This window comes from Deltaproteobacteria bacterium (genome assembly GCA_016178705.1).
Classification (GTDB): domain Bacteria; phylum Desulfobacterota; class Binatia; order HRBIN30; family JACQVA1; genus JACOST01.
The window spans coordinates 228,591-286,261 of the sequence record JACOST010000033.1 but is presented as its reverse complement, the minus strand read 5'-3'; the positions used below and the strand labels follow the sequence as shown (position 1 = coordinate 286,261).

Here is a 57,671-nt window from a genome sequence, read left to right as displayed (position 1 = left end):
GAAGCACCTCACCGTTAGCGTTCACGAGTGCGAGCGGCGCATCCAAACCGAGCGCGGTGCCGGCGTTGCGCAGCATCGGCTGATGGATCGAGCCGTTCCACTGCGCCCAGTCGAGCAACCAGATGTCCCACAGGTGCGGGATGCTGACCGGCGCGTCGGCGCGGCCGTAGTTGGCGGGCACTTGCAGCCGGTCAGCGAACAGCGCGTTGCTGATGCGGCCGAGCGCGTCGGTGCGGCCGAAGCCGTCCTGCGTCAGCGACTGCCCGTGATACCACTGGGTGAAGCCTTCGGAAAGAAACGTGTGGAGGACGGATCCGAAGGCGTGGCGTAGCTCGCACTTGCCGTCGGGATAGCGCACGCCCAAGACCTTCTGGGCGAAGTGATCGAACTTCCAGGGCAGGATGTAGGTGGTGAGCTGCGCCACGACCAACGCCTGGAGAAACTGGTTCATGTCATGCATACCGGCGCCGCCGTCGATGCGGATACCTTGCCCGCCATAGTTGATCTGACCCGAGTGACAGGTCGCACAACTGAGATCGAGCATATCGTCACCGGTGTTCGGATCGCGATGCTTGGTGAAGCCCACCGGCAACTGATCGGGGTTACCAACCGGATCGTCGTCGATGAGGAAACCGAATTGTGCCAGATGGTCGGGCGCGGCAAAGCGCTGCGACCCGACTGGCCGCTCCAGCGCCAGCAGCCATTGATAGCGCATGCCGAGCAACTCCATGCCCTGCGGCGTGCGGTAGTACGATTGCCGCTCGTGTGCGGTCCAACCTTGATCCAAGTAGACGATCGGCACGCGCTGGCGCTGCGGCAGCACCGTGCACTGAGCGCTGAGCAGCGCGAGTAGCGTCGTCGCAATCACGTAGTGGCCGCGCATCGCACCCCCCGATTCTCGTGACTCTTGGCTGGTGACTCCTACTTCTTGGTTCGCCTCGTCGGCCCGTCACATGCGAAAGACGCCGACCTTGGGATCGGGTATGGGGGCATTGAGCGCCATCGCGATCCCGAGCGCCAACACGGAGCGCGTATCGGGAGGATCGAGCACACCGTCATCCCAGATGCGCGCAGTGGAGTAGTAGGCGCTGGCTTCCTCGTCATACTTGGCCAGCACCGGGGCCATGAGTTGCTGCTGCTCATCGTCAGACAACGATGCGCCGCGCGCTTTGAGCTGTTCGATCTTGACCGTCAGCAGCGTTTGCGCCGCCTGTTCGCCGCCCATCACCGAGATGCGCGAGTGCGGCCACATGAACAACAGCCGCGGCCCATAGGCGCGGCCGCACATGCCGTAGTTGCCGGCGCCGTGTGACGCGCCGATGATCACGGTGAACTTCGGCACCTGGGCGGTGGCGACCGCATGCACCAGCTTCGCCCCGTCCTTCGTAATGCCGCCATGCTCGTACTGCTTGCCGACCATGAAGCCGGTGATGTGTTGCAAGAACAGCAGCGGGATCTTGCGCTGGCAACACAGCTCGATGAAGTGCGTCGCCTTCAGACTCGATTCGGAGAACAGCACGCCGTTGTTGCCGAGGATGCCGATTGGGTAACCGTGGAGGCGCGCAAAGCCGGTCACCAAGGTCATGCCGTAGCGCGGCTTGAATTCGTGAAAGCGGCTGCCATCAACGAGGCGCGCGATCACTTCGCGAACGTCGAACGGCTGGCGCGTGTCGCGCGGCAGCACGCCGTAGAGTTCTTGCGGATCATAGGCGGGTTCTTCGGGTGGATCGACCGCGAGTGCGAACTTCGCCGGACGCGGCAAGTTGAGAAACACTTCACGCGCGAGCGCGAGTGCGTGGGCGTCATCGCCGGCGAGATGATCCGAGACCCCGGAGATGCGCGTGTGCACGTCACCACCGCCGAGTTCTTCGACGGTGACCACTTCCCCGGTGGCCGCTTTCACCAGGGGTGGGCCGCCGAGAAAGATCGCGCCCTGCCCGCGCACGATGATGTTCTCGTCGCACATCGCCGGCACGTACGCCCCACCGGCGGTGCTGAACCCCATCACGACGGCGACCTGCGGAATGCCCATCGCCGACATGATCGCTTCGTTGTAGAAGATGCGGCCGCCGTGGCTCTCGTCGGCGAACAGGTCGGCCTGCAAGGGGAGAAACGCGCCGCCGGAATCGACGAGATAGACGCACGGCAAGCGGTTCTCCATCGCGATCTTCTGCGCCCGTAGCTGCTTCTTGACGGAGATGGGATAGAGCGTGCCGCCTTTTACTGTCGCGTCGTTCGCGATGATCAATGCCTCTCGGCCTTGGATGACGCCAACGCCCGTGACCATGCCCGAGCACGGGGCGTCGTTGTCGTACATGTCGAACGCCGCCAACGGCGACAATTCGAGAAACGGCGTCCCGGGATCGAGCAGGTGTTCGATGCGGTCGCGCACCAGCAGTTTGCCGCGCTGGATGTGCTTTTGGCGAACCGGCTCCGGCCCACCCTGCCGCACGGTGGCGAGCCGCGCCCGCAACTCAGCGGCGAGCCCGCGATGGTGCGCGGCGTTCGCCTGAAACGACGAATCGGACGGACGAATTTTCGTTTCGATACGCTGCATCGGATGGCAGCGGCCTAACGCTTCACCCAGGCCGGCTTGCGCTTTTCGAGAAACGCCGCCATGCCTTCTTGCGCCTCAGCCCCGGTACGGATGCGGGCGATGATGTCTGCGGTGAACGGCTTCGCGTCGGCGAGCGAACGATCCGCGACGCCGCGCAGCAGCGCCTTCGCCACACCCAACGCTTCGGGCGCGCACTGATTCAATGTCGCGAGCAGTTGCGCGATGGCACTGTCCACATCTTCCATCGACGGGCAGACGTCATCGAGCAGACCCCACGCCTGCGCCTGTTGGGCGGAGAACACTTCGCCGGTGAGAAAGAGCCGGCGGCAGCGCGCCTCGCCGAGCTTCTTGATGCAGTAGGGCGATATCACCGCGGGCACCACGCCGAGCCGCACTTCGGTGAAGGCGAAGCTGGCCGCCGTCGCACCGATGGCGAAGTCGCACGCCGCAATCAACCCGACGCCACCGCCACGGGCGGGTCCGTTGACGCGCGCAATGACTGGGCGCGGAAACTCGTACAGCGCCGCGAACAGCTCGGCGGTGCGAGTCGCATCGCGCACGTTGTCGTCGAACGAGGCACCCTTCATGCGGCGCATCCAGTTCAAGTCCGCGCCGGCGGAAAAGACCTTGCCTTCCGCCGCCAACACGACCGCGCGCAGATCGCCGTCGCGGCGACATTCCGCGAGCGCGCTGATCACCCGTTCGGCGACTTCGTCGTTGAGTGCGTTGCCGACTTCCGGACGGGCTAGGGTGAGGCGAGCGATGCCGTTCGAACTTTCGACGTGCAGCATGCGGCGCCCTTAGCAGCGTTTAGCGCCGCACTCAAATTGCGTGGCCACAGCCATCGTGCAGTCATCGGGCCACCATCGCACTTCGGTCTCCTCAAGCATCCGGCAGTCGACTCAGGCGCTCGATCAAAAGCCGCTTGCTGAACTTCCCCGGCCCGGTGCGCGGAATCTCGTCGACGAAGACAATCTCCGATGGCACTTTGTGCGGGGCCAACCCGGCGCGCGCAAATTGGCGCAGCTCATCGGCCGACACCGCTGAGTCCGCTACGCGCGTCACCGCGGCAACCACCCGTTCACCCTGATCGGCATCCGGAATGCCAACGACGGCCACCTCACACACGCCCGGATGGGATTGCAGATGACTTTCGATCTCAACGGCGCTCACCTTGAAGCCGCGCGTCTTGACGATATCGACCGAACGGCGCCCGGTAATGCGGATCATGCCGTCCGCTTCGCGCACGGCCAGGTCGCCCGAGCGAAAGAACTCGCCAACGAACGCCCGCGCCGTTTCTTCAGGCCGTTTCCAATAGCCACTGAAAAGGTTCGGCCCGCGGATAAGCAACTCGCCTTGCTCACCCTCGGCAACCTCGCACAGTTCGCCGCGATCGGCTGCATCCACGTCGCCGATCCGAACCTCAATCCCCGGCAGCGGCCGTCCCACTACACCGGCGCGGCGCGGGCCTTCGTACGGCGCGGCGATCATGAATCCACCCTCACTCATTCCAAAGCGCTCAAGAATCTGGTGACCGAAGCGTTGCTCGAAGCGGCTGAAGGTCGCTGCCGTCAAGGGCGCCGAGCCCGACACCCACACACGCATCGACGACAGATCGTGCGCACGCAGCGTTTCCTCTGGCAATCCGACGAGCCGGTTGTACATCGTCGGCACGCCGAAAAAGAGCGTGATGCGATGTCGTTCGATATCCTGGGGCACCCCTTCAGCCACAAAGCGTTCGCGCAACACGATTTGCGATCCCACCAGCAACGATCCCAGAATGCCCAGCGCGAGGCCGTGCAGATGAAAGCAGGGCAACGTCAGCAGTAGACGATCCGCAGCCGTCCACCGCCATGCTCTCGAAACAGTCTCCAGATTCGAGACCAATGCCCGGTGCGACAACGTCGCCCCTTTTGGTTTGGCTGTGGTACCCGATGTATAAACGAGAAGCGCTGGGTCATCTGGCGCCACCGACTGCGCAGATTCCGGGAGGTCGCAGCCGATCGGCAGCCTCGTTTGCACGCGTCGCTCCTCGATACCGTCGGCAGCGCGCAACAGCGCTGCTTGTTCTGGATGCGTGTATACCAACGCCGCTCCTGAATCGCGCACGACGTAGGCTGCTTCGTCGGCCGTGTACGCCGGATTCAGCGGCACCAGGACCGCGCCGGCGTACAAGACCCCGAGCACGGCCTCGATGAGTTCCGGCGAATTCCGCAGTCCAACCGCAACCCGCTCGCCCTTTTGGATTCCATACCCGGTGAGCCCACCTGCCACCGTGCGTGCCGCCTGAAGCAGCTCGCCGCGTTGGTACTCGCGGTCACCCCAGCTCAGCAGAGTCGCATCGGTCGTAGCCTGAGGATGCTCAAAGATGCGGGCTGAGAGTGTCTCCGTAGGCACCCGTTCCTCCCTGATCGTGTCGACCGCTCGCCCGAAAAAAAAGGGGCGAGGCCTTGCGACCTCGCCCCTTTTGATCACGTTGCCGTGAAGACTGTTACGGCAAGGTAATGCGGTCCGCGGCGCTCCGCTGGCCCTGATAGTGCACGTTCACGTCAGCCGAGTGATTGCCGTTGTTCAGCACCGGCGAATTCGTCGCGTGAAACTCGAGGGCGACGGCCAGCAGGCCGCTGCCGATTGGTGTCACACGCGTCTGCCCGACGAGGGTTCCGGCCACCCCGACGTTGAAGATCGAGTTCTCCGGTTGGGTGGTGTCGATGCTCGACAATCCGGTTGCACGGAAGCACTGAACCGTATTGCTGGTGGAAAAGCGCTGCTCGAACTCGTTGAAGACCAAGTACTGAGCAATCGCCGCACCCGGGATCTGCTGCAATAGGTTTTCCGTGCAGGGTACAAACACCGGCCACGTGAAGATTTGGAGGTCCGTATCGGCCGGGTTGATCGCCGCGTCGAAGAAGTGATTCAGGATGAGGACGTTGGGACAGCCCTCGTAGTCGCCTTGGCCGGCAGGGCTGTTCTGCAGCGTCAGGACGTTCTCATTGGCATCGCTGTTGCCCTCCGCGAGCGCCTTGATGCCGATCGCGTTGTACTTCGCTACGTCGAGGCTACCTTCTTCAGCAGTCTCCAGCGTCGCTTGTCCAATCAAAACGTTGGCTGCGCTACCGCGCACCGGTACCCCCGTGGTCTGATCGACAACGATGCACTTCAACTCGCCCTGGAACGGAGTCTCGGGCACCGGAAGAATGCGTGTTCCGGCATTGCTCTGAAAACGAGTGACCCCTGAAGGAGCCGTCGGATCCTTCGGCCCCCGACGCGAGACGCCATCTAATGGAATGCAAGGCTCACCTGCGTCCGCGCTTGGCGTGGTGCAGAAGTCCTTCAAACCATCGGAAGCCTCCCAAGCGATCGGCTGACGCCCGGTCAGGACGATATTGAAATCAGTTTCATTCCACGCCGGCAAGCAGAAACCACAGCCATCCCCGCCACAGCACTGCGCGCCGACTTGGCAAACATCGCCGCTGTTGCTGCAGTGGCTATTGGCGTTGAGGTAAAAGCAGTGGACTACCACCGGATTGGTGCTGGTGTTGCTGAGTTGAATGAGCGTGTCATCGGCGAATGGTGCTAAGGAGTCGGTATCCTTGGTCACACTCACAATTGGCCACACCACGATCGCCGCCGCCTGATCGGAGGTCACGTCCGCACGTGTTGCATGCGGCGCTCCCACGACGAGCACAGTCGCCACCGCAGCCGCCCACCTTGCCCATCTCACATGTCGCATGTTCGTCTCCTTTCCCTATCCCAAGCCGCGACCGCCGTTACGGCTCGGGCACCACCAGGTCAGGCTGGAAGGTGATGGTGTCACTCCGCGCGCTGTCCGGGTTATCCTCGATGTGCGGATTGAAGGCGGCACTCGCGGTGTGGATATCATCGCTCGTATTGATCTGCACCTGGTGGAATTCCTCGGCAACCATGAGGACACCGCCGGTGCCGACTGCACGGATGCGGGTCTGCGCAAAATCAGTCGTCAACGCCACACGCCCGAAGGCCTGTTCGTTGATGTCGGCGAGATCAGCGTTCTCCCAACACGTCACCGTCGTCGACGCCGAGAAGCTGGTCTCGAACTCATTGGTGACCGAGAATTGGATAACAACCGAAGCCGCCTTCTTGTTTTCGAGGTCTTCGGTGCAGGGAACTATCGTCAACTCGGTGCCCACGTTGTTGACCTCAGGGCTTTCGTCGTCGGCTATCGGATCTGCGGCGCCATCCGCAAAGTGATTCAAGATCCAAATGTCCGGACAGGCGTTGTACTCGGCGCCTGACGGGCAGATATCGGGGCCACTATCGCCCAGACACAGCACGTTGTCGGTGTCGATCTCTACTCCTGAGTTGTGGAGGATGCCGATACCGTTGTACTTGGCCACGTCGCCGGTATCTGTATTGACCAGCGTCGCTTCGCCTTTGAGATGGTCGCCACCGACTGGCTGGCCGGTTGCGTCGACTTCGATGCAGCGCAGCTCACCGGTGAAATCCTCGGCGGTTGGCGGCACGAAGCCCGGGTCGAGGCCGACGCCGTAGCACGAGCCGTTGGAGTCAGCGCACGACGTCGAGTTGTCGGTGGGATCGGCCTCGCGGCCGGTCGACGCGACCCACACGGTCGGCTGCTGCTTGGTCAACCAGATGTCGAAGTCCAACTCGTTCCAGACCGGGTCGTTGATCCCGGGAATCTGGGGCGAGTTTGGATCCGCCAGCGCGCCATTGATGTAGTAGCAGTGCGCATGGACCATCGAGTTGTTGGTGTTGGTCAACTGAATGATGGTGTCGCGCGTGCTGGTGGTGATCACCTTCGGAAACACCACGATCGACGCGCTGCGCTCGGTCGTGACGTCGGCACCGGCTACACCAGCCAGCAGCCCCAGCGCACCCGCCACCATCAGCGCTTGCCTCATGAACCCGACTCGCTCTCGCTGCCTACGCATTACCCTCCTCCTTTCAATCACTCAGCGCCGAAATGGGCGTGGCGCAAAACCCCCCAAATAGGTGTCGGCCTTATATCGACGAGGTCCAAACTTGTCAAGTCAAAAGCAACCATTCCAACCATCCGCCAAAGGAAATCAATTCTCCGGCGGCAAGAAAATCAAATCGGCCTGCGGACGGCGACCCTGGGAATGCAGGTTCATCGCCGCCGTACCGAGGATGTGAGTGCCGCAATCCGTGGCCCCCGTGCCGAAACAACGAAACTCGCGTGCGATGCCCATCAGCGCGTCACCGTGATTCGGATCATCGGTGGCGACACCGCGTATCCGCGTCTGACCCGTCAGCGTACCGTTGACGGCGGCGCTGAAGATCGAATTGGCGTTGAACTCGGTGTCGATGTTCGAGAGTTGGATGTCCTTGAAACAGGTCACCGACTTGCTGGTCGAAAAGCGCTGCTCCAATTCGTTGATGACGAGGAACTGTACGGTGACCGGCTTCGGGGCTTGGCGCAGGTAGTCTTGGCTGCACGGAACGAGGGTCAGATCGGTGACGATATCGCCCTGATCTATCGGATCTCGCGCGCCATCAAAGAAATGATCTAGGAGCAAAATGTTGGCGCAGCCATCGTACTCGGCGCCGTTGGGGCAATTGTCGTTGGGCTGACACTGCACGCTGCAGGAATCACCATCCGCACAATCGCCGTCCGAAAAACAACTGCGGTTGTGTTGGCCGCGGCATTGGCCAGGGGTGCAGCCGCCGAGGCACAAGGTGAGGTCGCGAGTCGTTTGCGTTCCCACAATCGATTTCAAGCCGACCGCATTGTAGCCATCGACATCCGGGCCCTCCGGACCTCCTCCAAGTCCCTGGGTCTGGTCCTTCACAATGAGTGCTTCACCGGCGATGTCATTGCGCTCGACCGGGCCGAATTCATCAACCGCGATGCATTGGAGATAGCCGACGAACTCATCGTGCGGCACCGGCAGGATATTGCTGCCTTGGTTGCTCTGCCCATTCGGCCCACGTCGCGTAACACCATCGAGCTGGAAACAGGGCTGATCCGGATCCGCCGTGACTCGGCAATCACGCATACCTTGCGAAATACGCCAGCCGATCGGCTGCCGGCCTGTCAAGATGATGCGAAAGTCGGTCTCGCTCCAATGATCCTCAACGCAGTCACCCTCGCAACGTCCGTCCTGACCCACCCGCGCCGCGCAATTGCCCGGACCGTTCACGCACCGCGGCGTCGCATCGACGAAGAAGCAGTGCAACATCAGCGGACTGGTGGACGTGTTGGTCAGGCGGATCAGGGTATCGATGTGATTTATGGAATCGACGACCAGCTTCGGAAACACGACAATCGCGGCTGGCTGGTCGGACGAAACTTCCGCAGGCACTCGGCTGCCGACGAGCAGCAGTACGCTTGCAACCAATGCGGGCCAGCATCGCCCTACTCGCATGCGTCGGCTCCTCGTCGTCATTCGCCCGGCCGCTCTCATCACGGACCCTCCGGGATCGTGATGACGTCCGCCGTGGCGCGCTCACCGATGGTGTACAGATTGAACGCGGCGCGGCCGGTGATCGGCGCAAGACGGTGAAATTCTTCCGCCACCGCCAAAATACCGCCAGAAGAATCCTTTATCGGGATCATGCGCGTCTGCAGGAACCGGGACCCGACCGTGTCGACATCGAACACGACGGAGTTCACTTCACTCAGTTCGAAGTTCCCCCAGCACGTCACCGTCGTGCTGGCCGAAAACGTCTCCTCGAATTCGTTGGTGACTTGGAATTGCACGACCACGCTGGAGGGCTTTTGGGCCTCGAAATTTTCCGTGCACGGCACGATGGTCACCTCGGTCAGCACTTCGGATTTGTCCCCGAGCTGTGGGTTGTCCGCGTGCGTCGCAAAATTGGTGAGCAAGGTTGTCTGGGGGCACGCGTTGTATTCAGCGCCGCGCACGCACTGAGACGTGACCCCGCCGCCGAGGCAGAGGACGTTGTTAGCGTCATTAGTGTCGAGTCCGACGACCGCCAGCGCGCTATACTTGCTCACATCGCCAAAGTCGTTTGTCCCGCCAGCCTGGAGGACGACCAGCGTCGCCTCGCCCTTGAGATGGTTGCCACTGATCGGCGCACCCGAGGAATCGACCTCGATGCACTTTAACTCGCCAACGAAATCGGGCGGCACCGGCGGCACCCGCCCGGGGTCCAAGCCAGCGTCGTTGCACTCATCCACGGTCGTCGTACACTCCGGATCAAGCGGAAAGATTCGTCGCCCCAGCGACGCGACCCAGTGGGTCGGCTGCTGCTTGGTCAGCCAAATGTCGAAATCAACTTCTTGCCACTTCGGCACCAAACCCTGTTGCGGCGGTGGCGCCGGCTCCAGCGCCGCATTGACGTAGAAACAATGGGCGTGAACCATCGAGTTGGAGACGTTGGAAATCTGAATGATCGTGTCCCGCGTTCCGCTCGCAATGATCTTCGGCCAGATGATGATCGAGCCCGGTCGCTCCGTGGTAACCTCGGCGAACGCCGGTCCGGCCACGATGGCGACCGCCATCAGTGCTCTGAACCACGCACTTCGCAGTCCCCACTTGCGCGCCATCCACGCTCTCCTTCCGCCACGATCAGATTGGGACTCGTTTACCACGTAGACCTGACCCCGCCCTCGCACACAGCCCCTCACAGGACTCGGGCTTATAGTTCCCGAACCCAACGGTGTCAAGCAAAATATGGGGAAAGCCATCTAGCCACGCGGCTTTACGCAGCCCAGTCGATTGGGGTCAGCCATTGCGTGTAGCGTGCCTCTGCCCCAGTGGTGACTTGCGCAAACGCACGTTGCAACCGTTGAGTGATCTCACCCGGTCGGCCGGAACCGACCTGCCGATCATCGACCTCGCGCACTGGGGTCACTTCAGCGGCGGTGCCGGTCATGAACACCTCGCCGGCGATGTACAACTCGTCGCGGGTGAAACGTTCCTCGCGCACCACGATCCCCTCCGCGGCCAGCAACGTCATCACGGTGTCGCGCGTGATGCCGGGCAACACCGCGCCCAAGGCCGTCGTCTTCACCACGCCGCGCCGCACCAGGAAGATGTTCTCACCGCTGCACTCGGCGACGTAGCCGTCGGTGTCGAGCATCAACGCTTCGTCGTAACCGAGCCGGCGGGCCTCGACGGCGGCCAAGATCGAATTGACGTAGTGGCCGACCGCCTTCGCGTTGCTCATCAACGTGTTCACGTGGAAGCGTTGGAACGATGATGTCTTCAGCCGAATGCCCTGGCGGACGCCTTCTTCACCGAGATATGCGCCCCACTTCCATGCGATCACCGCCACGCGCACGGGATTGTGCACCGCCGCAAGCCCCATCTCACCTTCGCCGAGAAAGACGATCGGCCGGATGTAGCATGCCCGCAATCCGTTCACTTTGACTGCCGTAACGCATGCCTGAGCAATTTGCTCGCGGCTGAACGGTATCTGCAGCCCGAGAATGTGTGCGCCGTCGAACAATCGATCGATATGCTCCGACAATCGGAAGATCGCGGAACGTTGAGCACCAGTTTGGTAGCAGCGAATGCCTTCAAACACGCCGAGACCGTAGTGCAACGTGTGCGTCAGCACGTGGACGTTCGCGGCGTCCCACGGCACCAACTGTCCGTCGAGCCAAATTTGATCGCACTTCTCCATATTTCTACTCACCCGCCACGCCGGCTGGGCCTACTGAAGGCAATCGCGCAAGTCAACGCGCCGTGGCCTGACGAAAGAGCGTCTCGTAACAGGCGCGTATTGCCTCGCGGCGCGCGACGTACTCGTGCCACAGCGCCTCGGCGGCAACGCTGGCGTCGGCGGCCGCGTCGGCGACATCGAGCTGCCGCGCCAACGGCGCGAGCTGACGCCCCCCGCGATGGAGCACCGCGACCGGCTGATCGTGCGCCAGGCGTAAACGATTCTCCAGCCGGCGCAGAAATTGGTACCCACTCACCAACCGCTCGGTGTCGCGCGCCGACAAGACCCCGGCGGCGTGCAACGCCTGCAACGCGGGCACCGTGGCGCGCACGCGCAGGGCAGGATTCGCCGTGCCGTGGCGGAGCTGCAGCATCTGGGTCACGAACTCGATGTCGATGAGCCCACCGCGTCCGGTCTTGATGTTCACCTGGTCGCGGCTCTCGCGTGCCAACTCCCGCTCCATACGGCCGCGCAGATGTTCCATCGCACTGACACCCGCGGCGGTCAGCGGCTCGCGGTAGACGAACTGCTCGATGATCGCCGCCACCGACCCCGCCAGCGTGGCATCGCCGACGACCGGCCGAGCCTTGATCAACGCTTGCCGCTCCCACAATTGCGCGCTGCGTTCGTGATAGTCGCGAAATCCGTCGAGCGACGACACCAGCGGACCCGCTCGTCCCGACGGGCGCAGCCGCGCGTCGATGCGGTACACCAGCCCCTCGGTCGTCGGCACTTGCAACACGGTGATCAGCCGCTGCGCCAGTTTGGAGAAGAACTCGTGCGCGGTCGCCGCATCGCCGGGGGCCTCGTAGATGAAGATCAAATCGAGGTCGGAGTTGTAGTTGAGCTCGCCACTGCCGAGCTTACCCATCGCGACGATGGCAAACGCGCCTAGCGGGTGCGGGCGGTGCAGCATGCCGTGCAATTTGGCGCCCACATCGGCGACGGCGATGTCGAGCGCGGCGGCCAGGCACGCTTCGGCCAGTAAGGTCAGCTCCGCATTGACTTCCTCGCTCGTCAGCACGTGATCGAGATCGTTGATCCCAATGCGCAAGAAGTGCTCGTTGCGAAAGCGGCGCAGGTGATCGAGCGCCGCCTCGAAGTCGTCGCCTCGCGCGAGTTGGCTGCGCAACTCCGCTTCGAGCGCAGCGCGGGGGACGCGCACTCGCACCAAATCGGCGCGCACCAGGGAATCGAGCATCTCCGGACGCCGGATGAACGCGTGCGCGAGAAACTCACTGCCGGCGAACAGTCGCACCAACATCTGCAACGTCGCCGGATTCTCGCGCAGCAACGCCAAGAAGCTGGTCCGCGCGCCGATGGTCGTGATCAACGTCGCAAGGTGGCGTAGCGCTTGATCGCGGTCGGCCGACTGCACGACGGCCTGCAACAACGCCGGCGCCAGCTCTGCGAGCGCCTGCTTGCGCGCCGCACGTGCAGGCGCGCCCGGCGCACCGTCGCGCAGCAGCACTAGGTCGCGGTAACTGGCGCCGGGATCGGCGAAGCCCAAACCGGCGAGCGCCGCCAGTGCCTCCGTTTCGTCAACCTGCGGGTCGAGCAGCGCAATCATTTCGGGCGAGCGCTGGCGATGCACTTCCGCCTCGGGCGCGTAGAACAGTTGCTCAAACGCAGCTCGCACGCGCGCGCGCTGCGCGTCGAGTGTGGTCCACAAGGCGGCGCTGTCGGTGTAGCCGAGGCGGCGTGCCAGCGTCTCCTGCTCGAGCGCATCGACGGGGAGGGTATGCGTTTGCCGCTCGTCGACGATTTGGATCTTGTGCTCGACATTGCGCAGAAAGCGGTACGCGGCGGCCAGCGTCTCGCACTGTTCGACGGGTAAGGCGGCGTAGCGCACCAGCCGTTGCAGCGTCGGCAGCGTCCCACCGCCGCGCACGCGCTCGTCGCGCCCGCCGTGAATCAGCTGGTGCACTTGGACAATGAACTCGATCTCGCGAATCCCGCCACGCCCGAGCTTCACGTTGCTCTGCGTCTTGCTGCCGAGTTCGCTCTCGATGCGCGCCTTCATGGCTTTCATGTCGGCCACGGTGGCGAAGTCGAGATAGCGGCGATACACGAACGGGCGCACGTCGCGCAGAAAGCGCTCGCCCAGCGCGCGATCCCCGGCGACCGGACGGGCTTGCAGCAGCGCCGTGCGCTCCCACGTCTGCCCCCACGACTCGTAGTAGAGCAACGAGTTGTCAATCGAGTTGGCGAGCGGACCGTTGATCCCTTCGGGACGCAAGCGCAAGTCGACACGGAATACCGCGCCGGCGTCGGTGCGCTCCTGCAACGCGCGGGTCAACAACTCGGCCACGCGGACGAAGAGTGCCGGCGCCGTCAACCGCCCGCGCGGGCCACCGGCGCTTTCGCCACGCGCGGACTCGTAGAGAAAGGCGAGATCGATGTCGGAGCTGTAATTCAATTCGCCGCCACCGAACTTGCCCATCGCCAAGACGACAAAGCCGCTCGGCTGACCAGACGGCGCCGACACATCGCCGAAGTCCGCCGTCACCGTGCGGCGCGCCCAGTGGTAGGCGGCGTCACACACGCCTTCTGCAAGCGCTGAGAGATCGGCGAGCGTCACGTCAAGCCGAACGCGGCCGACGAGATCGTGCAAGCCGATGCGCAGATATTCCCGGCTGCGGTACTGCCGTAGGGTGGCGCCGAACGCTTCCCACGGCGCCAGAGCCGCCGCGTCCAACGCGTGCCGATGTTCGTCGGCTGATTTCGAGACAGCATCCAATGTCACGAGGAATGTATCGGCCCATTGTGCTTCGTCGCGTAGCAGCGTGCGGCTCAACACCGCGCTGCCACCCAACAACGTGAACAGCGCCAGCCACGCCCGCGGTGCCGCAGCAATGCGCGCCACCGCGGCGCGCGATTCGGACGCCCGTTCCCAGTTGGCCAATGCGAGTCGTGGATCCGGAGCGGCGGCGATCAATTGCGGCAGCGCTGCGGCCAGCGCGGGCGACGGGCACTGCGCCTGTGCGCGCGCCACGCGCGGCGGCTCGATGCCAAAGTGCGCAAGGACCGCGGTCGGAGTTTCGCTGGAAGAGTCGCTCACGCCAAATCAGCTGCGACAACCCGTGCGAGTTCGTCGCGCGCGAGATCATGCTGCGCCATCCAGCGATCCATGTCGGCCAGCGCCCGGTCGGCGAGCAGGTGGCGCTTGTCGCGCCCGCGTTCGCCCGACGCCAACGGCGGCAACAGCCCGTAGTTCGCGTTCATCGGTTGAAAACTGCGCCGGGTGCAATCGGTCACGTACGCCAGCAACGCGCCAAGCGCGCTGGTCGCCGGGGGCACAATCGCCTCTTCGCCCGCGAGCACCCGGGCGGCATTGACACCGGCCAGCAATCCCGCCGCGGCGGATTCGACGTAGCCCTCGACACCGATGAGCTGGCCGGCGAACCACACCTGCGGATGGCGCCGTAGCTGCAATGTCGGCTTCAGCAGCGCCGGCGAGTTGATGAACGTGTTGCGGTGCAGACTGCCGAGGCGGACAAACTCCGCCTGCTCCAATCCTGGAATCATGCGCAGGACGCGGCGCTGCGCCGCATACGTCATCTTCGTCTGGAAGCCCACCAGGTTGTACAAACGCCCGGCGTGATCGTCTTGGCGCAACTGCACGACGGCAAACGGCCGTCGCCCCGTGCGCGGATCGATCAGTCCCACCGGCCGCATCGGCCCAAACGCCAGGGTGTCGGGTCCGCGGCGGGCCATTTCTTCGATCGGCATGCAGCCTTCGAAATAGACGCAGCGCTCGAAGTCCTTGGTCGGCACCTTCTCCGCGTCGATCACCGCGCTCACAAACGCATAGTATTGCTCACGCGAGAGCGGACAGTTCACATAGTCGTCGCCGCCCTTGCCATAGCGCGACGCCGAGAAGACGGTCGCGCGATCGATCGAATCCGCCGTGACGATCGGGGCGATCGCATCGTAGAAATACAGGTGCTGCTCGCCGAGCAGTTGATGGATGTGCGCGGACAGCTCGGGCGACGTCAGCGGCCCGGTGGCCACGATCACCAACTCGCGCTCCGAGGTCGGTGGCAGCGCCGTGACTTCCTCCCGTACGATTTCGATGCCGGGTGTCGTTTCCACCACCGCCGTGAGCTGCTCGGCAAATGCGTTGCGATCGACCGCCAGTGCCGCGCCCGCCGGCAGTTTGGTCTGATCCGCCACGCGCATCACCAACGACCCGAGCCGGCGCATTTCTTCCTTGAGTAGACCGACGCCCGAATCGAGCGACGCGCTGCGAAATGAATTCGAACACACCAACTCGGCGAGACGATCGGTCTGGTGCGCTTCCGTGCCCCGCACCGGTCGCATTTCGAACAGCCGCACCGACACGTCGCGACAAGCGAGCTGCCACGCCGCTTCGACGCCAGCGAGGCCGCCGCCAATAATCGTGACCGGAGCTGCGAATGCGGAGTGCGGAATGCGGAGTGCGGAATGCCGGGTGGTTTGATCAGCTGACATCGACTTCCTCACCCATTCCGCATTCCGAATTCCGCATTCCCAATTCGATCACACCGCTTCCGCTTCTTCCGGCTCGGCGACGGTCTCGTGATACTTGCAACCTTCCACCAAACAACGGCGCACGGTGCCAGCGCGCTTGGTGGTCTTCTCGACGATGAACGGCGCGTTGCACACGGGACACGGTTCGGGAATCGGGCGATCCCAGGTCGCGAAGCGGCACTTCGGGTAGCGGTTGCAGCTGAAGAAGGTCTTGCCATTGCGCGAGCGCTTCTCCATGACGTCGCCTTCGCGACAGTCCGGGCACTTCACTCCGGTGGGGACGGGACGCACTAACGAGCGCACCCCTTTGCACTCAGGGTAGCCGGTGCAACCGAGGAATTTCCCGAAGCGACCGAAGCGAATCTTCATCGGGCGGCCGCACAGGTCGCACACTTCGTCGGTGACTTCTGCCTCGGCGATCTTCAGCGTGCCCTCGGCGTCGCGCGTGAAGTTGCGCGTGAACTTGCACTCCGGATAGCGCGAGCAGGCGAGGAACTCACCGCCGCGCCCCCACTTGATCACCATGCCGGCGTCGCAGGTGCCGCACTTGAACTCTGTCGGCTGGCCAGCGTGCTTGACGTCGCGCATCCGCTCGTCGGCATGCTCGAGATCGCGCTGGAACGGATCGTAGAAGCGGCGCAGCGCGTCTTGCCACTTTTCCTTGCCCTCTTCGATTTGATCGAGCACGTTCTCCATGCCGGCCGTGAACTCGACGTTGAGGATGTCGGGAAACGCGTCGACCAGCAGCTCCGTCACCAGGAACCCGAGGTCGCTCGGTCGCAGACGGCGCGACTTGTCCTCGGCGACGTACTCCTTGCTGAGGATGGTGGCCATGATCGACGCATAGGTCGACGGGCGACCGATGCCCTTTTCTTCCAATTCCTTGATCAGCGTCGCTTGGGTGAAGCGCGGCGGCGGCTGAGTGAAGTGTTGCTCGGGCAACAGTTCGTGCAGCGCCAACTGCTGGCCTTCGGTTAGGGGCGGCAGCGTGCGCTCTGACTCGTCATCGTCGTCGCCCTCTTTTTTCGGCTCGTCGTCAGTGCCTTCGGTGTACACCCGGATGAAGCCGTCGAACTTCATCACTTGCCCGCTGGCGCGGAACGTGGTGTCGGCGGCGCTGATGTCGATGGCCGTTTGATCGAACACCGCGGGCACCATTTGGCTGGCGACGAAGCGGTTCCAGATCAGCGTGTAGAGCGCCAGCTCTTCTTTCGAGAGAAACGTGCCGACCTGATCGGGTGGATACTCGGTGGAGGTCGGCCGCACGGCCTCGTGCGCGTCTTGCGCACCCTTCTTACTGGCATACGTGTTGGGCTGTGCCGGCAAGTATTCTTTGCCAAATCGTTCCTCGATCAGACCGCGCACGGCCTGCAGCGCCTCGGGCCCGATGCGAGTGGAGTCGGTGCGCATGTACGTGATCAGGCCGACCGAGCCGTCGGCACCGAGTTCGATGCCTTCGTAGAGACGCTGGGCGATGCGCATGGTGCGGCTGGGTGCATAGCCGAGCTTGCGCGACGCTTCTTGCTGGAGGCGCGAGGTGATGAACGGGGGCGTCGGAAAGCGGCGACGCTCTTTGCGTTCGACCTTGGTGACCGTCCACGTGGCGGCGCGTAGGCGGGTGACGATATCGGTGGCCTGCTGTTCGTTCTCGACGCGGAACTTCTCGGGATCGAGCCGCTGCGTACCGACGCGAGCGAGACGCGCGCTGAACGGCGGCGGCGTGTCGCCTTCGAGTTGGGCGGCGATCGACCAGTACTCGACGGCCGTGAACGCCTGGATCTCGCGCTCGCGCTCGCAGATAATGCGCACCGCGACGCTCTGCACGCGGCCGGCCGACAGACCACGCCGCACTTTTTTCCATAGCAATGGACTGATCTGATAGCCCACCAAACGATCGAGGATGCGCCGCGTCTGCTGCGCTTCGTAGAGGTTCTGATCGAGCGCCAGCGGATGCTTGATCGCCTCTTGCACCGCGCGCTTGGTGATCTCATTGAACATCACGCGGTGAATCTTGCCGGCGTTGGTTTTGTCGCGTATGCGCTCGGCGATGTGCCACGCGATCGCTTCGCCCTCACGATCCGGGTCGGGGGCCAGGAAGATTTTCTCCTTGCCCTTGGCCGCCTGTTTGAGTTCGGTGACGATCTTCCGTTTGCCGTGGATGATTTGGTAGTCAGGCGTGAAACCGTTGTCGATCGCGACCCCGAGCTTGCTCTTCGGCAAGTCGACGATGTGTCCGACCGAAGCTTTCACCTGATAGTCGCGGCCGAGATATTTGCCGAGCGTCTTCGCCTTGGCCGGCGATTCAACGATGACGAGATTTTTTGCCATGGAGTCCTATCGAGCGGTGCGCGGGGTACCACCGCGAGCTGTGTAATTCTTGCCGGGCAGTTGTTGCACCACCCCCTTGAGTTCGAGCGTCAGCAGGGCATCGAGGACTTGGTGCGCTGACAAGCCGGTGCGACCGATCACGTCATCGATGTGGCGAGTCTCGTCGCCAACGCCCGCGAACACTTGCGCTTCGACGCCTTCCAGCGTCACAACCGGCACGCGCTGCGACGGGGCGGCGAGCAGCCGGGGAGCGATTTCCTCGAGAATATCCTCGACCCGTTCGGTCAACTTGGCGCCGTCGCGAATCAAGCGATGCGTACCACGGCTGCGCGCACCCACCGGACCAGGGACGGCAAACACCTCGCGGCCTTGATCGACGGCCGCCTGCGCGGTGATAAGCGAGCCGCTCTTTTCCGTCGCCTCGACGATCACGGTCCCCAGCGCGAGGCCTGAGATAATGCGGTTGCGCGTGGGAAAATTCTCGGCGTCGGGTTTGGTGCCCATGAGAAACTCGGACACCACTGCGCCCTGTTCGGCGATCGTCATGAACAAGTCATGATGCTCACTTGGATACACCACGTCAATGCCAGACCCCAAAACGGCGATGGTCCGCCTGCCGGCGCGCAGCGCTGCCCAATGCGCCTCGGCATCGATACCACGCGCCAATCCGCTCACCACGGTGATCCCCACTTTGGCCAGCCCTTCGCTGATTTCGCGGGTGAGTTGCAGGCCATAACTCGACGCGAAGCGCGAGCCGACGATGGCCACGGCAAGCCGATCCTCCGACCGCAGCGCGCCGCGCACGAACAGGAACGGCGGCGGGTCGTGGATTTGGCGCAAGCTGTCGGGATAGTCCGTGTCGGCGCAAGTGACCACTCGCGCATCCGCCCGCTGCGCCCGCGCCAGCTGGTCATCGACCATCGCCCAATCATTGAATCGGCGAACGGCAGTGGCCACGTCGCGCCGCACACCGGCACATTCGAGCGCGTGAGTACTGGCGTCGAGGGCCGCGCGCGGGTGGCCGAACGCACGCAGCAAGCCTTGATAACCAACGCAGCCCACCCCGCGCACCAGCTTGAGCGCCAACCAATCGCGCACGCCACTCTGGGTCACGGCCGCCCTCTCGCCGTTCTCGTCACTCCCCGACGGCGCCGCGCGGCGTAAGACCGCCACCTTGATTTGTTGTCAGCAGGCCGCATAGACTCGCGACGTACTAGAGGATCACGCCGTGCTCGCTACCGTGCTTTCGAGCGCGCTGCAAGGGATTGATGCGTTGCTCGTGGAAGTCGAGGTCGACATTGCGGCCGGGTTGCCGCAGATGGCCGTCGTCGGTTTGCCCGAAGGGGCGGTCAAGGAAAGCAAAGATCGCGTCCGCTCCGCACTGAAAAATTCCGGCTACGAGTTCCCGCAACGCAAGGTCACCATCAACCTCGCACCCGCCGACGTCAAGAAGGAAGGTTCGGCGTACGACCTGCCGATCGCCCTCGGCCTGCTGGCGGCAACGGGAAAATTACCCGCCGAGTTGCTGCGCCACTACGTCATCTTGGGCGAGTTGTCGCTCGACGGGCGAGTGAAGCCGGTGCGCGGGGCGTTGCCCACGGCCGCCACCGTGCGCGACAAGCATCTGCGCGGCGTGCTGCTGCCGCCCGACAACGCGCTCGAGGCTGCGGTGGTGGACGGCATCGACGTGATCGCGGTTGCGACACTCACCGAGGCGTTCGAGTTCCTGCGCAACGAACGGCCCATCGCACCAACCAAACTGAACCTGCGCGACGTGTTCGCGGCCCACGCGCGCTACGAAATCGACTTTAGCGACGTGAAGGGCCAAGAACACGTCAAGCGCGCCATCGAAGTCGCGGCGGCCGGCGGGCACAACGTGATCATGGTCGGGCCGCCGGGTTCGGGAAAAACCATGCTGGCGAAACGGCTGCCGACGATCTTGCCGGCGCTGACCCTCGACGAGGCCATCGAAACCACCCGCGTGCACAGCGTGATGGGACTGATGGGCGGCCGCGCGCTGGTGGCGACGCGTCCGTTTCGCTCGCCGCACCACACCATCAGCGACGCCGGGCTGATCGGCGGCGGCACCATCCCCAAGCCAGGAGAAGTGAGTCTCGCGCATCACGGCGTCTTGTTCCTCGACGAGTTGCCCGAGTTCCGCAAGAACGTCATCGAGGTGTTGCGCCAACCGCTCGAAGAGACGCGGATCACAATCTCGCGCGCAGTCGGTTCGATCACCTATCCCGCCAACGTCATGCTGGTGGCCGCTATGAATCCGTGCGGAGGTGTTGCCATTTTGCCATGTCCTGGGAGGGGCCGCGGGAGCGAAGCTCCGATGCTCCCTCTCGCGGCGTGACTGAGGCGAGGTAGCAGAGGTCGATTTCGACCTCGTCTTTGTGGACCATTATCTTGTCGACGATCGCCTCGACGATGCGGCGCTTGTCCTCTGACGGGAGATCGGACCAGCGGCCGTAGAGGTCGCGCGCCTCAGTCAGGATTTCATCGCGAGAGAGGTGCTGGATTTTCAGGAAATCGAGTTCGCCCTGAAGCTCGGGAATCTGGCCTTCGATCTGTTTGAAACGTTCTTCGAGCGGCTTGTTCTTCCGACCGAAGCCCTCCTTGGAAAGCTGGTCGTCCAGGTAGAGCCCCATGATCGCATCCATCTTACGCTGGAGCTTCTGCTGTTCGTTCTCCAGGAGACGGAGCAGTTCTTCCTTTTCCTTGATGGATTGGTCGGCGCTTGCCAGGTAGTTGGCCACCTCCGTGGGCGAGAAGACGAACTCCTTGAGCTGTTCGGCAAAGACTGCTTCGAGGTCGGGGACGGGGATCTTGTTGCGACATTTGGAGCAGACGTACTTCGGCGTGTTGGATGGAACGTACATCTTGTTCCCGCAGCCGCAGAACGTGACCCCGGCAAAGAGGTGGACCACCTTCTTGGCCGGCTTCCGGCCATTCCGGTGGCCATCGAGGGTGGCCTTCGCCTGATTCCAGATTTCTTCCGAGACGATCGGCTCGACTTCGGAGAGCACCCACTCGTTTTCGGGCTTCATCACCCAGTGTTTCTTGTCGCCAGTCGACTTGCTGTAGTTGGCGCGGCGCGTTCCTTTGGCCACGGGATCACGAAGGATGCGATCGACCGTCGTATCGGAAAATTTCGAACCGTTGCGGGTGCGGTGTCCGGCGTCGTTCAGGAGCCGGGCCACTGTCTTCTTTCTCCGGTGTTCGCAGAACAAGTTGAAGATGAGCTTCACGACGGGCACCTGCTCCGGGTCGGGCACGAGCTTGCGATCCTTCCACAGGTACCCAAAGGGAGCAGCCCCGCCCAAGGATTTCCCGAGTCTGGCGCGGATTGGTACGGATGCAGCGACCCGTGAAGCGATCTCTTCTCGTTCGAACTGCGCCGTGGCCGCAACCATCGTGAAGAAGAGTCGGCCGGCAGGAGATGATGTGTCGATTGCTTCGCCAAGACTCACAAGGTCTGCTTCGTGATCACGGAAGATATCGGCGATGTCGAGCAACTCTCTCGTGTTCCTGGCAAGGCGGGCGAGCTTAGAGAAAATCAATCCGGTGATGTGCCCGCGCCGCAGATCAGCGAGCATGCGCTTCGCTTCAGGGTGTTCGAGAACCGCCTTCCCGCTCACGCCGGCCAGGTTGTATAGCTCGGCGACTTCCCAGCCCTTCGATTCCGCGTAGTACCGAGCACGTTTCTCGTGGTGCTCGGGAGACTCGCCGTGAGCCTGATCTTCGGTTGAGACGCGAATCCAGATGCCGACTGACTTCGGTTGCGCTTCGCTGACAATGGCTGCGACAGCTTTCTTGCTCGGCATGGTCGTCCTCCGTTTGCCGACTATGATACGCAGGGAGGCGACGAGGCAAGAGACAGGAAGCCGGCGTATCGCCTGGCAGGCCGATCAGAAGGTGGGCATCGCCGTGTTTGCGCGCAGTAAATGGTCGAAGGAAGGACGGGGCGTGCAATTCTAGATTCACTTCGACTGTATTTCGTCCTTGAGAAACGCGTCGACATCGCTCTTGCTTGGGGGTGACGCTGGGACGCTTGGGCCGAAGCGGTGCCGTGCCTCGATTTCCATCAATCTCTTGGCAACCTTGTCCAAATCCTGCCAGATTGTTTGATCCCTAGCCTGTGCCACGCGGATGAATTCGCGGTTCGCGAACCAATAGTGGACAAGAGGCTCGTAGAATTGGTGCCACGCGAGTTCTTCATCCAGCGCACCGTTGTTTACCAACAGACCAACGCGTTCGAAGAAATCCAGAACCATAGAAGTGCTGGAATCCGTTTTACCCGCGAGTAGTGCAGTAGCGGCGGCCTGGCGCTGCGGAACCATTCGCGTCCCCCACTCTTCGGCGAGTTGCTGAAGAGCGGTAACCCCCATCGTGAACTTCGTAAGACGCTCTTGCTGTCTGAGTTGGTAGGCCAACCCACCGGCGGTGAGGAGTGCCGCCACTGCGGTGAGAATACCGGCGAATGCAGTGATGGTCTCGACACTGGGGCGCGACATGCTGACGCTATGGCATCGGGATGATGGTCGTGCCGGCCGCCTTTGAGGTTCCGAGTTTAGGATCGAACCAGGAGAATGTCACTCCAACTTCGTTGAAGTCATAGGACTCGACGTGGTACGTGGCCGCGTCGAACGAACGTATGGACTTGAGACGGTACGTACCTTCCGCAACTCGTTCTACACAAACATCCACCGAGGCACTTCCAAGTTCCGCTCGCTCAAGGAGCCAGACATCGGTGCCATCTGGATGCGCCATCCAATTGCCCACATTTTTCAAACGGTCGCGGATTCGTTGCATATCATCGGCATGCTCGGCCTTCAGTCGCCCTAGAGCAGCAACCCATCGTTCCAGAGTCGGGAGAACCCAGAGTTGGATGATCTCAGTCGAGCGAGGCGTGTTGTCGATCGATGAGAAGTGTCCGTTTGAGCGAGCGAGCACAACGTCGTCCCCAAGGGCCGGACTTGGACCGATCAACAAAAGCGATACGATGGTAAGTACGACTATCTCTGCCGGCCCGTACCACCTCAGTTCCCCCATTTCCTTGCCCCCCCTTTTCTTTTTTCAACTTGCCGTACGTTTTGAAGTTCGCGTGTTTCGGCTCTACTGGCGGTGACAAATGTGCTCCCTGCAATATTCGGGTCACGCCTCAAATTGCCAGGGCAACAGCGTTAGGAACGGATTCACCGTCTGATGATGAGTCGCCACCAGCACGAGTAACGTGTCTTGATCCGGGCGGTGCGCACAGAAGTCGTAAAGTTCTGCGCTAACCTCGCGAGTGCCGACGCAACTTCGTCCGACAGCAAGCTCGCATTTGTGAACGTAGGCGTAGATGCCGGCCAGGAGTTCCGGGCTACTGTGCGCATTCTGTTCAGCGAAGTTCAGATTCTCGACCTTGAAGAACGACAACGCGGCATCCTCGGTAGCAAGTACCCGCATCCGATCCGGATCGGAGAGCACGAGGCGGCGCAACAGCCTTTCGCGGAGTACCGCCGCGACAAACCATTCCCTAGCTGCATCAAAATGAACGATCCCATTACCTGGATCGTCGGGGTACTGCTCGTAGAATAAAGGGGCTATCACCACCGTGAACCACGCGCTTAGGAGCGCGCGAGGCCATTGGCTGTGCTGGAGGTGCGGATTCAGATAGGCGACGTAGTTGCCTTTGCGCGTGTCGAATTGGAATCCATACGGTGGCGCGGTCGTCTCATGCACCAACTGCGCCACCCTAGCAACAAAGCACCTCCACGAAGGCGGCAAGCACGGCGGAAATGTCAGCAACGGTGTTGGCGAGACGTTTTCAACCACGAGAGCGTTCGCGACTTCCCAGTCCATTCCAAGGTCTCGGTATAACCGTGTGATCCCTTCCGGGCCAAGATCCTCTCCCAGAAGCTCGCGAGCGTAGTGGATCAAGTTCGCAACTTCGTTCGTAATCGGATCGTCGATCAGGTGAATCATGGTGGGATTTCCTATCTCCTGGCAGTGCCTCCTAGCCGGTGATCTACATTCACTCTGAGCGTAGTTTTCGCACCTTGCTGTGCGGTTGTCAACAGATAAACGAACAAGCGTTAACTTCCTTTACCATCGGGCAAATTGATGAGATTCGTACATGATCCTAAGCAGTTGCGAATATCTGACCCGATCCAATCTGAAAGTTCCGCAAGGTCTGGGTATATTCCCCATTGACTTTGACTTGACATGGCTGTAGGCTCCCAGGTGGAATAGTTTGAGAATTGTGAAAGGAGGTAATCAGCAATGGGAATCGTAAGGAGGATGGCAAATGGCCGGCCAGGCAGCCCCTGAGAACGGCGGAGCCCACGACCAGAATGCGGACCCCAAACCTAGCGGGCGTCGCAAACGCCTCAAAGTCGCGATGCGAAAGCTCCAGCTCGTTGTAGATGAGGGAACAGCCGATAAGGCAGAGGAGATAATGGACCTCAACAATTTCACGACCCTGGCTCAATCCTTCCGCCGCGCTGCCGAGGTGACGGTATTCGTCGACAGAAAGCGCAAGGAAGGGTACGAAGTCATCGTCAAGAAGGGCGACGAGATCTACAAGTTGTTCCCCTAGCTGGACCTACGACTAGGGAGATCTTTCAAGTGCGAAAAGGGAAGCGGTAGCGCTTCCCTTTTTCGTTGCTAAACGCCCCGTTGAGAAAGCCGTGTTGCGTCGCCGCGGCGCAGCCGCGATTGTTCGGCGGGGAGACCTTGTCCGACGCGCCTGAACGGCTCCCGACGCCCAGGAGGTACTGCGCGGCACGGCGCCACACAAGCCGCAGCAGCGCGAAAAGGAGTGCTCCCATTGCCCCTGCAGGGTCGTGGCGTCCCTACGCCGAACAGCGGGGTTGACGCGCCGTTGGGCCGGGCGTGATACTCCGCCCATGTCGGAAACACGCAGCCGCTACGGTCGACTTCGCCGGCCGCGCTTGCTGAACGGTAACCTGACTGGCGCAATCGACTTCGCGAAGTTCAATCTCCCCGAGACCGGCGACGACGCGCACCGTTTTGCACTCGCCGTCGTGCGCAAAATCATGGAACAGCTCGACCCGGAGACGATCTACGACGCCCAGCTCTTGGTGGAGATGGAAGAACGCCGCTGACGGATGCAGGAAGCTTCCGGCGACGATTGCCGATCAGGGGATCTTGTCTCGCATCTGGAGATGTCGTCTGCGCGACTCCGCTCAGTGATCAACCGAACATTCGCGGCGTGCTCGAAGCTTCTGCGCTCTCTGCCAATACGAGTACCATACTGATCGCGTCAAACACTGCCATCCGTTCGTGCTCGGGCATCCATGTCCTGCGTCGCGGCGGAAGGAATGACTCAAGCTCTGGAAAGCCCTCAACCACAAGTCGAGCGACGGCGTCTTTGTTTGTCGCGCCAAGATCGGTGTAGTGGTCGCGGACGGTTGTCCTCGACACGCGAACGACCGCAACATCCATCGTCCGCGCGAGCGCAACAATCGCTAGGATGAGATCGCGGGCACGTTGGCCGCGTCGGCAGTGCTGATCACGGGTGTCTTCGACGACGACGGTATCCGGCGCGAAGCGATGAATGAGAGCGGCGACCTTGCGCAGGGCGCCTTCCCTCTTTTCGATCCGCACCTGACACACGCCCCAGTCGATAAGCAGGTCGGGTGCTTCCAGAACGGCGTAGCCGAACCCGCGAGAGGTGGGATCGAGGGAGAGCATACGATGGAGGCGACGTTGATCGTGCTTCATGGATGCACGATGGGCTCCCAGCGCAGATCGTCGGATGGTGGCTCGGTGATCGCCTTGAGGGCAGCGAGCTTGCGTTCGCTCACGTGCTGCTTCGCCAGGCGGCGGGCCAGCCTTCGGGCACGCTTCCCGGCGTCGCGCTCGACCTGTTCGTAGATGCCGGCAAAGAGTTCATGCACCTTGGTGTGAAAGATGACCTCGTACGAGAGCGCGGTACGGAGATTGGGCTCGCGCTCGAAGCGCTCATAGCGCGACACCTTGGCGCCGAAGCGGCAGCCGAGGAGGAACGCCACTTCTTCCTGCGAGAGACCGGAACGCTTGCGGAAGGTCCGCAGATAGTTGGTGAGTTTAGAAGACATGAAAGTGAGAACGGCGAGACTATCGCCGTCTCTTTCAGAGTATGGGATGTATGAGTCTCCCCAAGAACGGAAAACTTGCCGGAAGCGGCTAGTTTCGGTCGGAAGCGAAAGATTTGTAGATCGAGCCGCCCCGCTCTCTCCCCCGCATTCAGAAGAGTGCAGAGGTAAACGGGGGACATCGGGGACGTGGGGGACTTTGCGAAGGGCGCCGGCGTTTCAAATGTGAGGAACGGCAACGCCAGGAACCACGGACCTCTTGGACGGATGGGTTGCTATATGAAGTCCCCAACGTCCCCAAAGTCCACCCGCACGCCAAGTTCGAGTCTTGCCGCTTCTTGGACGTTCTCCCCTTCGTCGGTTTCGGAGCTCACCCCGTATTTTTCATAGAGCCGGTCCAGCTTCGGAAGTTCCGACATCGGAATCACGAACACACCGTGGCTTTTGTGCGTAGCCAAGTGGAGTTTCCGGCGCACGATGTACCCGATCCACTTCGTCGTAATTTTCCGCTCGTAGTCCGCGCCATGCCGCTCCACGAATGAGCTGGTGATGTCTCTAATGGTGAGCTTGTTGCCGTATGAGGATGACGCCAAGTCCTGGATGATCTCCAGAACCTGCGCTTCCATGTCCATGCCGCGCTCGGCAATCATCTCGTGGTTGTATCGGCGAGCGAGTTCCCGCAGATCCTCTCGGGCAGCGGGGTCCTCGATGATCGAGAGCAGCGGGACGAAGATCTGGTTCAAGCGCGGCTCGATCATACGGTCGACGAGTTCTTCCGTGGGAGTTCGCCGCCCTAGATTGCGGAACCGAAACAAGAGCAGCTTGTTTCGCAGGTGCAATGCTTCCTCTTTGTACGATTCCGACAAGTTGATCGGCACGTCACCGCGCAGTCCCTGTTGACCCATCTCTTCGGTGAGACACCGGCTCTCCAGGGCGCGGTCCTCAAACGGTCCGCGTGTGGCGATGATCTTGGGGCCATAGACCCAATAGGCGTGCGGGTTGAATTCACCTTTTGCTGACACTTCGCTTCGCAGCACGGGGAAGCCTCTTCCGTTGCCGTTGTTGAAGATCTTGACCACTTCGGCCCGCTCGTCGCTCTGGCGAAAATCGCTCTCATCAATGATCAGGGTTCCACGGAACGCGTCGAGCATGCGGAAGAGTGGCGATACGGTGGAAGCGCCGCTGGCGAAGATGGGTTTGTAGCAGAGGGAGCCGACGGTCAGCAGGAATCGGGTTTTGCCGGAGCCGGGGTCGCCCCGGACGCGCAGATACGGCAGCTCGTTGAAGCCGTCGTACACCCAGCTCAGGAGCACGTAGTAGCTGGCGGTCTTCTCGAACAGTGGACTCAGATCGACATAGCGATGGACGAACGCTTGAATCTCACCCAGAAGCTGTTCCTCGGAGCCATATTCCTCGGGCTCGGACGGAAACAGCACCACATCGTTCCTGATGAGATTGTTGTTCGGCGAGTACGGCACCAGCCGCGTACGCGCGTCGCGGCTGAAGCTTGACTCTGTTTTCCACTCGCAGTTCTTCCAAATGACGAAGGCGGAGCGCTTCTCACTCGGCCGGTGGACCATTTCCAAAATGCGGCCGTCATCAAACGTGGCGGACACTGTCGGAATGCATCGCTCCTTCGCCGGTTCAGTGCCGTGCTTGTCGGGCAGGGTTGCCTCGGCTGTTTGTGTATTCGCCGAGAACGGCGAGGATGGGCTTTCGTCGTTGGTCATGCTGTTGAGGGTGAGGCGACAGGACGAAGATGAAAAGAGTGGGAAAGGTTCCAGTGGCGGTTAGATTGCCATTCTTCACGCCCGCTCCGCGCAGCGTACGGTGAGACCTATGCGACTCACTGCCGGAACAATCCAGGAATTCAAAGATATCTGCCAGGACGAATTCGGGGTGTCGCTCTCGACCGAAGAAGCCGAGATGTACGCCGCGCGCGTGCTTGAACTCCTGTGGCTCCTCTTGGTTGAATCAATGCCATCCCCGCACGACGTGGCGGAAGCGACCAGTTGACAGAATCAATCACTCGACCGTACATTTGGTGCCATGCCGCGTTTCTTCATCTACTGCCGCAAGTCGAGCGAGGACGACGATCGCCAGATACTCTCGGTGGATTCCCAACTGAGCGAACTCAGTCGTCTTGCTCAGCAGCGCGGGTTTTCGGTCGGCGCCGTCTTCACTGAGTCGCGCTCAGCAAAACAGCCCGGACGTCCGGTGTTCACGTCGATGATGGAACGCATTCGTCACCACGACGCACAGGGCATCATCTGTTGGAAGCTCGATCGTCTCGCGCGGAATCCGATCGATGGCGGTGCCGTGATCTGGGCGATGCAGGAGCAGCAATTGCAGATCGTGACGCCGACACAGACGTTCAGCAAGGCGGCCGACAACACGCTGCTCATGTACCTGGAGTTCGGCATGGCCCACAAATTCATCGAGGACTTGAGCCGGAATGTCATCCGGGGTCTCCGCACAAAGGCAGAACTGGGCTGGCGTCCCTCGGGGGCGAAGGTCGGGTACATGAATAATTCGTTCAAGGAGAAAGGGCAGAAGGATATCGGCATCGATCCCGAACGATTCCCTCTCGTCAGGCAAATGTGGGAGTTGCTCCTGAGCGGCGGCTACACGGTGCCGCAAATCGTCGACATCGCGAACAACCAGTGGGGTTTCCGGACGAGGGCGATGAAGAAAATCGGCGGAAAGCCGCTGGCGCAGAGTACCCTCTACGAGGCTTTTACCGACACCTTCTACTACGGCTGGTTTGAATACCCGCGAGGATCAGGGCGCTGGTACCAAGGCAAACACCAGCCGATGATTACCGAGGCAGAATACGATCAGGCGCAGGTGACTCTGGGGCGCAAAGGAAAGCCCCGCCCGATACGGCATGTATTCGCCTTCACGGGCCTGATTCGCTGCGGGGAGTGCGGACGCATGATCACCGCCGAGGAAAAACAGCATCTCGTATGCTCCGTGTGCCGACACAAATTTTCTTGCCGTCACCAGGAACGGTGCCCCCGCTGCCAAGTCGCGATCGATGACATGACCGCGCCGATCAGACGCCAGTACACCTACTACCACTGCACCAAGAAGAACTCCCCCAACTGCGGGCAACGCGTTGTGACGCGGGCGGAGCTAGAGGCACAGATCCTGGCCTTTCTCGCCCGCGTGGACATGTCCGATCGGTCGCATCGCTGGGCGGTGAAGGCGCTCGATGAAGTGCGTACCGAAAAGCTCAAGGGCCTTGTCCCGATCGAGGGCACGCGGCGACGTGGCGTACAGGACTACCAGCAACAACTCGACAATCTGACCCGCCTCTACACGTCGCCGCGCAATGCGGATCGCAGTCTTTTGTCTGATGAAGAATACGAACGGCAACGCTTTGTCTTTCTCAAGGAGAAGTCGACTCTGGCGGACGATCCCGCGAGCCAACGTGATCAGATGATCCGGCAGGTCGAGAGCGTTGCGAAGACACTCAACTTTGCTCGCGAGATACGGGAGCAGTTTAAGGATGGAGACGCGAAGAAAAAACGAGCAATTCTCGCCGGCGTCGGTTCGAACCTCTCTCTGAAGGACAAAAAGCTTTCTTTTGAGCCGCACATTCCATTCCGGGTCATCGAACGTGACCTCAGGTGGCTTCGCCGCTTTGAGCCGGTGATCGAACCGCCCTCAGATGGCTTCAATGCAGGAGAATTTGGTACTTCGAAGCGTGCCATTCCAACCTTGAGCGGAAGGCCGATAGACGTTCGAACCTACAAGAGAAGATGGAGAAAGCTGGTCCTCAAAATTCTTGAATCGTTTGAGTCCGATCAGGGAAACACTCTCGACACGTTGGCTGCGTAAAGACGACATATCAACAGTGTAACCGATCTTCGTCTTGGCGTCGGTATGCCTCGCACGACGGCGGATCATGCGCCAAAGCTTCCGGCTGCGCCATGGGTTCGAGTGAGAGTGGCCGACCGAGCGCGGTGCTGAGCAGTCGCCGTCGCGGTTTACTAGAGGGCTGCATCCAGGACAAAAGCCCGGACCGTTACTGTTTGATCCGACAGGCCTTCTGCCTGAGTCTCGAAAAACTGCCGCACTTCGCCTAGCTAGCGACCACTTGGGAGTTTTACACCACATGGAGTCATCTTTAGACCATCGCTTTCAGAGGAACCAACCGACTAGATACAGCCCGTGCACGCGTAGCACTCGTTGACATCAAATCGGAGATGTCAGGTGCGCTCGTGGGCGCGGCGCAGGGCGAACCAAGTGACCAGAACCAGGAAGGCCACAACGAGAAAAACCTGAGCGCTTGGTGAAAGCGTCGGGACGGATGCGATGGTAGTACAACGGCCTCGCCGCTGGGGTAGGTTGCAAGCCTCGTTAGGACCATCACAAGGCTGGTTGCAGCAAACACCGTCGGTGCAAAATAGGCCTGGGATACAATCGGCGCCGCTTCCACATTCCTGTCCGATAGCGCCGAGCCCGACCACCGGACCGCCCTGGTCCTCGATGCCACCAGTGTCGGCGATGTCGTCACCCAACTGGCCGTCGACCAACACGAATGTGACCGTGGCCACAGTCCGGGCGCCGACCAGAGCGGTGCCAAACACCGCCTGGGGGAGCGTGTAAAACACGGGATTCAAGGACCCCGGCAACATCGAACCGAACTTGCGGTAGATCTGCGGCGTGAGTCCGGTCGAGCCGTGGAAGTAGAGCGTAACCCGCGCGGGTGTACAGCCCGGCAGGACGAAGCTCATCAAGCCGAAGGGGTAAACAAACCCGATGTCAGTGCCAACTGATGGTTCGGCCAGTGCCCGAACCATGGTGTTCTGCGCGCAATCGGTTTCCAGAGTGATGAAGCTCTGGTCGGTGGCCGAGGGCAGCGAGGTCACATTGGGTTGGAGGCGATCGGCCGTCCCGTCACCGTTCCCGTCGCCGCCGTTCGGCGCCATGTCCTCGGTCACGCTGAGTACGCCGTCGCCATCGCCGTCCACAGCAAGTGCATCGAGGAGTCGCCTCAGAAGAGCAACGTCCGCCTCGGACAGCAAGCCATCTCCGTCGAGATCACCAGGGTCTCCCAGGCCGTCTGTGAACCGGTTTAGTCTCATCCCTAGCTCGGCTATGTCAGCTTCGTCCACGTCGCCATCTCGGTCGACGTCGCCGCCGCAGCCCGGTGCGGGCGGCACGAAAAGGCTTTGGGTACGAGCTTCTCCAGGTGCGAGCAGCTCGTTCACGCTTGTCGATCCGGACGCCGAGGCAACGGCCGCGAGGGCCGGACCACCCTTTCCCATGATCTGGATGACGTAAGTGCCGGGGATCGCATTCGGTATGAGGACCTGTTCAACCCCACCGTCCTCGGTGAGAAGAGCATTAGGAATCTCTTGGAAGCGGCCAGGGCCTTCCACAAACCCGAGCCGGCGACCCAAAGGATCGGTCAAGATGAAGTCGACTGGATCGAAGAGGCCTTGTACCCATTGTTGTACATTCTGGAGAAGTTGCTGCCCCTTCAGGGCGTAGTTGAGGAGCTGCGGCGAAAGCAAGGGCACTTCGAGCACTCCGGGCGGAAAGCTGCGGAAGTCAGGCACTAAAAACGATTCGAAGACGTTCCTGATGAAACCCTGTCCGCCGTTGTGTCCTGCTTGCTCTGCGGCCCACTCGACCAGCCCTACACACGTGAAAGCTCCGCCACCGCCCTTTTGCGCACTTGGCGAAAGCGTCTTCTCAAGCCCATCCAGGCTATAGTCGATGAACTGGAATTTAGATCCTTGGACAGTCTCTACGGCGTGGCGCATCCCATTTGCCAGATCCTCGTCAATTGGGATCTCCTCGAAATCAACCACGTGTGTCGCGGCGGTCATCGAATCGTGCTTGAACGTGGCTCTTGTAAACTGAGATTGGACTCCGTTGATTGTGGCAATCGACACGGTCTCGTTGCCGTCAGCCGATCGATACGTACCAGCCGGGTATCCCGGGTGAGATTCGTAGACCGTGTTCGCCACGTGGAGAGCCGAGTGGTCGAACCCAGGAATTTCATCCTTCTCAAAGCCCCAACTCCCGTCCTTGGTCTCATCGGACCTCTCTCGGAACAGGATAGACGGCCCTATCGGCTCTGAGGTGACGTTGTCGATCCCGTAGCCCGCTGGCTCGGTTTTGACAATGCCAATGCGCCAGCTCGCAATGTTGCCGCCTTCGATAACTAGCTTCTCGATGCCGAGTTGCGCGTTGATTTTCTGGCCGAGCTTGGTTCCATTGGGATCGAACCACTCGACGCGAGTGCTCCCAAGTTCGTCGAAATATCCCGCATCGAACGCGAAAGCTTTGACGCTCCGCCCGTTCCCAGTTGATGCATCCACAAAGTGGCCCGTGATGTCTCCGCGGAACAGCGGTGAGCCAGAAAGGACAGGGCTCGTTGGGTTTGCGCCGTCGCTCGTAATGAAGGGCGCATCGCCTCCAAAAGAGATCCCGTGGTCCTGATACTGGTCTGTTATCGACGTCCCCAAAGGGAACTCACTGAAAGTGATCGTAGGCGGGGCTGCACCGGTCAGAATGGCAACCGTGTTCGGTAGACGTTCCTGCGATTGAGGATAGGGGGAACTACTCTGTGCCAAGGCCTGCAGCGAAAACAACAAGAGAGAACCCGCTACGCCCGCTCCCGCTATGGTCATGTGCGCCCCCCTCTAGTCTGGACGATACTATTTCTGGTATTCGCAGAATACAAATGGATCACCCGAAACGGATGGTCTGCCAGAGTCATCAAAAACAACTCGGCACGAATACGCTGGAAGAACTCCAACTGAGCGGATCTGCACAACCCAAACCGTAGCGGAGCCGGGCTGTCGCTCCGCCCGCATTCTCCAGCCCTTGAACTTCGCCTGTTGTTGCGCATTTCGGAGCGCTTCCGCTACCTCCGGGATGTGCGCTGCGAAACGTTCAGCATCCAAACTCGTTGAAATCGGTGGCGTTGGTGGTTGGGCACTGAGGACCTTGTCAAGGTCGATGTCCGCCCCATTCGTTCGCTCGCATGAGATTGCTAGCAACGCGCCAAGCAGGAGAAGAAGAATCAGGATTGGAATGATCTTCGACCATCGCCTCATATGATTAGTCTACACCCCTGCCCTGGCTCTCGTCACGCAGCGGCGCACGGTTGTCCGTTGTCCGCCTGGTCGTTGCTCCGTTCAAACGGAAGCGCTCTATGCAACCTCCTCACCCTGGATCGCCACCTCTTTCACGGATCAACGCGCCTACTACCAGCCCCGCAACGTCAGTGGACGCAGGCCACTTCTCCATTCTTTGCTGAATCGAAGCGCACTCCGATCATGTCGGGGCATGAGCACCACCGACAACGACGTTACCCGCTTCGCCCGAACGAATTTCCACGACCGACATCAAGTCTTCGGCATCAAGCGCGCCGACCGGCGCGCCCACCTGTATGTCGTGGGTAAGACGGGCACGGGCAAGTCGACGCTCATCAAGACTGCCAGTGCGTGACAGGCCGGCAGGGTTTCTGATACTGCCAGTGCCCTACCAATGAGACGACGTACTCGATGCCGCATTGATTGGAGCGCGGTCGCCGCGCTCGCGGCCGTTGCTGGTGTTCTCCTCGCCGCTTGGCAGCTACGCGAGGCAGCCCGCAGTACACAATTCACGGCTGCCCTTGAATCCATCTACCGTCTCAACAAGGAATGGGACGACTTGGCCGACAACCGCGCTGCCGCTGCAACGGCGCTCCTCGCTGGCATTCCAATCACGCGCAACAATCACATTGAGAACGCGCTCGACTTCTTCGACTTTCTTGGCCTAATGGTGAAACGCGGCTATCTTGACGACGAGATGGCGTGGCACGAGTTCTACTACTCCGCACACCCATACTGGGTCGCCACCCGTGAGTATGTGCGCCAACAGCGCACCGCGGCGAACGAGCCCGCGCTCTGGGAAGACTTCGATGACCTGGTGCCACGTCTCGTCGACGTTGAAGCGCGGCATCGTGGCCACCCTGTGACCCAACTGTCACGCGCCGATGCCGACGCTTTTCTCAAATCCGAAATCGAACCAGCACCGATGCCCACCTCGCTACCAAGCCCGGCTCAGCCCTGATAAGGCAGATTGCGCGTGATCTGCTCCGAGTTCGCTTCGCCCATGCCGAAGGCAGGACCGCTCCTCCAATGCGAGGAAGATCCACCAGTCGCCGCACGCTTCTAGCGCTCGATGAAGCACGTTCTCGGCGTGAGCAAGGCTGAGTTCAACGACGCGAAACAGTATGGCGACAGCCGGTATGGGTAATTTTCACAAAGCTGTCGTCCAGTCCTCTCGGTGTTTTATCGCTCATTGGGGCGGTACGGATTTGGAGCTCTCTCTTGAAGCAATGATGACCGGAAAAATGCGCGAACTCTGTTCTTACTTAAAGTGTCGGCTGGGTGCTCGCCAAGCTTGGAAGCTGCTTTTCATGTGCCAAGACTGGCTCCGCCCGCTCAAAGACCCAGTAATTTCGCGCAGCAACCGTCACCGGCAGAACTGGTATCGGTGAGCGCGGGGACGGTCGCTACTGGTCTATACACTTTCCTTGCTCACACACGCGATCGCCCTTGCAATCCGTGTCTTTGGTGCACCCCGAACGAGACTCTTTGGGCGCCCGAGTCTTCGCATTCTTCCGAACAAGAGACGCGAAACTTCCGTCGCAATTTCCAAGTCCATTCAAGCAATCATCCGCCTTCCCCCCCAAATCGATCTCCTCCTCCGGTTCATCGCGACCGTGCTTGGAAGGCTTGGACGGGGCGGATTGCTGAACTACCTGCCGAGGATTGATCGCCCGACCTACGACGGGTCCCATGGGGGTATTGCACCAGCAGGGAACCCCGGTCGGATAGTCCTGAGAAGGAACGACGCACCAGAACGCGGGCGTTTGACATATCATGATGCCCGGAGGGATCGCTTGTGCACTCGCTCGTTGGGTCGGGGTGCAGGTGAGCATGAGTGTACAGAGCGTCGCTAGACTCCGCAGAGTCAATCGGATGCTTGGATTGAATTGTCGTACAGCCCTATAGCGATAGGACATAGATGGCTCCATTCTCCGCAGCCTCGCTGAAGGACTTCTTGTCTCGCGCGAGGGCGAATCCGCGCTTCATTGCGTTCACGCGCTCGTCCGGCGTTCCATGATGCCCGGGGTCATTGAAATTCCAGTCGCCCTTGTCGTAGAGCGACTTGGCGAAGGTTTCGATGTGCAGATCGCTTCCGCGCTTTTGTCCGAGATAGAACCCCGCCAGAAAATCAGCATGCAACTCCATCGGTTTGGCCGTGCGCGCTCCTCTAGTAAGACGTGCTCCAAACGGCGATTGGTACTGAAACACATGTGAACATTCGTGCGCGGCGATTCCTGCGATCGCATACCCTCCCGCCTTGGCTACTAGTTCTTCGGAAAGTAGGTTGATGCCAAAGAGCACAGTCCCTTTGGTTCCACGAACCAGCGTGCGATCGATCGCAAAGGCGTTTGGTCCACCAAGGTCATCGATTATGCGAAATCCGGGACTAATTTGCATGACTTGCAGAATGTGTTTGAGTTCAGAAATCAGAGCCTTGTCCATGCGGTTGTTGCCGGTAGAGCTCCGTGCCTTGAAGCGCGTTAGGTCGATGTTCGGATCAAGGCTGCAGTAGGGCGGTAATTCTGCTGCTTGGGCTGCGCTGTGGGCACCTGAGCTGAGAAGGAGCGTCGCCGCTAGGGCTATCAGAAAATCCCGACGTGTCCGCAGAGGCGTCGGTGTGAACTCGTGGGAATGGTTCGCCAGGACGGGCAACATGACGTCCGCAACGCTCGGCCGGGTGACACTCGGAAGGAGTCGTTCGGATCCGCCCATATGCAACAACCTCTTAGCGAGCCGTATTGCCGTGAGTCAAGGCGGCCGCGACGAGGCCGTCGCGGTTTTTTTCGGCCGTACGCCTTTGGCTTCGTCAGCCGTGGACCCCTAACGTGCGCGTAGCGATCTCGGTGCGAGAGGACGTGCTCTGCGAAAAGAAAGGGGGATGCGGATGCGGCTAGTTCTCCAGTCTTTGCCGGAGACATGTCCACCCCGATCATATGAGGTGTGATCAGAGCCGACAACGACGTTGCCCGTTTTGCCCGGACGAACTTCCGTAACGAGCGGAAGGTCTTTGGCATCAAGCGCGCCGACCGCCGCGCCCACATGTATGTCGTGGGCCAGACCGGCACGGGAAAGTCGACCCTGATCGAGACGCTCATCAGCCAGGACCTCGAGTCCGGCGAGGGTCTGGTCGTATTCGACCCGCATGGCGACCTTATCCAGCGGGTGCTGTCGCGCGTGCCGGAACACAGAAGAGAAGAGCTGATCTACTTCAACGCCCCGGAGCCAGAGCAGCCGCTGGGCTTCAATCCGCTGGAGCGGGTGCCGGAGTCCAAAAGACCGCTTGCCGCGTCGGCCGTCCTCGATGCCTTCAGAAAGTTGTGGGAAGACTCCTGGGGGCCGCGCATGGAACACATTCTTCGCAACGCTCTGCTCGGGCTTCTCGATCAGCCCTCGGCTACGCTCGCGGATGTTCTTCCGCTCTTGATGGATCGCAACTACAGGCGAGCGGCGATCAGGCACATGACGAACCAGCAGGTGCGGGCGTTCTGGTCACGCGAGTACGAAGGGTACCCGCCCTACTTCCGGGCCTCGGCCATCGCGCCGATTCAGAACAAGATCGGAGCGTTCCTAGCTGACCCGCTCTTGCACAAGATTCTCGCAGGATCGGAGACCACGCTCAATCTCCGAGAAATCATGGACGAGCGGAAGATCCTGCTCGTTGATCTTGCCAAGGGAAAGATGGGCGGTGATGCCTCTGCCTTACTCGGAGCTCTGCTCGTGGCCAGCGTGGGCTGGTCCGCCTTCGGCCGCGCGGAAGTGCCGGAGAAGGACCGCGCCGACTTCTACGTCTACCTGGACGAATTCCACACGTTCGCCAGCTTGAGCCTGGCCAGCATGCTCTCCGAACTGCGGAAGTACCGAGTGGGCCTCATCCTCGCACATCAATATGTCGGACAGCTCGAGCCTCCGATGCGCGACGCGGTTTTCGGAAACGTCGGGACCATCATCTCCTTTCGAGTCGGACTCGACGATGCGAAGGTTCTGGCGCGGGAGTTCTATCCGGAATTTGCTGAGATCGACCTCATCAGCCTGCCCAACCACCGTATCTATCTGAAGCTGATGATCGACGGCACGCCGTCCAAGCCCTTCAGTGCCGACACGCTCCCTCCCGAGGACTGATTTTCTCGGGGAGTCCCGCGCTCACCGCGGGATTCCCGGAGGGAATGGGTCCCTACCGCACCAACATGGGAGGACGAGCATGCAACTGCTCCCCAAGCACATTGAGAAGCTACTTCCGCCGCTGTACAGCCAAGAGGAGCGAGGCGACAGCGCGATCGCCGTCGTGAAGTTCTTTACACCCTGGTCCAACTGGACGTGGTACGCGAGCGAGTACGGTCCCGAGGAGCGTCTGTTCTTCGGCGTGGTCGTCGGACACGAGCGAGAGTTCGGATACTTCTCACTCGACGAGTTGGGAACGATCCGCGGACCGGGCGATCTCACGATCGAGCGTGACCTCTACTGGAAGCCGAAGCCGCTCAAGGAGTGCCGCTGATGGACTCGCATAGCGACGGCCATCAGCTCTCACTGCCCTTCGGCACCATCGCACCAAGGGTGGCCGAGCACGCTGCGTTAGACGTACCGGAGCCAAGGATCATTCGTCGAGGCGGGTGGCCAACCGGCTCTGCGCCACCCTTGCCGATTGACCTCACAGACGCGCAACTGCTCACGCGGTTGCTCGGACCTGCTACCTCGCTCGTATGCGAGAGACTCGCAACGATCTACGAAAGCTTCCGTCATCTTGCAGGCGCCAAACCGAGTGAGCTACGCGATCACGGCTTGAAGCCCGCCGCAATCGAACGGCTCTGCATCGTCTTCGAGATCGCAAAGCGTTTCGGCGAGCACGAGTTCAAGCCTGGAGTACCGCTGCGCGGTAGCCAGGACATCTACGCCCACTTTCGTGAGCACCTCGCGGCCGAGGTCTGCGAGTACTTCTACGCCGTACTGCTCGACAACAAGCACCGAAAGCTGCGCGACATCGTCGTCAGCCAGGGGTCGCTCACGGCATCGATCGTTCATCCACGAGACGTGTTCGCTCACGTGGTGCGATTCAGCGCCGCCGCCGTCATCTTCGTGCACAACCACCCGAGCGGCGATCCGACTCCGAGCCAGGAGGACATCGACATCACGCGTCGGTTGCGTGAGGTCGGCGACTTGGTTGGGGTGCGTGTTCTCGATCACATCGTGATCGGCAAGGGCAGGTATGTATCCTTCGTCGACGATGGGTACTGGAGTTGATCTTTGGACGTTGCCGTTACGTCCCCGAGCCGTCAGGTGTCCCCTGGCGGCTCTTTCTTGAACCGTTCCCGTACGGGGGTGGTGACCCCTTGCTCGTGTTGCTTCTGCAGCATCGCGCGAGTCAGCCGCGGTCTCTCCGTATCCCCTCAATCAGCGATTTCAGAGATCCGTCATTGTGTTTTTTTCTCACGAAACCGGTTTCGATCATTTCCATGCGAAGGTCATCGATCCATGCCGCTCTCAGAAACGCTGCTGAGACAACGAGGAACGTGGCGCTGACCCACACGCCGTGGCATGAGACCACACTTGCAATGAACCACATGCCCGCCAAGAATCCCGTGAGGTAGAGAAAGTGGATACCACTCGCCCGCGCAGCCATCCAATCCTGGGTCCGTGCATCCTGAGAAAGGCGCACGTGGAAATTAACCTCTTCAGCCTCGGTCGCCTGCGTGACTAAACCCGGGTAATTCGCGATCAAGAACGTCCTGTAGTTGCTTCCTACCCTATCCTTGGCCCAGGTGATCACTGTGTTGTGAAGCAGGGAGCGGTAAACAAAGAACCACGCCGTACCAATGCCCCACAGCAAAACGAGAAGGACGGGCGGGGTGAGCTGGGTCGTGAGCTTCACCGTGCCATCCTGATCGAAAAGGAGGCAGAAGAGAAGAAACTGCGTTCCGACAAGCAGGTATCGAACCGCATCGGATACCGAGAGTTGCGGCATATTGCCTCCGAGACCGTGAACTCACCGCGCCTTCTACCCCAAAACCATATCGGCATCCAAACCGATCGCGCCGACAATCGAAGCTTCAGAACAATGCGGCTGGACGTTGCGCATTGACTACGTATGACTATGTCCTGTACCAAGCTCGGCGGACTGCCGCTGGTCACCCGAGTTGTCGGCAACTCCGATATCGGACGCTCTTGGGATCCCAGTGCAGGCTGTTCCCCGCACGTCGCACACATTGAAAAGCAACAGCGCACGGCCGGCTACGGTTCGATCCAGCCGTTAGCCGTGCACTCGAGTGTCTCGCAGCGGCGACTGTTGTCCTGACAGTAGCAGTCAGCCACCTTTCCTTGAAGCGCCGGTGACACGTTCCCCATCTGATGCTCTGCCAGCGTTGGGGTCAGCCCAGCGGGCGAGTACCTGAACTTTTGGATGTACTGGGTGCCCGTAACGCTCGTGATGCAGACCTTGTCTCTTGGCACTGCTGGGTAGTGGTCGGTAACGGTGACCCGAGCGTCACCCTGTGGGGACACCGTCGTCTTGCCGTATCCGATTTGAACTGTCGGTTTAGGGGTGGTGCACGGCTTCAAAGTTGGCGTTGGCGTACCCGTCGATCCTGAATTTACTTCGACCAGGACAATCCACACCAGCCCGACAAGCAGCACCATCAGACCGATGATCGATCCGAGATACGCCCAGCCCCCGGTCCGCTTCCGGATGGCCCAAGTAAGGAACGAGACACCACCGCTGCTCGCTGCAGTTAGCTTTCCCCAAACAGATTCAAAGAACTCCTTGCCAGGCAAGTTGACGGTGAGTGGTTTTCCGGCGACGATGGCGGCCAACCAGAAGACGAACACAGTAAGTGCGCCGGCGCCGACGTAGCTACCTCTTCTTGAGTAGCTGATCCAATGTCTCCACGCGCTCACCCTTCAAAACCGTCCCCAGCTTCGCATCCGACCGGTAGCCATCTGCGAACGCTGACCCGTACTTCCCCCGCAGCGTTCGTACCATCGTATCGCTTCGCTTCTTGCGAATCTCTCCATCTGCGTCGCGCTGCCGATCATCAAGTCCTTTGGGGAAGTGTTTGTTTGTCATCTGCCTCTCCTCTTTTGCGCCCCGATAGAACATGCGCGGGGCACTTGCGACCACCAATCCTCCCACTCAATCCTTCCGGCCGTCCCTTACGCGGGCGATCTCCAATAGCACGCGGTTCACACCATCAATTCGCTCCAGCGCAACTACGATGCGGCGGTATTCTTCTCCCTCGGCGGGCGCACCGCCGTCGCTCGTAATGGAGACAGCAAGCTCTTGTCGTGCGCCGCTTCCAATAATGTCGACGCACACAGGCAGGTATCGACTTCCCTGGCAAACGCGCATAGCTTCCTGCAAAATCAGTTTGGCTCGTTCTTCCACATTCATCGCGTCACTCCCATTCTATTGTCGCTGGGGGCTTATTGGTGACGTCCAAAAACACAGCGTCCACCTTGGACATTCTCCGTATCCGGTCCCCGATCTGCCTGAGAAACCGAACCGGTAGTCTCGCGAAATTCGCCGTCATACCGTCTTCCGAATTCACCGGCCGCAAGATGATCGTCTCCCCCCCTTGAAAAGAGATCGGGGCCAATACAACCGGGAACTGCCATACCTTTTCCGTGAGACCGGCCTTCTCCATCGACGATCTGACTATGAAATCGGCTTGCCTCAACAATTCTACCCGTTCCGCCTCAATTGTCCGCTGGCAGATCCGGGCCTGCTCTAGCCGCACGCCGGGACGGCTTGATATCAAAACGACGACGCGATTGGTTTCCAAGTGCACATTGCAAAGAGATGTGCTCAACGACTGTAGTGTTCGGTAATCAAGTCGCTTACTACGATTGCGCAGCGCGACCACCATCCGATAGGTTCGTGCGTCGCCCTGAACACCAACACTCTGAATCGGCAGCAGTGCGCCCTCATACTTTGCCACCTCGACAGTACGCGCAGCTTCGCTGGACAGGGGCTGTGCCTTACCCGAGGAACGGCTACAAATGCAGCGAATCGCCAAGCCAGGGCCCGGAAACGGCCAACGATTTGTAAGCCTCGGGGGTAGTCCCAAGGCCTTCCCAACACTGCGCACTTCGTCCTTGTAGAACTCCGCAAGCGGTTCAATAACGCGCCCCTGCCGCATCAATTCTTGAATCTCCTCACACCGATTATGATGCGTTTTTATGATGGCCGCTCGTCCATTTGCCCCGCCGGATTCGATAGTGTCCGGATAAATCGTACCCTGTCCGAGAAGCCAGTGCTGTTGATCAATTCCGTACTCACGCATCGCGTCCGATTGAATCTCGACGAATAGGCGGCCAATGATGTGCCGCTTCTCTTCCGGACCAGTGACCCCGCGCAATCGCTCTGCGAATAGCGCCGAAGCTTCCTTCACTCTTAGTCTATCACCCAATCCTAGGCTCCCAAGGTTCGCCCGGAGTTCCTCCGTTTCGCCTTGCCGCATAAGACCAGTATCCACGTAGAGACCGAGTATCCTCTCCTTCGGCAATGCCCGTGCACAGAGGACGAACGCAACCGTCGAGTCAACCCCGCCGCTGACAAGAAAGAAGATGGACCGTCGCTGCGCTGCAGCACGAATTTGCTCAATCAGGATAGGAATTCGACCTGAGGGCGTGCTCCGCCCTCTTATTCGGCATACGCCACGGGCAAAATTCCGCAGGATGTTTTTACCGTATTCCGTGTGAACAACCTCCGGGTGAAACTGAACACCAAATAGGCGGCGTTTGAAGTCGGCGAACGCTGCGTTCCTGCATCGATCTGTGCCCGCAATGGAGGTCGCGCCACGAGGCAGAGCGATGACCGCATCTGAGTGACTCATCCAGACCTGCTGAGCGCGCGGAGTGTCGCGGAACAACGTGTCGCTGGTGCGGACCTCTAGCGCGGCAAATCCGTACTCCCCTTCACGGTGCGCCACCTCGCCGCCAAGCATCTTCGCCAAGAGCTGATGGCCGTAGCAAATGCCGAGAACTGGAACACCCAAATGCAGCACCCCTTCATCGATGCTTGGCGCTCCCTGGTTGTAGACACTTTGCGGGCCGCCCGACAGAATGACCCCGCGGTGCTGCGATAGGACCTCCGTCGGCACGTCGGGTCCGTAGATATGAGAGTCGACGCCAATGTCTCGTAGCCGCCGTGCGATGAGGTGGCAGTATTGGCCGCCGAGATCAATGATGGCTAGATTGTTTGTGTCTGTCAGCATGTGTTCATTCTCTGATGGTAGTAGATGCATGACCTAATGGTACAAGACGACCGCCAAAAACCCAATGTTCTGTGCACGACGATACGGCCAAACCCGTACCGCTAGCTGCCCGACTTCTCGCTCCCAGGGACCAGTTGCTTGCCAATACGTTCCATGGCTTGCGCGGCGATCCGTGACCCGCTCGACCCAGCTCAGTGCACGGCCAATCTCTTGATCGATACGTTGGCGATCAACCTTCGGACGGATACTGCTCTTCACTGCAATTCGCCACCACCGGTGCTTCACGCCGGACTCACTGACAAATAATTCGGCCACGCCAACCGACCATGCCGCCAGCTCGCAGATGCGGCGCGCGACCGCCATCGTGGAGACATCGAAGATTCCCGCAAGCACGGTCAAGGATTCGGCACATGGCGTCAGGCCAGCGAGGCGCCTGAGAAAGAGTGCGCGCGGCATCAAGAGTTCAGTGGCGATCCGGTTGCAAAGCTTCTCCTCTCTTGCCTGAATGGTCGACACCGTAAACCTGATGTTGCGCTCTTTAGGATACGCGGGTTTCCTCTCAAGGAAGCACAAATGCCCCAGTTCATGGCACACGGTAAACCTAATCCTTCGCTCTGAATCAGTAGGACGGAATTCAATTCTTGGAGCCTCTCCGTCAAACACAACGCGCCCAGAAACGCCTGGCGGAAGGGTAGCGGCGTGAACCGTCACGCCGAAGTACTCTGCACATTCAAAAGGATCGAACGGCACACGCTTGGACTGGCGACAGGTAGAGCGGATCCCTTGAGCTACATCCCGAACGCGAGGGTCCAAGACGTGCCCGGACTCGATGAGGCCGAACTGCGGAAAGCTGTATTGACTCATGTGAATCAACAGGGCGAGTACGCCAACCCGTAGAGCTCCACCAACTGGTGGAGGCGACCCCAGTTCATCGGAACTCCATCAATCCAAATCTTCGCCCCACTGAAATGGCAAAGCTCCGTGCCGAAGCGATGGGTTGCTCCGAAGGCTCGAGCGAGAAGCTCCTTAAGCTCCTCAGCGGGAATCTCAAGAATTCTCACGTCCATACGTGTGCCGTTCAACAGACCTCCGACCAGGACGTTGTCGATGTCCTTCAGATTCGCCGCGAGTTCCTCTGGCGACGGTGCGTTCTTTACAGGTTCTATGTGGAGCCTCAACTCTCCTGCTGGTTTTCGGATATAAAGGATGAACGAAGCCTCCAGGGGCGCTTCGTCCTGCGGGAACCAACGTCCTGGGATCGCTGGCGGAGGTGCTTTGCCAGCGAGGACCCCACGATTCCGGTGGACGATGACCTCAATTGCTCCCCCAAACGTCAGGCGTTTCGCCAGGTCGGGATCGACGACGTTTAGCTTTGTGCAGCCCCAGCGCGTTTGGGGCGCACGGCCCTTGTGGGGCTGTGCTTTCGAGCCGCTGAGAAGTTTGTGGCGATCAGCGCCCGCGCGGTTGCCGTGTCCGTTACGAGAACGTTGCATAGGTTCACCTCTACCGTGGTCCGAATGATCTCCAACTTCTCCAGCCCCCCTGCCACCAGGATCACACGTGTGTCCGACCGGGTGGACAACATCGAGAGGGTCTCCGCCGAAAGAACCGACTGCTCATCAAGAACGGGAGCGCTCACGAGGCGCCGGTTCTCATCGAAAAAACTGTAGAGAAAATCGCCTACGGCCCCTTTGGCTAGGAGCAGCTTGGAAACCTCTTCCCCAAGCAGCCTCGCCAAGGGACATTGTGCGGTGAACGGCGCACACGAACCAACAACAAAGTACTTTGGCTGTGCTTCTGTCACCGCGCGGCTTGGATTCAGAACTTCCTCGGGGTCACATCCGACAAGCCGAGCCGTGGCCCCGGGGCTGAACAACAACCAAAGCAGCGTCGTTAGAGTGTTTGCATGGGCATTGAGAACATACGGGTCGTTCTGGCGATACCCCAGCGCTACGATCTGGACCTCGATCCGCCTGGGCAACATCTGTTCGACCACGCACCAAGTCTGTCGCCCACCCCCGAGCGCAAGCACAGCCCCATTTGAGATGTGTTCATTGATGTAGCCGGCGGTCAAACGGCCAAGCGATTCCCGCAGGTCTCGTTCATGGATCGGAACATCGGGGGCGATGAGGACCTCGGAAAGCTCATAGCGCTCAGCAACCGACTTCTCCAAGTCGCTTCGTTGACGCAGCTTCGCAAGCAGCGGCTGCGCACTTCGGTGGGATTCGACGGCGAGCAATTCCGCGCGTAGAGCCTGCGCGCAGATCTCCGACAGATTGATCTTTCTGCGCCACTTGGAAACCAGTGGTGCCAGATCTTTCGGGATGGAGATATTGAGCCGACTCACGATTGAGTCTCTAGCAGAGAGGAATGCGCATTGTCAACGGGAATGCGCATTCAGACGGGTACCCGGTGAAAGACACATACCGGCGGCGCTCGAAGCGCGTCAGCATCACCACCGCGCTTGTGTTGGGAGAGCGCACCAATCTTCCTGGTGGACGTTCAGATGTGACCTGCCCCCCAGACCCTACTGGGTCCATCGAAAGAGCAAGCCAGCCACAACGAGGCCGACGTCTACAACCAGGGCAGCCCATATGTGCTGGCTCCAACTAGCCTTGTGATTGGCCGCTCGCTGATCGAGGCTCCTTGCAAGTACACGCAGCACTTCAGCAACTGTGCTTCGCGGGACAGTTCTCCTCCGACGCCTTCTGCGCGTCCGCACTCGCTGACCGTCTCGCATCGACGCCTCCCGTCCGATTCCGGCGAATCTTGTCATCATGGGATCTCTTCGCGCTCCGGTTCCTACGATCGAGCGTCGTTGGCGCCGGCTACTCTTCAACAGTGGTTTGAGCTTGTACTCTCCAATTCAAGCACGGCTTCAAACCGCGCCTATAGATTTTCGCAAAACCCCCCTAAAACGAATCTTTTCAGCGGCCTGATTCTGCAGTTCTCGGATGCGCTCCCTTGTTACTCCAAACCGGCTCGCGACCTCTTCAAGCGTGTAGTCGGCTTGCTCACCAATCCCAAAACGCATTCGTAGAATTTGCTCCTGGCGCGGTGTCAACGTTCCAAGGAGCCTTCGTACCTCTTCGGATCTCTCGCTCTCCTCAACAAGCATGCTGGGATCACCGTCATCTATCCGCAGAAACTCCCCAAGCCTCGTCTTCCCGGTCTGGCCGACAGGGGTCTCTAGAGAAACCGTTTCCGCCAGCGTCCACGCAAGTAGATCGTGTGCAAGGTGCTCGTCTAAAGGCTTTCCCAACTTCATCGACATTTGCTCGCTAGGAGGCTCCCCTCCAAGCAATTGCTGACGGACCGGAGTGTTCGTGAGCCGACTAGGTGTTACCACTCTTCTGTATATCGCGTCCGGAATCCGCATTCCCCAGCGGCTCCTTCGAGTCTCCCCCAGTATCCTGTTGCGAATCCACCACCTTGCGTACGTATTGAAGCGGCTCCGACGTTTGAGGTCGAACCGATCAAGCGCCAACAAAATTCCCTCGTTGCCAGCGCTGACCAAATCTTCGAATTCAATGTACCCTCGATTTGGGCCGTAGGCCTTGTGGGCAGCCGACATGACGAGCGGCTGGTGTGCCACAACGAGCCGTTCGCATGCTTCTCGTCCACGCCTTGCACGCTGTTTGAGATCTTCGATACTATTGTCGCCATTCGATTGGCCATTGAGTTTTTGACTTTGCGCCGCGGCCGCCAACCCTTCGCGGTAGGTCGTAATCAAGGCAACTTCTTCGTTGCGGCTCAGTCCACGAGAATTCGTTCTGGTCACGGCTCCAACACCCGCCACGAGGCAACTGACTCTTATGTATGGGGGCGCCAAGGGGTTGTCACCAAAGAAACGCGGGAGTGTTGATTTTCTGACCGATTCTAGCATCCGATGCGCCACCTGAGCGCGCGCAGGAGATCCCGGCGCACGAGTGGCCGCCCCCAAAAGAGGTCCATGACAGGATGTGGATCGATCGTCTGCTTTCTAAAATGCGATAGCCAATACATTGTGGTATCCGGCCGGTCACTCCTGGCCTGATGCATGCCACCGAACGTGCAAATGCGGGATAGGTCAAAATCGCAGTTCGCTCGATCTCGTCGAGGTTGACCTGGTCGGTAGTGCGGTCGTAGAGATTGGTCGTGCGTAGCGACCGAGACGGCCTTCATCTTCCGGAAGTCGATCGTCGACACTGAGGGCGAATCGTGACTCCGAACATCGATTGGAGGGATCCCAGACTCAGGTTCGTCCTCCGCTGCCTTTTGCCCGACCACCCAAGACCTGGGCGATCGCCTGTTTCCTCAGTTCCGCTTCCTCGGGAGATACAGACTGATACCGCCGCTTCACGCGGTATCCACGCACCGTCGTCTCACCGCTCGCTTCGCCGGCAGCGAGTTCGTCCAGGAAGAGCACTAGGTCTTCCGGTTGAAGGAAGCGGACCCGCGCTTGCGTCTTCGTTTCCAATACAGCCGTCGAGCGTTCCTTGAGGCGGCGGACTGTCTTCGGGTCGTTCGAGAGCGCTATGACGGTTTCGTAGCCGCCGGCCAGACACTTCTGGATGTTGTCGATCTCATGGTCGGTCTCGGTGGTGACCGAGATCTCGCAAGCGATCCTCCGCTCGCCCTTCTCCAAGGACACATCGACGCTTCCCGCGCCTGCCAAGATCGGTTGCTCGATCACAGCGCGGTAGCCGCGATCTTCGGCCAGCCGCTTCACGAGATGCTGGAGGTACTTGTGCTCCCGTCCGCCACGTCCCAGAAGAGGTGGAGAGACGAGAGCGAGGCGAGTCTTCTTCTCCGCCGCTGCGCTCACCGTGTCTTTTGACGACGCTGCGGCTGGTGGAGCTGGCGCTGGCGGTTGTGTCGGCTCGCGTGATGGTGCGGCATCGCGCCGCGTTTTCGCTGGCGCCCTTGGCGCATCAGCTACCGCCGTATCGGCATGTGCTAAAGCAAGAATAGCCTCCACCTCGACGCGTGGCCTTGCATACTGCGCGCGTGAACGTCGGATGATCTCTTCGCGCCGCTTGTCTGCGAGCGCAGCACCGACTGCTGGCGCTGGAGCGGTCTTGAGAGTGAAGTCATGCTCGGCACGTTCCACACGGCAGATCGCTTCACCCACTCCGAGACTCTGGAGGTCGGTGGCATTGAATGATGAAAAGCCCTCGGCGAGTTTCTTCGCGTCCCAGTCGCCGACGCGGAAACAGATGCGCGTACAGGGGTTGGTGAGAACGGCGCTGCCCACGTTCGCGTCCTGATCCCAGAGCTGTCGCATCTCCTGATGGGCCAGGACGAGTCCGAGCCGATACTTCCTCGCGGCAGAGAGGATTGAGGCCACGCTCGGCGTCACGAAGTTGTGGAACTCGTCGATGTAGAGGGTGAACGGGCGCCGTCCCGCCGCGGCCATCTCCTGCCGACCCATGGCGAGCTGGTGGAACTTGGTGACGAGGAGCGCACCGAGGAGGTAAGAGTTTTCTTCGCCGATCAGGCCGTGGGACAGTTTGGCGAGGAAGATCTTGCCGTCGTTCATGATGCGGCCAAAGTCGAGCCCCTCGCGCTGTGCCACCATGTATCGGATCGGCTTCGGGCGCAGGAAGGTGTTGAGGCGGGTCAGGATAGGCGCCTGCGGCGAACCCTTGAGGAGCGGGAACTCTCGCTGGAAGTAGTAACTGATCTCCGGGTCAGTGACGCTTCTGAGGTACTCCTCGCGGAAGGGCTTCTCGGTGAGGAACCGCCGAAGGTCGAGAAGCGTGCCGCCACGCTCGTTCTCCAGAATGGCGAGGATCGCATTTGAGAGCACGGCCTGCATCTGGTCGCCGAAGGAAGTCGAGAACCGCCTAAAGATGGCCGCGAGGTCGGAGGCAAGCAGCGTCTTCTCCAGCTCCGAGTGCGCCGAGAGGATGTTGAACCCAACCGGATACTGGTCATCCGACGGATCGAGGAGAACGACATCGTTGTACCGTTCTTCGGGCACGTGGCTAAGAACCGCATCGATCAAGTCCCCGTGCGGATCGAGGACGCCGATACCCTGGCCGCTCTGGATGTCCTGCACGATGAGATTCAAAAGCAATGTCGATTTGCCAGTACCGCTCGCTCCGATGAGATAGGCGTGTCGGCTTCGCTGCTCAGCGTTCAGTGTAACCGTCATCGTCTTCCCGGCATGGCGGTTCTCACCAAGCACCAACTCGTGACCGATGACGGTCGCCGGCGCGGCCTTCGTCTTCCGTCGTTCACGTTCGAGTTTCGCGAGACGCACCGATGCAGACGGCGGGTGGACGAGCGAGACGAGTTCTTCGGTGTTCAGGATCATTCCGCCGCGCCGAGTGGTACGGTGGAGCAGGTCACGTTCATGCTCCTCATCGTCGTACCCATCGTCCGTCAGTGGAATCAGTTCGTTGCTCGCTGGCTCGGCGAGCTGGCCGAGCGAACGAACGAGCCCACGCACCAGTGTCTGAGCCCGGCCTTCGGTTGCGCTCTTCGCCGCAGCGCGGATCACGACGGCTGAGAGCGGACGCGAGATCTTCTCTTTGGCGAGCGCCACCATCTCCGGCGCGTCGGCAAAGAAGGATTGGCCCGTACCGTCGGTCACCGCACGCATGATGCTCTCCGCCCACGCGTGACGGCACGATTGGAAGACAACTTGAAGCACCGCTACTTCACCAGAACGGACATCCGAGAGAGCACCGATGATGGCGATCAGCGGATCAACGCCGAAGTTGCGGAAGGTGCGGACTGGACGCATGAACTCGTTCGACAATCCGAAATCGATGATGAGTCGATCGCTCCAGCCGGCTTCTTGCCACGCGTGAGAGAGGAAATCTTTCCGCTGGTCGACGATCGCCTCGGGGAAGTATGCCGTGATCTGTTGGGCTACCGGCACGGCCTCCGTCTCGCGACAGGAGAGCTGGACGGAAATCGCCTCGGGCGTGCCGATTATCTCGAAGCCGACTGGCGAGGGACAGGTACTGAGTGACAGAACGAGCTGCTCCGCCGCTTCGCGGCTCACTTCTTCATCGGCTGGAAGAACGATCGCGAGTTCGCAGCGTGCTGCTTCGAGGTCGTCGTCGCAGATGGTCGCTTCCTCTTCTTGCGGAACGGGTGATGCTTTCGGCGACGACGCCCCGCGCACGAGACCTTTGACCAGTTCGGCGATACCGCTGAAGAGCGTGTGCTGGCGACCGTCGTCGGGCAGGCGAGCGCCGGGGATGAGGTATCGACGGAACGGGACGAACGGCGGTTCGAGAACGACGGGCGCGTCATGCACCTGCCAGCCCCGCCCACGTCGCTCCCAATCATAGAACTGGGCGGTGAGGAGTTCGGTGGCGGAGAGCGGCGGGGGCGTTCTTCCGTCCGCCATCGGTCACCTAACGGCCAAACCCTCGCATGATCGGCTTCCACTCTTCCTCGGTGAGCAGGCGAACCCCCTGTGCCTTGCACAGATCATCGATCACCTCTTTGAGGGCCTGTTGGACCGCGGTGTAGAACATGGTGGCGGTGTCGATGCGGTAGTATGTCGGGCGCGGCGGGAAGAAGAGAGGGCGGATGATGCCGAAGATCACGACGAGCAGGACGAACAGCACGTCAAGGCCGAGCATCACCAAGAGTTGAATGATTTGTTCGCGTATGGGCGGATTCAGAGTGAAAGTCTGCATCGGATTGCGCCGCATGAGATCCAGAAGAGCACCGAACCCGAAGACAAAGCCAAAGATGGTCAGCACGACCGCGACGAGGATGCTCGGCGGCGGGAGACATAGCCAACTGGATGCGAAGAAGCCGGTCCCAAATGGAGCACCGCAGATGTCGATCAGCATCTTGCCTCGCCGCACCCGCAGGTACAGCCGCCGTGCCGAGAACCAGCCGCCCTCTGGCCACTGGACACTGCCGATCTTGCAGTCTGGAATCTCCCGGCGCTTGATGGCGGCGGCTACGGATTTGTAGAAATCCTTGGGAGAGGCTTGAAGTCCCTCAATGAGGTGCGACCAGTGACGGTGGGCCGTCTCGATACCGCCTCTAGGCATGGCTGTCCCTCCGTGGCGCGGAATTCGGAACGCAGGCGACCTGCGGCGTCACCCACTGGCTGCGCGAGCGCAGCCTTTCGGGGTAGCCAGATAGCATCCAAGAGACCCCAGGCTTCATCACTGCAATCCCGCGATCGCTGGAAGCCTCTTCACCACGGTGAGGAGTTGTCCCTTCGAGAAGAATTCGAACCACACGCTCACGTTCCGGTCCGGACTCAGGCCTTGGACCGAGTAGCCGGTCCTGGCAAGGTCATTGTCGGTAATTGCGAACGTTACTTCCTTCTCGGTGCGTTGTGTGATGGGGAGATCAAAAAAGATCGGCTTGAATCTGCCGTCCTCTAACTTGCCAAGCGAGGCTCTCCGGAACTCCCACGTGTCATTGGAACCTTCTTTCCCGCCGGCGTCGGCGAACGTGGGCTCGGCGCTTACGACGATCTCGGACGGGCGCACGACGGCCGATGCTACGAGCTTGCGGTTCTCGACGTGCACAAAGGTTGAGGTCGTCGCGTAATCACCAGCGGTCTTGAAGAAGGCATCGACACGATACACGCACATGACGCCTGCCGGCCGCTGATCATCAAATGGAAAAGCGTACTCCGCCTCGATACTTGCTGGATACACGTCCTGCTCGCGGAAGAACCAAAGCACCCGCTCCGACTCCACGTCGCGAAGAGAAAAACGGATTGGCTCGCCGGCAAAGAACGATGCTGCCCCAGGTCGCGTCGGCGAGGTCGTGCTGATTTTCCCCGTTTGCCCCAGTGGACCCCAACTCTTCAGCGCCCCTAGAATGACATCCTTTCCTCCCAGTTCGCTAACCCAGAGGGCCATGCCGGCGACGACAAGCGGAATGAGAAATGCCAGAGTTCGCTTCATGCTCACCTCCACCCACTAGAATTTTACAACGTCACAGTTTGCTAGACCGGCGCGGACGAACACGATGCGCAACCACGCAGCGCGGATCGTCGCCGATCTCGCGCGACAGAATCACAAAATCGCCGTACCAGAAACACCCCCTGGTGATGCAGCACGTCTCCCCCCAGTGGCGCACTTCCGCTACTCCCACCGGACGGGACAGTGCAAGAGAAGAAAAGACGAATGGCTTAAGCCTCTCGCCATCCCTTCTCTCCAACCGGTGCACGGACGGAGGAAACGACTAACCCGCGCACCGTCGGGTCACAGTGGTGATGAAGCGGCCAAGCCGTCAAGCACGCGGCTCAAAGACGGACAGTACCCCAAAGTGTAGACTGCTTGACGTCGGCGACTTCGCCGGCTACCCGTTTGATCTTGATGGCGTCAGACGACCTCAGCCAAGAGGGATCTCGCTGCCAGTGGAACCGTGACTACGGGCGCCCGCACAAACGCGGGGACGCGATCGACCATCACGGCACCGCCACCGTCAAAGTGATCACCATTGGTGGAGCGTTGCTTCTGTGCGACGCGTGCGCCACCTTACCGCAGTTCAAGAACCGCCGATTGATTCGATTGGGTGCGCCTGACCGGGAGTGATGGGCACGTGCCCGGACGATCCGCTACTCGTCCCACTAGCTTGTTGTTGGTCGGGTCCGTCCACAGAGACCCATGCGGCCGCAACAACTGTGAGAACCATCGACACCGTGCGGTGTACTTGTCGACGCTGAGATCAAAGAGTGTGCGAGAGACGGACTCCTTTGGCGAAAATTGCTGAACGGGCTAGCGTCACCGGCTTCGGGGAAGATGACGGCTGGAAGTCCGGGCTCTCAGCCGACGGACGTACCCGGCATTGGGCCGACTCCGGCCAATGGCCTTCGGGCCAGCACTGCGTGCGCGTAGCGCGGTCCGCAGCGTGCTCGATTCGAGCCCGAGCACTTCGCACATAACCGGGAAGGCGAAGGGCCAACGCTTCTCACTCTTCATCCAGTGCTCGGCCCCTGCTCGGACAAGGGAGCCGGGACCGAGATAGTCGCGGATACCACCCTCGAGCACTGCTAGCATCAGCGCTTGCGTCGCGTTGCGCGGTGCCGTGTGCGGCCGGCCAGCGGCGGGACGAAGGGCGATGATCTGACGGAGTTCCTCAGAGTCCGCCTTCAGGGTTGCTTCAGCGTCAAGATCGGGAACAGCCAAGATGTGTACTCCAGCGAGCCGCAGCTTTCCGCGCCGCTGAACCTGCTTAGTGCCGTTCATTCAGTCGAGTCAAGGCTTTGCTTTTGACCGAGTCTCGTGCGCAGGTGTAGACGGGACGGCGCGCTGGTTCGGGGCGCTCACGGTAACTTCCGCCTGCCTGACCTCTCCGATGAGATGCCTAGCCCACGCGCCGTCCACGCCGCGTCGGGCCGATGATAGGTCGTTGCTGCTCCCGTCCATATGAAGACTGAGATCTTCAGATCCGCTGCGGCCATTGTGTGGTGGCGGGACGAGCACATTCTGCACCTTCAACAGTGTTCGGGTCACGAAGCGACAGAGCAAGAGGCCGGGCAGTTCCTCAGCACGGTTGAACGCTTTCTGGCCGGCGCGAAGGCTCCCTTGCTGATTGATCGCAGCCAGTCGTACTCCCCATCTTTCGGGGCGCTCACGATGATGGCACGACGAGCCGCAGATCTCTTCTCAGCGATCGCGTACTACGCGCCCACGCTAGAAGCCCGAGGCGCGTCCGTGGTCGTGGTGGAAACTTTTCTCAAGGACACCATCGAGCACGTTGCGATCTTCGACGAAGAGGCACCAGCCGTGCGGTGGTTGGTGTCCTTCAACTCCGACACGTAGCGCGTTTCGACGAGCGCGGCGGGATCGCTTCGTGATGTAGCGCCGTCCACTCCGGCGCTCTTCGTCCACCATCTTTGCGTCTTGTCCCCATCTCGATCCGCGATCAGAATGCGCCGCGCAGGTGCCGACATGCCGAGGGCAAAGGTCACTCCTGATCAAGTGTTGGTTATCCGCGATCGTCTCGCGCGCGGTGAATCCGCGCACGACCTCGCCGAAGAGTTCGGCCTCTCCCCACATTCGATCTACGACATCGCGTCCCGGCAGACCTGGGTGGGCGTGAGAACACACCGCCCGGGGCCGGATCAACGCGAGTGGACGCACGGCCATCTGATCTGGAACAGCTGGTCGCGCGTCTGGCAATGGTTTTCCAACGAGGACACTCCGGCGACCAAGGATGCGAAAGCAACGGACCAAGTGGAAGTGACACGACGCACGCTGTCACCCTTACGGAGTTCCAGACTGGACAGATGAACCGGGAGAATGTCATTCGTGATGTCGTTGCGGCGATTGTCGCCGCAGCGTGCCTGACCGCGATAGTGTACGTCGCACGCTTCTGGTAGCGGGTCGACGATGAAGGATCATTGGCCGCTCTGGCTCGTGATCGCGATTGAGGCCGTCGCAATCCTTGCCCTCGTGTGGCGGCTCAGCATCCACACCGATACGCTCCGTATGCTGCAGGACGAAATCAACGAGCTGCGGCGCGTCGTGGTCCCGCCATCGGGCGACGCCACGTGAGTTTCTTGAGGAGCTGGGGTCTTAAGGGTTCTTCCCGATTGACGCGGCCATCTTACTCGCGATACGCACCCCTCACAATTTCCCCGCATCTCTTCTCTTGCCTGTATGCGAAGACCGAGCGGTAACGCTGTCAATAGAATCTGAACGGAGGGGACAATGCATTGTCGAATCGTCTGGGTCGCACTGGCCGCAACCGCGTTGCTCACGCAGGCGCACAGCGCCGCTCGCGCGCAAACTGAGCGTGTCTTTTTTGGCAACCTTCATAGCCACACCAAGTACAGTGATGGTTCTGGCACACCGGAGGACGCCTACACACGCGCCCGCGATGTGGCGCACCTCGACTTCCTCGCCATCACAGAGCACAACCACGCGCAGGCGGAGTCTGGAGCGAGCGCCGATCGCAAGGATGGTATCCTCATCGCCACCAACCCAAGCCTCTACAAGGGGCCGCAGCCGGCGGCGCTGATTCCCACAGCCAAGAGATTCACCAAGGACGGCACGTTCGTCGCCATCTACGGCCAGGAGTTTTCAAGTATCTCCAAAGGCAACCACGTGAACGTCTTCGAGGTTCCCGAGGTGATCGATGTCGCAAACGGTGAGTTTGGCGATCTGATAGACACCTGGTTGCCGGCACACTTGGATTCGACCGGGCAGATCGCGATCCTGGAGTTCAACCACCCGAAGCAGTGCCACCAAAAGTGCGAGGATACTGCGTACGGTGCGGATGACTTCGACTCCACGGCACAGTGGATCGCGAAGATGGACGCGCATGCGCGGCTCATCGAGATCTTGAATGGCCCGGCGATGTCGAAGACGAATGGTCAGACGTCTGACGAATCGATGGAGTCTGACTACCTCCACTACCTCAATCTCGGGTTCCACCTAGCCCCCACCGCGGATCAGGACAATCACTACAAGACCTGGGGCACGGTGACGGATGCGCGTACCGCCGTTATCGCCAACGCGCTCACGAAGGAGAATATTCTCGCTGCCCTGCGCGCACGGCACGTCTACGCCACCGCCGACAAGAACTTGCGCATCGTCTTCCACGTCAACGGCCACCTCATGGGGGACCGTATTCCACCCCCGCCCGTGGGCAGCGAGCTGACCATCCAGTACTCGATCACGGACGACGATGAACCGAACGCGACGTATCGGATCGAGATCTTTTCGGACACGATCGGCGGCGCCACGGAGGCCGATGCGATCGACACCATCACTACCCAGGGCAACACGCCGGCAGGGGCCACTCGTTCGATCGAAGATGTAAAGTATACCGGTGGGGCACAGTACGTCTTCTTCAAAGTCTCGCAGTCTGACGAGCACGCGGGCGACGATCACGCGTGGACAGCACCCATTTGGTTCGACGGGGACGGTGCGGCACCCGCTGCTCCCGTTACCGAGGCGGACACGAGCACGCTCGTTGCGTCCAAAAACTCGAGCGTCTTTCATGTGTCGCTCGAGTGCAAGGATGCACAGCGCATCAAGCCGGAGAACCTCATCACCGGTCCGGCCGCGCGCCTGGGGCGTAACCAGCACACCGGGTGTCCGAGAAAGTGAGCCTGACCGCAGGGCGCGCACCGGAAGAGAAAAAGGAGGAGGCCCGCATGGAACTCACGGTAACGATCGATATCTTCAGCGGCCGTCCCAATCCCACGATCACGCTCAAGGACAACGAGGCTCGCGATCTCCTGGAGCGACTGCAACCGGGGCCTCGCCTCACGCGAACGGAGCAGCGAGGGCTTCCCCCGTCCACGCTCGGCTACCGCGGCATCGTGATCGAGCAGCGCGACACCCCGGCCCTCGGCCTCCCGAAGGTGTTCCGGACACTCGGTAGCGGTCTCTACGGTCCACGCCTCGCTCACCGGGCCGCCGATGAAGGCTTTGAGGATTTCCTCTGCGGCAGTGCCGGTCCCCTTGGCAAGTTCGGACTCGGGGCGAAGTTTCCACCCTTCCTGATCGACGAGATCCGTCGCGTTCGGGATCTTCTCGAACGCTCCCCGTGGAAGAAGCCTATCTTCCCCGTCCGTCTGCGGTGCCAGTGCGCGCCGCTCTACGAACCGGCCTGGTGGAACGACGGCGGGCAGCGACAGTTCAACAACAACTGCTACAACTACGCCACCAACTACCGCTCCGACACCTTTGCCCAGCCCGGTCAGGCAGCCGGGGCGATGTACACGGCGCTCACCTGCGCCTCCGTGCGTCCGGCGGCGATCAAAGACGACCTCATCGACTCGCCCGGCGCTAAGAATAAGTGCCCCAAGGAGGGTCATTTGGCAGCCCTCGTGATCGCGCCCGGCTCGGACTTCCACTGGTACCGCAAGGGACGCAACGGGTACTGGACGCACAAGCCCGGTGGGACGGCAGCGACGAACCTCGACAACAGTGGCAAGCTGATCACCGATCCGCGCACGGCCGACCGGGGACCCTACACGGACTTCTGCACCTTCATGGTCGTCATGCATGGGCACGTCAAAATCAGCTAGCGCGTCGCCGACCAGGTGGAGCGCCCGCGCACATGCCTTTTCTGGCCGTCCCGATCCAACCTGGACGGTCGAGAGCAGCGTCGGCGAGCAGCTTGAGGGTTTGTGGAACAAGCTCCCCGCCACCCATCTTACCCTTCCGGTCGCGCCGCCCCTCGGGTACCGCGGCTGCGTCCTTCTTGCGGAAGGCCGGACGTGGCAGGTCTACCGCGGCGTGGTCGAACGGGTCGAGGGCGCCCGCGTCGAGCGGCGGAGCGATGCGACGCGCAACTTCGAGCGCACGATCCTCGCGTCCGCGCCGGAGGGACTCATTCCGCCCGCGGTCATCGCGGAAGTTTCGTGAGGGAGGCTGCACCATAGGTGACCTCGTCCCCGTTCGCACGGGCCGTCGGTTGGCGAGACCAGAGACTAGCGCTCGTCAGGAGCGCCGGCGAATCTTTCCAGTAGGCGCTCGACGACGGATGCTTCAGCAATGTTGAGTGGCTCGCGATCGCGGCGCACAATATGAAAGGATTTATTCTCGCTGCAGCGGCAACGGCCGCACTGCTCGTGGTCATCGTCGCGCGCGCCTCAGCGCACGGTGGCGGTCTCGACGCCTACGGCTGCCACCACAATCGCAAGGCGGGCGGGTATCACTGCCACCGTGGCTCGCTGGCCGGTCAGTCCTTCAGTTCGAAGGAGGAGATGCTCAAGGCTCTCGACACGTCGAAGGCCAGAGTCACGCCAAAGTAGCCGGTAGCCTCAGGAAGACGTTACCACTCAATTTGGCCGATCCCGACTCCTCACCACGGCGCCGCTGGTAGCACTACTGTCATCACCAGGGCCACGTCCTCCGGCCTTCCTACGGTTGGCCGCCTCCTCGAGCGTGCATCTGCTATAGCGATCAGGTGGGTGCTTGATGATAAGTAGTCTCACGCTACTTTTCGTTGCGTTCACGAGCCGATGCGGAACCTCGCTGCGCAAGTGAACGAGACCTCCCGTTCCTACAATCTTCGGGCGAGGTTTTCCCGTTCTACCCGTGATTCTGTCCGTGTGCATTGCAAACTCAACTGTGATCTTGCCGTCAAGCACGTAGAGAATCTCCTCGCCCAGATGCGGCGTCGGTCCATCGACGGACAGTGCACCCGGCTCAAGTGTGATCAGCATGGGCTCCATGCGAGCTCCGTGGAGTCCCCATTCGGCTACGGTGATGCGCATCTCATCTTTCCCGCTCACCGGTCTTCTGAACTCTCCTAGTAACTTTACCGA

The 57,671-nt window shown here is 60.7% G+C and carries 54 protein-coding genes (2 of these 54 cut by a window edge); 19 read left to right on the top strand and 35 right to left on the bottom strand.

Going from position 1 to position 57,671, the window contains the following annotated elements; all coding sequences use genetic code 11:
* The 13 genes from HYR72_27210 to dprA form a co-directional block, all read right to left on the bottom strand.
* Positions 1-883 carry the 5' portion of a hypothetical protein gene (locus HYR72_27210; GenBank protein ID MBI1818690.1) on the bottom strand. 851 nt of this gene lie to the left of the window's left edge, so only the first 883 of its 1,734 coding nucleotides appear in the window; the start codon lies at positions 881-883; its stop codon lies off the left edge, out of view.
* Between the two features lie 66 nt (positions 884-949).
* Positions 950-2,557, bottom strand: a complete 1,608-nt coding sequence (locus tag HYR72_27205) for a methylcrotonoyl-CoA carboxylase (protein MBI1818689.1) — start codon at positions 2,555-2,557, stop codon at positions 950-952.
* A gap of 14 nt (positions 2,558-2,571) precedes the next feature.
* Positions 2,572-3,348 (bottom strand): enoyl-CoA hydratase/isomerase family protein, encoded by a 777-nt coding sequence (locus HYR72_27200; GenBank protein MBI1818688.1) that lies wholly within the window; start codon positions 3,346-3,348, stop codon positions 2,572-2,574.
* Positions 3,349-3,439: 91 nt separating this feature from the next.
* Positions 3,440-4,954, bottom strand: coding sequence for an AMP-binding protein (locus HYR72_27195; protein ID MBI1818687.1), 1,515 nt, complete (start codon positions 4,952-4,954; stop codon positions 3,440-3,442).
* Positions 4,955-5,048: 94 nt separating this feature from the next.
* Positions 5,049-6,290 carry a hypothetical protein gene (locus HYR72_27190; GenBank protein ID MBI1818686.1) on the bottom strand — a complete coding sequence of 414 codons (1,242 nt, stop codon included), beginning with the start codon at positions 6,288-6,290 and terminating at the stop codon, positions 5,049-5,051.
* A 37-nt stretch (positions 6,291-6,327) separates the two neighbouring features.
* Positions 6,328-7,488, bottom strand: a complete 1,161-nt coding sequence (locus HYR72_27185; GenBank protein MBI1818685.1) for a hypothetical protein — start codon at positions 7,486-7,488, stop codon at positions 6,328-6,330.
* 135 nt (positions 7,489-7,623) lie between these two features.
* Positions 7,624-8,943, bottom strand: coding sequence for a hypothetical protein (locus HYR72_27180; protein MBI1818684.1), 1,320 nt, complete (start codon positions 8,941-8,943; stop codon positions 7,624-7,626).
* A gap of 38 nt (positions 8,944-8,981) precedes the next feature.
* Positions 8,982-10,088, bottom strand: a complete 1,107-nt coding sequence (locus tag HYR72_27175) for a hypothetical protein (protein MBI1818683.1) — start codon at positions 10,086-10,088, stop codon at positions 8,982-8,984.
* A gap of 155 nt (positions 10,089-10,243) precedes the next feature.
* Positions 10,244-11,170, bottom strand: coding sequence for a branched-chain amino acid transaminase (locus HYR72_27170; protein ID MBI1818682.1), 927 nt, complete (start codon positions 11,168-11,170; stop codon positions 10,244-10,246).
* A 52-nt stretch (positions 11,171-11,222) separates the two neighbouring features.
* Entirely contained in the window at positions 11,223-14,270 is a 3,048-nt protein-coding gene (glnE, locus tag HYR72_27165; protein MBI1818681.1) for a bifunctional [glutamate--ammonia ligase]-adenylyl-L-tyrosine phosphorylase/[glutamate--ammonia-ligase] adenylyltransferase, read from the bottom strand.
* On the bottom strand, positions 14,267-15,682 hold the full coding sequence (gene trmFO / locus HYR72_27160) for a methylenetetrahydrofolate--tRNA-(uracil(54)-C(5))-methyltransferase (FADH(2)-oxidizing) TrmFO (protein ID MBI1818680.1): 1,416 nt from the start codon (positions 15,680-15,682) through the stop codon (positions 14,267-14,269). The genes glnE and trmFO overlap by 4 nt, the downstream gene beginning before the upstream one ends.
* Positions 15,683-15,730: 48 nt before the next feature.
* The gene (topA, locus tag HYR72_27155) at positions 15,731-18,049 is read right to left on the bottom strand and encodes a type I DNA topoisomerase (GenBank protein MBI1818679.1); all 2,319 of its coding nucleotides are present in this window, start codon (positions 18,047-18,049) and stop codon (positions 15,731-15,733) included.
* A 6-nt stretch (positions 18,050-18,055) separates the two neighbouring features.
* A complete protein-coding gene (dprA, locus tag HYR72_27150; protein MBI1818678.1) occupies positions 18,056-19,147 on the bottom strand; it encodes a DNA-protecting protein DprA in 1,092 nt (363 codons plus the stop codon).
* A gap of 130 nt (positions 19,148-19,277) precedes the next feature.
* Between dprA and HYR72_27145 the strand changes: the two genes are divergently transcribed.
* Positions 19,278-20,405, top strand: a complete 1,128-nt coding sequence (locus tag HYR72_27145) for a YifB family Mg chelatase-like AAA ATPase (GenBank protein MBI1818677.1) — start codon at positions 19,278-19,280, stop codon at positions 20,403-20,405.
* Here HYR72_27145 and HYR72_27140 read toward each other — a convergent pair.
* The 4 genes from HYR72_27140 to HYR72_27125 all read right to left on the bottom strand — a co-directional run bounded on the left by HYR72_27140 (position 20,317) and on the right by HYR72_27125 (position 24,022).
* Positions 20,317-21,876: a recombinase family protein gene (locus tag HYR72_27140; protein ID MBI1818676.1), complete on the bottom strand. Its 1,560-nt coding sequence runs from the start codon at positions 21,874-21,876 to the stop codon at positions 20,317-20,319. The two genes, HYR72_27145 and HYR72_27140, sit on opposite strands and share 89 nt — an antisense overlap.
* A 156-nt stretch (positions 21,877-22,032) precedes the next feature.
* Complete coding sequence (locus tag HYR72_27135) at positions 22,033-22,566, bottom strand: hypothetical protein (protein MBI1818675.1); 534 nt, start codon at positions 22,564-22,566, stop codon at positions 22,033-22,035.
* Positions 22,567-22,573: 7 nt separating this feature from the next.
* Positions 22,574-22,864 carry a hypothetical protein gene (locus HYR72_27130; protein ID MBI1818674.1) on the bottom strand — a complete coding sequence of 97 codons (291 nt, stop codon included), beginning with the start codon at positions 22,862-22,864 and terminating at the stop codon, positions 22,574-22,576.
* A 342-nt stretch (positions 22,865-23,206) separates the two neighbouring features.
* Positions 23,207-24,022 carry a hypothetical protein gene (locus tag HYR72_27125; GenBank protein ID MBI1818673.1) on the bottom strand — a complete coding sequence of 272 codons (816 nt, stop codon included), beginning with the start codon at positions 24,020-24,022 and terminating at the stop codon, positions 23,207-23,209.
* 322 nt (positions 24,023-24,344) lie between these two features.
* On the opposite strand from HYR72_27125, the gene HYR72_27120 reads away from it, so the two are divergent.
* Positions 24,345-24,635, top strand: a complete 291-nt coding sequence (locus HYR72_27120; protein ID MBI1818672.1) for a hypothetical protein — start codon at positions 24,345-24,347, stop codon at positions 24,633-24,635.
* Between the two features lie 25 nt (positions 24,636-24,660).
* On the opposite strand, the gene HYR72_27115 is transcribed toward HYR72_27120, so the two are convergent.
* Positions 24,661-24,867 (bottom strand): hypothetical protein, encoded by a 207-nt coding sequence (locus HYR72_27115; GenBank protein ID MBI1818671.1) that lies wholly within the window; start codon positions 24,865-24,867, stop codon positions 24,661-24,663.
* A gap of 78 nt (positions 24,868-24,945) precedes the next feature.
* Between HYR72_27115 and HYR72_27110 the strand changes: the two genes are divergently transcribed.
* A complete protein-coding gene (locus HYR72_27110) occupies positions 24,946-25,164 on the top strand; it encodes a hypothetical protein (GenBank protein MBI1818670.1) in 219 nt (72 codons plus the stop codon).
* A gap of 88 nt (positions 25,165-25,252) precedes the next feature.
* Here HYR72_27110 and HYR72_27105 read toward each other — a convergent pair whose 3' ends face one another.
* The 3 genes from HYR72_27105 to HYR72_27095 form a co-directional block, all read right to left on the bottom strand.
* Entirely contained in the window at positions 25,253-25,753 is a 501-nt protein-coding gene (locus HYR72_27105) for a hypothetical protein (protein MBI1818669.1), read from the bottom strand.
* A 26-nt stretch (positions 25,754-25,779) separates the two neighbouring features.
* A complete protein-coding gene (locus HYR72_27100) occupies positions 25,780-26,139 on the bottom strand; it encodes a helix-turn-helix transcriptional regulator (GenBank protein MBI1818668.1) in 360 nt (119 codons plus the stop codon).
* A gap of 272 nt (positions 26,140-26,411) precedes the next feature.
* Positions 26,412-27,866, bottom strand: a complete 1,455-nt coding sequence (locus tag HYR72_27095; GenBank protein MBI1818667.1) for a hypothetical protein — start codon at positions 27,864-27,866, stop codon at positions 26,412-26,414.
* A gap of 109 nt (positions 27,867-27,975) precedes the next feature.
* Between HYR72_27095 and HYR72_27090 the strand changes: the two genes are divergently transcribed.
* Both HYR72_27090 and HYR72_27085 read left to right on the top strand, forming a co-directional pair.
* Positions 27,976-28,152 (top strand): hypothetical protein, encoded by a 177-nt coding sequence (locus HYR72_27090; protein ID MBI1818666.1) that lies wholly within the window; start codon positions 27,976-27,978, stop codon positions 28,150-28,152.
* A 33-nt stretch (positions 28,153-28,185) separates the two neighbouring features.
* On the top strand, positions 28,186-29,979 hold the full coding sequence (locus HYR72_27085) for a recombinase family protein (protein ID MBI1818665.1): 1,794 nt from the start codon (positions 28,186-28,188) through the stop codon (positions 29,977-29,979).
* Between the two features lie 371 nt (positions 29,980-30,350).
* Here the strand turns inward: HYR72_27085 and HYR72_27080 are convergent, their stop codons facing one another.
* Positions 30,351-32,750, bottom strand: coding sequence for a hypothetical protein (locus tag HYR72_27080; protein ID MBI1818664.1), 2,400 nt, complete (start codon positions 32,748-32,750; stop codon positions 30,351-30,353).
* Positions 32,751-33,447: 697 nt separating this feature from the next.
* Here HYR72_27080 and HYR72_27075 point away from each other — a divergent pair.
* Positions 33,448-33,609 (top strand): hypothetical protein, encoded by a 162-nt coding sequence (locus HYR72_27075; GenBank protein ID MBI1818663.1) that lies wholly within the window; start codon positions 33,448-33,450, stop codon positions 33,607-33,609.
* A gap of 39 nt (positions 33,610-33,648) precedes the next feature.
* The gene (locus tag HYR72_27070; GenBank protein MBI1818662.1) at positions 33,649-34,215 is read left to right on the top strand and encodes a hypothetical protein; all 567 of its coding nucleotides are present in this window, start codon (positions 33,649-33,651) and stop codon (positions 34,213-34,215) included.
* 941 nt (positions 34,216-35,156) lie between these two features.
* On the opposite strand, the gene HYR72_27065 is transcribed toward HYR72_27070, so the two are convergent.
* Positions 35,157-35,912, bottom strand: coding sequence for a hypothetical protein (locus HYR72_27065; protein ID MBI1818661.1), 756 nt, complete (start codon positions 35,910-35,912; stop codon positions 35,157-35,159).
* 285 nt (positions 35,913-36,197) lie between these two features.
* Between HYR72_27065 and HYR72_27060 the strand changes: the two genes are divergently transcribed.
* The 3 genes from HYR72_27060 (at position 36,198) to radC (ending at position 38,492) form a co-directional block, all read left to right on the top strand.
* A complete protein-coding gene (locus HYR72_27060; protein ID MBI1818660.1) occupies positions 36,198-37,376 on the top strand; it encodes a type IV secretion system DNA-binding domain-containing protein in 1,179 nt (392 codons plus the stop codon).
* Positions 37,377-37,455: 79 nt separating this feature from the next.
* Entirely contained in the window at positions 37,456-37,749 is a 294-nt protein-coding gene (locus HYR72_27055) for a DUF2958 domain-containing protein (GenBank protein MBI1818659.1), read from the top strand.
* Complete coding sequence (gene radC / locus HYR72_27050) at positions 37,749-38,492, top strand: DNA repair protein RadC (protein ID MBI1818658.1); 744 nt, start codon at positions 37,749-37,751, stop codon at positions 38,490-38,492. The genes HYR72_27055 and radC overlap by 1 nt, the downstream gene beginning before the upstream one ends.
* Positions 38,493-38,613: 121 nt before the next feature.
* Here the strand turns inward: radC and HYR72_27045 are convergent, their stop codons facing one another.
* The 9 genes from HYR72_27045 to HYR72_27005 all read right to left on the bottom strand — a co-directional run bounded on the left by HYR72_27045 (position 38,614) and on the right by HYR72_27005 (position 48,761).
* Positions 38,614-39,213, bottom strand: a complete 600-nt coding sequence (locus tag HYR72_27045) for a hypothetical protein (GenBank protein ID MBI1818657.1) — start codon at positions 39,211-39,213, stop codon at positions 38,614-38,616.
* A 266-nt stretch (positions 39,214-39,479) separates the two neighbouring features.
* The gene (locus HYR72_27040; protein ID MBI1818656.1) at positions 39,480-40,142 is read right to left on the bottom strand and encodes a hypothetical protein; all 663 of its coding nucleotides are present in this window, start codon (positions 40,140-40,142) and stop codon (positions 39,480-39,482) included.
* A gap of 235 nt (positions 40,143-40,377) precedes the next feature.
* Complete coding sequence (locus HYR72_27035) at positions 40,378-40,635, bottom strand: hypothetical protein (protein MBI1818655.1); 258 nt, start codon at positions 40,633-40,635, stop codon at positions 40,378-40,380.
* A gap of 4 nt (positions 40,636-40,639) precedes the next feature.
* Positions 40,640-42,460 carry a glutamine-hydrolyzing GMP synthase gene (gene guaA, locus HYR72_27030; GenBank protein ID MBI1818654.1) on the bottom strand — a complete coding sequence of 607 codons (1,821 nt, stop codon included), beginning with the start codon at positions 42,458-42,460 and terminating at the stop codon, positions 40,640-40,642.
* 33 nt (positions 42,461-42,493) lie between these two features.
* Positions 42,494-43,324 carry an ImmA/IrrE family metallo-endopeptidase gene (locus HYR72_27025; GenBank protein MBI1818653.1) on the bottom strand — a complete coding sequence of 277 codons (831 nt, stop codon included), beginning with the start codon at positions 43,322-43,324 and terminating at the stop codon, positions 42,494-42,496.
* Between the two features lie 5 nt (positions 43,325-43,329).
* On the bottom strand, positions 43,330-43,638 hold the full coding sequence (locus HYR72_27020; GenBank protein MBI1818652.1) for a hypothetical protein: 309 nt from the start codon (positions 43,636-43,638) through the stop codon (positions 43,330-43,332).
* Positions 43,639-43,826: 188 nt separating this feature from the next.
* Positions 43,827-44,807, bottom strand: coding sequence for a hypothetical protein (locus tag HYR72_27015; protein MBI1818651.1), 981 nt, complete (start codon positions 44,805-44,807; stop codon positions 43,827-43,829).
* Positions 44,808-45,338: 531 nt separating this feature from the next.
* Positions 45,339-46,193 carry a sigma-70 family RNA polymerase sigma factor gene (locus tag HYR72_27010; protein MBI1818650.1) on the bottom strand — a complete coding sequence of 285 codons (855 nt, stop codon included), beginning with the start codon at positions 46,191-46,193 and terminating at the stop codon, positions 45,339-45,341.
* A 501-nt stretch (positions 46,194-46,694) separates the two neighbouring features.
* Positions 46,695-48,761, bottom strand: coding sequence for an ATP-binding protein (locus HYR72_27005; GenBank protein MBI1818649.1), 2,067 nt, complete (start codon positions 48,759-48,761; stop codon positions 46,695-46,697).
* Between the two features lie 21 nt (positions 48,762-48,782).
* On the opposite strand from HYR72_27005, the gene HYR72_27000 reads away from it, so the two are divergent.
* Positions 48,783-48,956 carry a hypothetical protein gene (locus HYR72_27000; protein ID MBI1818648.1) on the top strand — a complete coding sequence of 58 codons (174 nt, stop codon included), beginning with the start codon at positions 48,783-48,785 and terminating at the stop codon, positions 48,954-48,956.
* Between the two features lie 135 nt (positions 48,957-49,091).
* A complete protein-coding gene (locus HYR72_26995) occupies positions 49,092-49,424 on the top strand; it encodes a hypothetical protein (protein ID MBI1818647.1) in 333 nt (110 codons plus the stop codon).
* Between the two features lie 391 nt (positions 49,425-49,815).
* Here the strand turns inward: HYR72_26995 and HYR72_26990 are convergent, their stop codons facing one another.
* Both HYR72_26990 and HYR72_26985 read right to left on the bottom strand, forming a co-directional pair.
* Positions 49,816-50,469: a hypothetical protein gene (locus HYR72_26990; GenBank protein ID MBI1818646.1), complete on the bottom strand. Its 654-nt coding sequence runs from the start codon at positions 50,467-50,469 to the stop codon at positions 49,816-49,818.
* 117 nt (positions 50,470-50,586) lie between these two features.
* Positions 50,587-51,342 (bottom strand): hypothetical protein, encoded by a 756-nt coding sequence (locus HYR72_26985; GenBank protein ID MBI1818645.1) that lies wholly within the window; start codon positions 51,340-51,342, stop codon positions 50,587-50,589.
* Positions 51,343-53,019: 1,677 nt separating this feature from the next.
* On the opposite strand from HYR72_26985, the gene HYR72_26980 reads away from it, so the two are divergent.
* The 7 genes from HYR72_26980 to HYR72_26950 all read left to right on the top strand — a co-directional run bounded on the left by HYR72_26980 (position 53,020) and on the right by HYR72_26950 (position 57,155).
* Positions 53,020-53,205 (top strand): hypothetical protein, encoded by a 186-nt coding sequence (locus HYR72_26980; protein MBI1818644.1) that lies wholly within the window; start codon positions 53,020-53,022, stop codon positions 53,203-53,205.
* A 129-nt stretch (positions 53,206-53,334) separates the two neighbouring features.
* Complete coding sequence (locus HYR72_26975; protein MBI1818643.1) at positions 53,335-53,676, top strand: hypothetical protein; 342 nt, start codon at positions 53,335-53,337, stop codon at positions 53,674-53,676.
* 99 nt (positions 53,677-53,775) lie between these two features.
* Complete coding sequence (locus HYR72_26970) at positions 53,776-53,940, top strand: hypothetical protein (GenBank protein MBI1818642.1); 165 nt, start codon at positions 53,776-53,778, stop codon at positions 53,938-53,940.
* A gap of 156 nt (positions 53,941-54,096) precedes the next feature.
* Positions 54,097-55,500: a CehA/McbA family metallohydrolase gene (locus HYR72_26965; GenBank protein MBI1818641.1), complete on the top strand. Its 1,404-nt coding sequence runs from the start codon at positions 54,097-54,099 to the stop codon at positions 55,498-55,500.
* Positions 55,501-55,547: 47 nt separating this feature from the next.
* Complete coding sequence (locus HYR72_26960; GenBank protein ID MBI1818640.1) at positions 55,548-56,426, top strand: hypothetical protein; 879 nt, start codon at positions 55,548-55,550, stop codon at positions 56,424-56,426.
* Positions 56,404-56,766, top strand: coding sequence for a hypothetical protein (locus HYR72_26955; protein MBI1818639.1), 363 nt, complete (start codon positions 56,404-56,406; stop codon positions 56,764-56,766). The genes HYR72_26960 and HYR72_26955 overlap by 23 nt, the downstream gene beginning before the upstream one ends.
* 161 nt (positions 56,767-56,927) lie before the next feature.
* Entirely contained in the window at positions 56,928-57,155 is a 228-nt protein-coding gene (locus tag HYR72_26950; GenBank protein ID MBI1818638.1) for a YHYH domain-containing protein, read from the top strand.
* A gap of 27 nt (positions 57,156-57,182) precedes the next feature.
* On the opposite strand, the gene HYR72_26945 is transcribed toward HYR72_26950, so the two are convergent.
* Positions 57,183-57,671 carry the 3' portion of a cupin domain-containing protein gene (locus HYR72_26945; GenBank protein ID MBI1818637.1) on the bottom strand. The gene runs 216 nt beyond the window's last position, so the window shows 489 of its 705 coding nt (coding positions 217-705); its start codon lies beyond the right edge, outside the window; its stop codon occupies positions 57,183-57,185.

Excerpts from the sequence above, each read along its gene's own strand:
- trmFO (MBI1818680.1), bottom strand. The coding sequence starts at position 15,682 with ATGTCAGCTGATCAAACCACCCGGCATTCCGCACTCCGCATTCCGCAC.
- HYR72_27005 (MBI1818649.1), bottom strand. The coding sequence starts at position 48,761 with ATGATCCTGAACACCGAAGAACTCGTCTCGCTCGTCCACCCGCCGTCT.
- HYR72_27090 (MBI1818666.1), top strand. The coding sequence starts at position 27,976 with ATGCGACTCACTGCCGGAACAATCCAGGAATTCAAAGATATCTGCCAG.
- HYR72_27130 (MBI1818674.1), bottom strand. The coding sequence starts at position 22,864 with ATGCAACGAATCCGCGACCGTTTGAAAAATGTGGGCAATTGGATGGCG.
- HYR72_27135 (MBI1818675.1), bottom strand. The coding sequence starts at position 22,566 with ATGTCGCGCCCCAGTGTCGAGACCATCACTGCATTCGCCGGTATTCTC.
- topA (MBI1818679.1), bottom strand. The coding sequence starts at position 18,049 with ATGGCAAAAAATCTCGTCATCGTTGAATCGCCGGCCAAGGCGAAGACG.
- HYR72_26950 (MBI1818638.1), top strand. The coding sequence starts at position 56,928 with ATGAAAGGATTTATTCTCGCTGCAGCGGCAACGGCCGCACTGCTCGTG.
- HYR72_27055 (MBI1818659.1), top strand. The coding sequence starts at position 37,456 with ATGCAACTGCTCCCCAAGCACATTGAGAAGCTACTTCCGCCGCTGTAC.
- HYR72_27180 (MBI1818684.1), bottom strand. The coding sequence starts at position 8,943 with ATGCGAGTAGGGCGATGCTGGCCCGCATTGGTTGCAAGCGTACTGCTG.
- HYR72_27115 (MBI1818671.1), bottom strand. The coding sequence starts at position 24,867 with ATGGGAGCACTCCTTTTCGCGCTGCTGCGGCTTGTGTGGCGCCGTGCC.
- HYR72_26980 (MBI1818644.1), top strand. The coding sequence starts at position 53,020 with ATGATGGCACGACGAGCCGCAGATCTCTTCTCAGCGATCGCGTACTAC.
- HYR72_27125 (MBI1818673.1), bottom strand. The coding sequence starts at position 24,022 with ATGATTCACCTGATCGACGATCCGATTACGAACGAAGTTGCGAACTTG.
- HYR72_26965 (MBI1818641.1), top strand. The coding sequence starts at position 54,097 with ATGCATTGTCGAATCGTCTGGGTCGCACTGGCCGCAACCGCGTTGCTC.
- HYR72_27100 (MBI1818668.1), bottom strand. The coding sequence starts at position 26,139 with ATGTCTTCTAAACTCACCAACTATCTGCGGACCTTCCGCAAGCGTTCC.
- HYR72_27190 (MBI1818686.1), bottom strand. The coding sequence starts at position 6,290 with ATGCGACATGTGAGATGGGCAAGGTGGGCGGCTGCGGTGGCGACTGTG.
- HYR72_27025 (MBI1818653.1), bottom strand. The coding sequence starts at position 43,324 with ATGAGTCAATACAGCTTTCCGCAGTTCGGCCTCATCGAGTCCGGGCAC.
- HYR72_27075 (MBI1818663.1), top strand. The coding sequence starts at position 33,448 with ATGAGCACCACCGACAACGACGTTACCCGCTTCGCCCGAACGAATTTC.
- HYR72_27185 (MBI1818685.1), bottom strand. The coding sequence starts at position 7,488 with ATGCGTAGGCAGCGAGAGCGAGTCGGGTTCATGAGGCAAGCGCTGATG.
- HYR72_27045 (MBI1818657.1), bottom strand. The coding sequence starts at position 39,213 with ATGCCGCAACTCTCGGTATCCGATGCGGTTCGATACCTGCTTGTCGGA.
- HYR72_26960 (MBI1818640.1), top strand. The coding sequence starts at position 55,548 with ATGGAACTCACGGTAACGATCGATATCTTCAGCGGCCGTCCCAATCCC.
- HYR72_27085 (MBI1818665.1), top strand. The coding sequence starts at position 28,186 with ATGCCGCGTTTCTTCATCTACTGCCGCAAGTCGAGCGAGGACGACGAT.
- HYR72_27205 (MBI1818689.1), bottom strand. The coding sequence starts at position 2,557 with ATGCAGCGTATCGAAACGAAAATTCGTCCGTCCGATTCGTCGTTTCAG.
- HYR72_27070 (MBI1818662.1), top strand. The coding sequence starts at position 33,649 with ATGAGACGACGTACTCGATGCCGCATTGATTGGAGCGCGGTCGCCGCG.
- HYR72_27105 (MBI1818669.1), bottom strand. The coding sequence starts at position 25,753 with ATGCTCTCCCTCGATCCCACCTCTCGCGGGTTCGGCTACGCCGTTCTG.
- HYR72_27035 (MBI1818655.1), bottom strand. The coding sequence starts at position 40,635 with ATGAATGTGGAAGAACGAGCCAAACTGATTTTGCAGGAAGCTATGCGC.
- HYR72_27175 (MBI1818683.1), bottom strand. The coding sequence starts at position 10,088 with ATGGCGCGCAAGTGGGGACTGCGAAGTGCGTGGTTCAGAGCACTGATG.
- HYR72_26990 (MBI1818646.1), bottom strand. The coding sequence starts at position 50,469 with ATGCCTAGAGGCGGTATCGAGACGGCCCACCGTCACTGGTCGCACCTC.
- HYR72_27065 (MBI1818661.1), bottom strand. The coding sequence starts at position 35,912 with ATGTTGCCCGTCCTGGCGAACCATTCCCACGAGTTCACACCGACGCCT.
- HYR72_26955 (MBI1818639.1), top strand. The coding sequence starts at position 56,404 with ATGGGCACGTCAAAATCAGCTAGCGCGTCGCCGACCAGGTGGAGCGCC.
- HYR72_27140 (MBI1818676.1), bottom strand. The coding sequence starts at position 21,876 with ATGCCGAGCAAGAAAGCTGTCGCAGCCATTGTCAGCGAAGCGCAACCG.
- HYR72_27170 (MBI1818682.1), bottom strand. The coding sequence starts at position 11,170 with ATGGAGAAGTGCGATCAAATTTGGCTCGACGGACAGTTGGTGCCGTGG.
- radC (MBI1818658.1), top strand. The coding sequence starts at position 37,749 with ATGGACTCGCATAGCGACGGCCATCAGCTCTCACTGCCCTTCGGCACC.
- HYR72_26970 (MBI1818642.1), top strand. The coding sequence starts at position 53,776 with ATGAAGGATCATTGGCCGCTCTGGCTCGTGATCGCGATTGAGGCCGTC.
- HYR72_27095 (MBI1818667.1), bottom strand. The coding sequence starts at position 27,866 with ATGACCAACGACGAAAGCCCATCCTCGCCGTTCTCGGCGAATACACAA.
- HYR72_26985 (MBI1818645.1), bottom strand. The coding sequence starts at position 51,342 with ATGAAGCGAACTCTGGCATTTCTCATTCCGCTTGTCGTCGCCGGCATG.
- HYR72_27110 (MBI1818670.1), top strand. The coding sequence starts at position 24,946 with ATGTCGGAAACACGCAGCCGCTACGGTCGACTTCGCCGGCCGCGCTTG.
- guaA (MBI1818654.1), bottom strand. The coding sequence starts at position 42,460 with ATGCTGACAGACACAAACAATCTAGCCATCATTGATCTCGGCGGCCAA.
- HYR72_26975 (MBI1818643.1), top strand. The coding sequence starts at position 53,335 with ATGCCGAGGGCAAAGGTCACTCCTGATCAAGTGTTGGTTATCCGCGAT.
- HYR72_27120 (MBI1818672.1), top strand. The coding sequence starts at position 24,345 with ATGGCCGGCCAGGCAGCCCCTGAGAACGGCGGAGCCCACGACCAGAAT.
- HYR72_27200 (MBI1818688.1), bottom strand. The coding sequence starts at position 3,348 with ATGCTGCACGTCGAAAGTTCGAACGGCATCGCTCGCCTCACCCTAGCC.